Annotated in this window: 34 protein-coding genes; 20 read left to right on the plus strand and 14 right to left on the minus strand. The window is 73.5% G+C overall.

Annotated elements, in window-relative coordinates; genetic code table 11:
* Positions 1–130: 130 nt before the first annotated feature.
* Complete coding sequence (locus AB0A97_RS17220) at positions 131–1,456, minus strand: LCP family protein (RefSeq protein WP_361150041.1); 1,326 nt, start codon at positions 1,454–1,456, stop codon at positions 131–133.
* 205 nt (positions 1,457–1,661) lie between these two features.
* On the opposite strand from AB0A97_RS17220, the gene AB0A97_RS17225 reads away from it, so the two are divergent.
* On the plus strand, positions 1,662–2,216 hold the full coding sequence (locus AB0A97_RS17225; protein WP_361150043.1) for an acyl-CoA thioesterase: 555 nt from the start codon (positions 1,662–1,664) through the stop codon (positions 2,214–2,216).
* Between the two features lie 12 nt (positions 2,217–2,228).
* On the opposite strand, the gene AB0A97_RS17230 is transcribed toward AB0A97_RS17225, so the two are convergent.
* Positions 2,229–3,029, minus strand: coding sequence for a hypothetical protein (locus tag AB0A97_RS17230; protein ID WP_361150046.1), 801 nt, complete (start codon positions 3,027–3,029; stop codon positions 2,229–2,231).
* A gap of 64 nt (positions 3,030–3,093) precedes the next feature.
* The gene (locus AB0A97_RS17235) at positions 3,094–4,545 is read right to left on the minus strand and encodes an LCP family protein (protein WP_361150050.1); all 1,452 of its coding nucleotides are present in this window, start codon (positions 4,543–4,545) and stop codon (positions 3,094–3,096) included.
* A gap of 293 nt (positions 4,546–4,838) precedes the next feature.
* Here AB0A97_RS17235 and AB0A97_RS17240 point away from each other — a divergent pair, with 293 nt between their 5' ends.
* The 3 genes from AB0A97_RS17240 to AB0A97_RS17250 all read left to right on the plus strand — a co-directional run bounded on the left by AB0A97_RS17240 (position 4,839) and on the right by AB0A97_RS17250 (position 8,680).
* Positions 4,839–5,897, plus strand: coding sequence for a glycosyltransferase family 2 protein (locus AB0A97_RS17240; protein ID WP_361150052.1), 1,059 nt, complete (start codon positions 4,839–4,841; stop codon positions 5,895–5,897).
* A gap of 213 nt (positions 5,898–6,110) precedes the next feature.
* Positions 6,111–7,538 carry an MFS transporter gene (locus AB0A97_RS17245; protein ID WP_361150055.1) on the plus strand — a complete coding sequence of 476 codons (1,428 nt, stop codon included), beginning with the start codon at positions 6,111–6,113 and terminating at the stop codon, positions 7,536–7,538.
* Positions 7,539–7,573: 35 nt separating this feature from the next.
* Complete coding sequence (locus AB0A97_RS17250; RefSeq protein WP_361150058.1) at positions 7,574–8,680, plus strand: class 1 isoprenoid biosynthesis enzyme; 1,107 nt, start codon at positions 7,574–7,576, stop codon at positions 8,678–8,680.
* Here the strand turns inward: AB0A97_RS17250 and AB0A97_RS17255 are convergent.
* The 4 genes from AB0A97_RS17255 to AB0A97_RS17270 all read right to left on the minus strand — a co-directional run bounded on the left by AB0A97_RS17255 (position 8,668) and on the right by AB0A97_RS17270 (position 15,179).
* Positions 8,668–10,638 (minus strand): LCP family protein, encoded by a 1,971-nt coding sequence (locus tag AB0A97_RS17255; protein WP_361150061.1) that lies wholly within the window; start codon positions 10,636–10,638, stop codon positions 8,668–8,670. The two genes, AB0A97_RS17250 and AB0A97_RS17255, sit on opposite strands and share 13 nt — an antisense overlap.
* Before the next feature lie 110 nt (positions 10,639–10,748).
* On the minus strand, positions 10,749–12,542 hold the full coding sequence (locus tag AB0A97_RS17260) for an LCP family protein (RefSeq protein WP_361150063.1): 1,794 nt from the start codon (positions 12,540–12,542) through the stop codon (positions 10,749–10,751).
* A gap of 229 nt (positions 12,543–12,771) precedes the next feature.
* Entirely contained in the window at positions 12,772–14,109 is a 1,338-nt protein-coding gene (locus AB0A97_RS17265; protein WP_361150065.1) for an LCP family protein, read from the minus strand.
* A gap of 317 nt (positions 14,110–14,426) precedes the next feature.
* On the minus strand, positions 14,427–15,179 hold the full coding sequence (locus AB0A97_RS17270) for a TIGR03089 family protein (RefSeq protein WP_361150067.1): 753 nt from the start codon (positions 15,177–15,179) through the stop codon (positions 14,427–14,429).
* A gap of 127 nt (positions 15,180–15,306) precedes the next feature.
* Between AB0A97_RS17270 and AB0A97_RS17275 the strand changes: the two genes are divergently transcribed.
* From AB0A97_RS17275 to AB0A97_RS17285, 3 genes are all read left to right on the plus strand, one after another.
* Positions 15,307–16,749, plus strand: a complete 1,443-nt coding sequence (locus AB0A97_RS17275; RefSeq protein ID WP_361150069.1) for an N-acetylmuramoyl-L-alanine amidase — start codon at positions 15,307–15,309, stop codon at positions 16,747–16,749.
* Between the two features lie 73 nt (positions 16,750–16,822).
* Complete coding sequence (locus AB0A97_RS17280) at positions 16,823–17,905, plus strand: NDP-sugar synthase (RefSeq protein WP_361150071.1); 1,083 nt, start codon at positions 16,823–16,825, stop codon at positions 17,903–17,905.
* A gap of 152 nt (positions 17,906–18,057) precedes the next feature.
* The gene (locus AB0A97_RS17285) at positions 18,058–18,972 is read left to right on the plus strand and encodes a DNA-3-methyladenine glycosylase 2 family protein (RefSeq protein ID WP_361150074.1); all 915 of its coding nucleotides are present in this window, start codon (positions 18,058–18,060) and stop codon (positions 18,970–18,972) included.
* Positions 18,973–19,026: 54 nt separating this feature from the next.
* Here the strand turns inward: AB0A97_RS17285 and AB0A97_RS17290 are convergent, their stop codons facing one another.
* The 3 genes from AB0A97_RS17290 to AB0A97_RS17300 are packed head-to-tail and all read right to left on the minus strand — an operon-like array spanning position 19,027 to position 21,869.
* Complete coding sequence (locus AB0A97_RS17290) at positions 19,027–20,406, minus strand: coenzyme F420-0:L-glutamate ligase (protein ID WP_361150076.1); 1,380 nt, start codon at positions 20,404–20,406, stop codon at positions 19,027–19,029.
* Positions 20,403–21,359: a 2-phospho-L-lactate transferase gene (cofD, locus tag AB0A97_RS17295; protein ID WP_361150078.1), complete on the minus strand. Its 957-nt coding sequence runs from the start codon at positions 21,357–21,359 to the stop codon at positions 20,403–20,405. Before cofD ends, AB0A97_RS17290 begins: the two co-directional genes overlap by 4 nt.
* Positions 21,360–21,371: 12 nt before the next feature.
* Positions 21,372–21,869, minus strand: coding sequence for a cysteine dioxygenase family protein (locus tag AB0A97_RS17300; protein WP_361150080.1), 498 nt, complete (start codon positions 21,867–21,869; stop codon positions 21,372–21,374).
* 690 nt (positions 21,870–22,559) lie between these two features.
* Between AB0A97_RS17300 and AB0A97_RS17305 the strand changes: the two genes are divergently transcribed.
* From AB0A97_RS17305 to AB0A97_RS17315, 3 genes are all read left to right on the plus strand, one after another.
* Positions 22,560–22,823 carry a WhiB family transcriptional regulator gene (locus AB0A97_RS17305; protein ID WP_003983763.1) on the plus strand — a complete coding sequence of 88 codons (264 nt, stop codon included), beginning with the start codon at positions 22,560–22,562 and terminating at the stop codon, positions 22,821–22,823.
* Between the two features lie 294 nt (positions 22,824–23,117).
* Positions 23,118–26,978, plus strand: coding sequence for a glycosyltransferase family 2 protein (locus tag AB0A97_RS17310; RefSeq protein ID WP_361150083.1), 3,861 nt, complete (start codon positions 23,118–23,120; stop codon positions 26,976–26,978).
* A complete protein-coding gene (locus tag AB0A97_RS17315; protein WP_361150085.1) occupies positions 26,975–28,528 on the plus strand; it encodes a DUF5719 family protein in 1,554 nt (517 codons plus the stop codon). Before AB0A97_RS17310 ends, AB0A97_RS17315 begins: the two co-directional genes overlap by 4 nt.
* A gap of 82 nt (positions 28,529–28,610) precedes the next feature.
* On the opposite strand, the gene AB0A97_RS17320 is transcribed toward AB0A97_RS17315, so the two are convergent.
* Positions 28,611–29,150: a metallopeptidase family protein gene (locus AB0A97_RS17320; RefSeq protein ID WP_361150087.1), complete on the minus strand. Its 540-nt coding sequence runs from the start codon at positions 29,148–29,150 to the stop codon at positions 28,611–28,613.
* Positions 29,151–29,421: 271 nt separating this feature from the next.
* Here AB0A97_RS17320 and AB0A97_RS17325 point away from each other — a divergent pair, with 271 nt between their 5' ends.
* From AB0A97_RS17325 to AB0A97_RS17355, 7 genes are all read left to right on the plus strand, one after another.
* Positions 29,422–29,865, plus strand: coding sequence for a DUF3499 domain-containing protein (locus tag AB0A97_RS17325; protein WP_078624427.1), 444 nt, complete (start codon positions 29,422–29,424; stop codon positions 29,863–29,865).
* 167 nt (positions 29,866–30,032) lie between these two features.
* Positions 30,033–31,667, plus strand: a complete 1,635-nt coding sequence (locus tag AB0A97_RS17330) for an L-lactate permease (protein WP_361150090.1) — start codon at positions 30,033–30,035, stop codon at positions 31,665–31,667.
* A gap of 172 nt (positions 31,668–31,839) precedes the next feature.
* Positions 31,840–33,198, plus strand: coding sequence for a phosphomannomutase/phosphoglucomutase (locus tag AB0A97_RS17335; RefSeq protein WP_361150093.1), 1,359 nt, complete (start codon positions 31,840–31,842; stop codon positions 33,196–33,198).
* A gap of 122 nt (positions 33,199–33,320) precedes the next feature.
* Positions 33,321–33,503 (plus strand): Trm112 family protein, encoded by a 183-nt coding sequence (locus AB0A97_RS17340; RefSeq protein ID WP_030021694.1) that lies wholly within the window; start codon positions 33,321–33,323, stop codon positions 33,501–33,503.
* Between the two features lie 64 nt (positions 33,504–33,567).
* Positions 33,568–34,710: an SIS domain-containing protein gene (locus tag AB0A97_RS17345; protein ID WP_361150096.1), complete on the plus strand. Its 1,143-nt coding sequence runs from the start codon at positions 33,568–33,570 to the stop codon at positions 34,708–34,710.
* Positions 34,711–34,799: 89 nt separating this feature from the next.
* The gene (manA, locus tag AB0A97_RS17350) at positions 34,800–36,107 is read left to right on the plus strand and encodes a mannose-6-phosphate isomerase, class I (protein WP_361150099.1); all 1,308 of its coding nucleotides are present in this window, start codon (positions 34,800–34,802) and stop codon (positions 36,105–36,107) included.
* Positions 36,108–36,306: 199 nt separating this feature from the next.
* The gene (locus AB0A97_RS17355) at positions 36,307–37,266 is read left to right on the plus strand and encodes a cation diffusion facilitator family transporter (protein ID WP_361150103.1); all 960 of its coding nucleotides are present in this window, start codon (positions 36,307–36,309) and stop codon (positions 37,264–37,266) included.
* Positions 37,267–37,567: 301 nt separating this feature from the next.
* On the opposite strand, the gene AB0A97_RS17360 is transcribed toward AB0A97_RS17355, so the two are convergent.
* Positions 37,568–40,477 carry a fructose-specific PTS transporter subunit EIIC gene (locus tag AB0A97_RS17360; RefSeq protein ID WP_361150105.1) on the minus strand — a complete coding sequence of 970 codons (2,910 nt, stop codon included), beginning with the start codon at positions 40,475–40,477 and terminating at the stop codon, positions 37,568–37,570.
* A gap of 701 nt (positions 40,478–41,178) precedes the next feature.
* On the opposite strand from AB0A97_RS17360, the gene ahcY reads away from it, so the two are divergent.
* Complete coding sequence (gene ahcY, locus AB0A97_RS17365; protein ID WP_361150107.1) at positions 41,179–42,636, plus strand: adenosylhomocysteinase; 1,458 nt, start codon at positions 41,179–41,181, stop codon at positions 42,634–42,636.
* A gap of 132 nt (positions 42,637–42,768) precedes the next feature.
* Positions 42,769–43,383, plus strand: coding sequence for a hypothetical protein (locus AB0A97_RS17370; protein ID WP_361150110.1), 615 nt, complete (start codon positions 42,769–42,771; stop codon positions 43,381–43,383).
* 109 nt (positions 43,384–43,492) lie between these two features.
* Here AB0A97_RS17370 and AB0A97_RS17375 read toward each other — a convergent pair whose 3' ends face one another.
* Positions 43,493–44,581, minus strand: a complete 1,089-nt coding sequence (locus AB0A97_RS17375) for an RDD family protein (RefSeq protein WP_361150113.1) — start codon at positions 44,579–44,581, stop codon at positions 43,493–43,495.
* A 129-nt stretch (positions 44,582–44,710) separates the two neighbouring features.
* Between AB0A97_RS17375 and AB0A97_RS17380 the strand changes: the two genes are divergently transcribed.
* Complete coding sequence (locus tag AB0A97_RS17380) at positions 44,711–45,718, plus strand: stage II sporulation protein M (protein WP_361150115.1); 1,008 nt, start codon at positions 44,711–44,713, stop codon at positions 45,716–45,718.
* A 202-nt stretch (positions 45,719–45,920) separates the two neighbouring features.
* Here AB0A97_RS17380 and AB0A97_RS17385 read toward each other — a convergent pair.
* Positions 45,921–46,161: hypothetical protein (locus tag AB0A97_RS17385; RefSeq protein WP_361150118.1), on the minus strand; the 241-nt coding region annotated here is incomplete at its 5' end.

The raw sequence follows: 46,161 nt of genomic DNA on the forward strand, positions 1-46,161 counted from the left end.
GTTCGTGGGTTTGTGTCGGCGGCCCTGCGTCGACGGCCGCCCGCCCGGGGGGGGGCGCGGGCGGGGGGGCGGGGGGGGGGGCGGGGGCGGCGGGCGGCGCTTCGCGGTGTACCGGGAGGCGCCGTCCCGTCTACTCGTTCCCGCTCACCGTCACCGGCTCGTCGTTCTTCAGCTGCTCGACGAGTTTGGCGACCTTGGCCTTGTCCCAGCGGAGGTTGCCGCCGACGCTGCCGGCGATGGGCATGTTCATCGACTTGCCGTCGCCGCCCGTGACGCCCTTCATCGCGAAGAACATCGAGCCGAGGTCGAAGAGGCCCATGTCCTTGTCGACGATCACGGTGTCCAGGCCCGCGCTCATCGTCGGGTAGAGCTTGAACGGGTTGATGATCGTGCCGGGGGTCGCCGTCTGGCTCGCCAGGGCGGCGAGGAACTTCTGCTGGTTCTTCGTGCGGTCCAGGTCGCTGCCCGCGAAGGCGTAGCGGGTGCGGACGAAGGCGAGGGCCTGCTCGCCGTTGAGGGTCTGCTTGCCGGCCTGGAAGTCGGCGCCGGACTTCTTGTCCTTGAACGCCTTCGGGATGTCCATCTCGACGCCGCCGATCGCGTCCACGATGTTGGCGAAGCCCGCGAAGCCGATCTCGACGTAGTGGTCGATGCGCAGCCCGGTGTTGTGCTCGACGGTGCGCACCAGCAGTTCGGGGCCGTCCTCGGCGTAGGCCGCGTTGAGCTTGGTGTGGCGGCCCCTGGCGGCGTACTTCTTGCCGGACTTGGAACCGACGAACGAGGGGATCTCGACGTCCGAGTCGCGCGGCAGCGAGATCAGGGTCGGGCCGTTGCCGCCGTCGTGCAGGATCATCATCGAGTCCGTGCGCTTGCCCTCGGCGGAGCCGGTGTGCAGCTTCTTCTTGTCCTCGTCGGACATGCCCTCGCGGCTGTCGGAGCCGACGATCAGGTAGTTGGTGCCGTCGCCTTCCTCGGGGCGGTCGATGACCTTGCTCAGGTCGACCTCGCGGCGCAGCTTGCCGTCGGCCCAGAAGTACGTGGCGACCGAGGTGACGAGGAGCACGGCGACCAGCGTCAGCACGGACCACTTGATGCGGCGGCCCCAGTTGGGCGCGGGGCGCGGGGAACGGCCGCCGCCCTGCCCGCCACCGCCGCGGCCGCCGCCGTAGACCTGGCCGGTGTTGTAGCCGTCACCGTGCCCGCCGTCGTAGCTGTTGCCGTACGGGTCGGGGCCCTGGCCCTGAGGCGGGACGGAGGGGTGGCGGCGCGGCGAGAGGTGCGGCGGCAGCGGCGGCTCGGGCGGCTGCTGTCCCGGCCCGGGGAAGGGCCCGCCGGGGCCGCCGGGCCCGTTGGGACCGCCACGCCGTACGTGCGGCATGGCGCGCGCGCCCTCCGGCTCGGCGCCGCTGCCACGTCCGTACCGGTCTCTGTTGTCGGACCCAGGCCACTCGTTCATGGGGGAAGTCTGCCTGTCCTACGGCTCCCCCATACAGGGGAGGTACGAGATCGGGCCGCCGCTGTTGCAGAGCTGATGCAAAGTGACGCGGAGCGCCGCTTGCGCAATGCGGACGGAGGTGACCAATCCGGCACGGGTGCCCCTGGCCGGGGGTACGGGGCGGGCGCGTGGGAAGGGATGCGCGCCCCGCGCATACAGTGGGCGCATGACCGATCTCGTCACCGCCGGCCCGGAGGCCGACCTTCCGGGCAAGCCCACTTCCGTCTCCCGGACGACGCTGTCGCACATCATGACGGCAGGGGACACGAACCTGCTGGGTACGGTGCACGGCGGCGTGATCATGAAACTCGTCGACGACGCGGCCGGCGCGGTCGCGGGCCGGCACTCCGGCGGGCCCGCGGTCACCGCCTCCATGGACGAGATGGCGTTCCTGGAGCCGGTCCGCGTAGGGGACCTGGTGCATGTGAAGGCCCAGGTCAACTGGACCGGGCGGTCCTCGATGGAGGTCGGGGTGCGGGTGCTGGCCGAGCGCTGGAACGAGTCCACGCCCGCGACACAGGTCGGTTCGGCCTACCTGGTGTTCGCGGCGGTCGACGAGGAGGGCAAGCCCCGCCCCGTACCGCCGGTCGTCCCGGAGACCGAGCGGGACAAGCGCCGCTACCAGGAGGCCCAGATCCGCCGTACCCACCGGCTGGCCCGGCGCCGCGCGATCAAGGAGCTGCGGGCGCAGCGGGTGGCGGACGGGATCGACGACGCGTAGCGACGCGGAGGGTCACGGCCCTGCGGGCCCGGCCAGGTCGAGGGTGGCTTCCGCGTCGGTCGTGCGGGCACCCTCCCAGAGCAGTACGCGGTCCGCGCCGGACTCGGCGAGGAGCTTCTCCGCGAGCCGGGTACCGCTGCCGAGGGCGCGCTCCACGACGTCCTGACCGCTGCTCCGTACGGTCCACGTGTCGCCGTCGCGTACGTCGAGGCGCCAGCTGTAGCGGACGCGTTCGCGCAGGATGCGATAGACGTACGACGGCGTGACGGCGAGGTCGCGGGCGATGACGGGTGCGTCGAGGCCGTCCGCCGCGGCCTCCAGGACCAGACGCGGCAGGGCGGCTTCGGTGATCTTGTAGGCGCGCCGGATGCGGCCTGCCTCGGTGAGGGTGAGGTCGTCGGGGCTGATCCCGAGTTCCGGGACGGCCGTCGACCGGGCCGGTCGCGGCGCGGAGCCGGAGCCGGAGCAGGGGCCGGAGTCGGAGGCCGGGCCGGAGCAGGCGACGGAGCCGGTGGCCGGGGCGGGGGCAGTGCCCGGGGCGGAGCCGGAGGCGTGGTTGAGGCGTTCCACGTCCGCCTGGAGTGCGGCTTCCTCCTGCTCCAGCCGGGCCCGCTGCGCGGACAGACGCGCGGCGCGGGCGGTCAGGTCCTCGTGCCCGGAGTGCCGTGGTGCGGCCGGTGCGCCCGGTGCGCCCGGGGTGTCCGGGGCGACCGGCACCTGGCTGTCCGGCTGTGAGCGCAGGAACTGCTGGGCGACGGCGGCGATCTGGTCGAGGAACCACCGGTCGCTGAGCGGTGATCGTTTTTCACTCATGAGCGGGGACTGTACTGAGTACACAGCACCTGGACAACCGGGTACACGTCGCGGAGCCCGGCGGTCAGGGACAGGCGGCCTCGTCGCCGGTCAGCGTTCCGAAGTCGCCGGCGCCCGTCGGCTGGGTCGGGTCGTCGGAGCGCACCCGGTGGACCGCCTTGAAGTCCTTGCCGACGGTGACCCGCAGCACCGCGCCCTGGCCGGGAGCCGGGCGCAGGGCCGCCCCGGGCAGGGCGGCGGCGAGGGAGCGGACCGAGCGGTCCCAGCGCGGGTCGTAGGCGATCACGGTGCGCCGTACGCGGGTGGCGGCGTTGCCCGGGGTGCCGGTGGTGTCGAAGCCGGTGGCGCGCAGGGACTTGTCCACCGCGCGGCCCAGCCCCGTCCGGCCCGCGCCGTTGTCGACCTGCACCCGGATCGTGGCGGGCGGTACGTCCACGACCGTCGCGCGCTGCCGGCCGGGCCGCCGTACGGCCAGCGGCCGGTCCTCGCGCAGCGCCTGGAAGAGCTGCTTCGCCTTGTCCTCGTTCCACATCACGGTCGAGCCCACGTTGGGCACCTGGAAGTCGATGTCGCCCAGCGGCACGGAGGCGAACTCGGAGGACGACGGGTTGAAGCCGCGCAGTGCCTGGCCGAGGTCGACCATTTCGTCCGCGCCGAACCCCTCGTCGGCCCGTACGGACTCCAGCAGCGCGTCGGTGATCTCCTTGAACTGGACCGGGTGGAGCAGCGCGCCGGAGCTGGTGATCTTGTGCATGAGCGCGGCGAGGAAACGCTGCTGGCGCTGCATCCGCCCCAGGTCGGAGGCGCTGTCCAGGTGCCGGGCGCGGACGTACTGGAGGGCCTGGCCGCCGTTGAGCCGGGAGCGCCCGGCGGGCAGGTCCAGGCCGCTGTAGCTGTCCTTCAGGGGGCGGTTGGTGCAGATGTTCACACCGCCGACCGCGTCCACCGTCTTCATGAAGCTGGTGAAGTCGACCTCCAGGTAGTGGTCGATGTGCACACCGGTCATCCGCTCGACGGTCCGGATGGTCAGGCCGGGGCCGCCCTCCGCGTACGCCGCGTTGAGTTTCACGGGGTGGCCGCGGTGGTGCTTGCCGGTGGTCCCGTCGGTGTGCGGGGGCGTCTGCGCGTACGAGTCGCGCGGCAGGCTGACCACGCTGGCGCGGTTCCGGTCGGCGGACAGGTGCACCATCATGATCGTGTCGGTGCAGTGGCACGGCTCGCCGCCCAGGTGGTACCGGCGCTTCTCCTCGGGGGAGAGCTTGTCCCGGCCGTCCGTGCCGACGACCAGGAAGTTCATGCCGTCCCCGCCGCTGTTGTCCGGCCGGTTGCCCAGGCCCTTGAAGGCGTCCACCCGGGCGATGCCGTCCTCGACCCCGGTGACCATGGCGTGCCCGACCCCGCCCGCGGCCAGCAGCAGCAGCGAGACGCCCGCGGTGACGCGCAGGCCCCAGCGGGGCCGCCCGTCCCGTCGCCGGTGACGGGCGCGCGGACGGGGCGAGCGGTGCGGTGCGGTCATGGGGACACCTCCGCGGCAGGGTCGGGGCGGACGGAGTGCGGGAACGGGGCGGGGGACCGGGGGGACGGGGCAGCGGGGAGGAGAGCGGCGGGGGAGGGAGTGGTGAGGGCGGGGCGGCGGGGGCGGGCGGAACCGTTTCCGCGTCCGGGCGGACCGGCCGCGGACGGGAAGGAGCGGGCCGGGTCACCGTAGGCCCATATGATCGGCTGTAAAGCGCCACACGCCGGACGCCGGCCCCAGGGCCACCCGCCTGCCGTCGGCCCCCGTCCCCCATACGCGGTAACGTGACCGCGATGAACGCCACGCCACCGCAGCAGCTCCCGGCCGTCTCCGTGATCATGCCGGTGCTCAACGAGGAACGTCATCTGCGCAGCTCGGTCCAGCACATCCTGGAACAGGAGTACGCCGGTGAGATGGAGGTGGTGATCGCGCTCGGGCCCTCGACGGACCGTACGGACGAGATCGCCGCCGAGCTGGTCGCCGAGAACGCCGCCAACGAGCGGGCCCGCGTGCTGACCGTGCCCAACCCCACCGGCCGCACCCCGGCCGCCCTGAACGCGGCGATCAAGGCGTCCCGCCACCCGGTCGTGGTGCGCGTCGACGGCCACGGCATGCTCTCGCCGGACTACATCGCGACCGCCGTCCGCCTCCTGGAGGAGACCGGTGCGCAGAACGTCGGCGGCATCATGCACGCCGAGGGCGAGAACGCCTGGGAGGACGCGGTCGCCGCCGCGATGACCTCCAAGATCGGCGTGGGCAACGCGGCCTTCCACACGGGCGGCGCCGCGGGCCCGGCCGACACGGTCTACCTGGGCGTCTTCCGCCGTGAGGCGCTGGAGCAGCAGGGTGGCTACAACGAGGAGTTCATCCGCGCCCAGGACTGGGAGCTGAACTTCCGCATCCGCGAGGCGGGCGGGCAGATCTGGTTCTCACCCGAGCTGAAGGTGCAGTACCGGCCGCGGCCCAGCGTCCGCGCGCTCGCCCGGCAGTACAAGGACTACGGGCGCTGGCGCCACGTCGTGGCCCGCTACCACTCCGGTTCGATCAACCTGCGGTACCTGGCACCGCCGACCGCGGTGTGCGCCATCGCGGCGGGCGCCGTGGTCGGCGCCCTCGTCACGCCGTGGGGCTTCGCCGTCCCGGCCGGATACCTGGCGGCCATCGCGGCGGGCTCGGTCCCGGCGGGCAAGGGACTGCCGCTGAAGGCCCGCGTCCAGATCCCGGTCGCCCTGGCGACCATGCACATGTCGTGGGGCTGGGGTTTCCTGACCAGTCCGCGGTCGCTGGCCGAGAAGGTCATCGCCAGCCGCCGCCCGGCGGTGCCGGCGCCGCAGCCGGCCGCCGCGGAGTGACCGTGCGGGCGACCCGCGCATCCGGCTTACGCGGCCGTCGGCCGCGTGCTGCGGGACGCGTCCCTCCGGGTGCGCGCGCCGCCGCCCCTCCTGTACCGCCCGCCCCTCCTGTCCCAGCAGTTCACGCGGGCTGGGCACAGACGCCCCGGCATGGCTACGATACGTGTCACGATCATCACGTACCGTGCCCGGCGATCGGCTGGAGGTGCCCCCGTGCGTCCCTGGGCGGCGCTGGTTGTCCTGCTGTGCGGCACGTTCCTCGCCAACCTCGATGTCTTCGTCGTGGTCGTGGCCATGCCCGCGCTGGAACGGGACCTGGGCGCGGACGGCAGCCAGCAGCAGCTCGTCCTCGCCGGTTACCAGCTCGTCTACGCCCTCGGCCTGGCCGCCGGCGGCCGGCTGGGGGACGCGCTGGGCTCCCTGCGGGTCTTCGGCCTCGGCATGGCCGTCTTCACCGGCGCCTCGGTCGTCTGCGGGGCGGCGCCCACCACGGCCGTCCTGATCCTGGCCCGGTTGTTCCAGGGCGCCGGGACGGCCCTGATGGTGCCCCAGGTCTACCGTGCCGCGCAGACGCTGTTCACCGGCGCGGCGCAGCGCCGGGCGTACGCCGCGATCGGCGCGGTGATGGGGCTCGGCGCGATCGGCGGGCAACTGCTCGGCGGCTGGCTGCTGTCGGCGGACGTCCTCGGCCTCGGCTGGCGGGCCGTCTTCCTCGTCAACGTACCGGTGGGCGTCGCGGCGCTCACCCTCCTGCCGTGGGCGGCGGGCGGGGGCCCGCCGGCGCGCCGCGCGCCGGTGCGCGCCGACCTGCCCGGCGTGGGCCTCGCGGCGGCCGCGCTCGGGCTGTTCACCGTCCCCCTGGTGGCGGGCGGCGCGGGCGGCATGGTGTGGTGGGGACCGGCCTGCCTGGCCGCCTCCGTCCCGGTCGCCGCCTGCTTCCTGCGCCACGAACGGGCGCTGGACGCCCGGGGCGGCTCCCCGCTCGTACCGCCGCGGCTGCTGGGGCTCGACGGCTTCCGGCGCGGCATCGTGCTGATCGTCCTGGTCAACTGCGGGCTCGCCGCGTTCGTGCTGATGCTCGGGCTGCTGCTCCAGAAGGGCCTGCGCTGGAGTCCGCTGGCCACCGGCGCGGGCATGGTGCCGGCAGCGGTCGCGTTCGCCGCCGGCTCGCTGATGGCGCCCCGGCTGGCCCGCGGCGCGGAGGTACGGCTGCTGGTCCTGGCCTCCCTCGCCGCGACCGCCGGGTACGCGGGCTGCGCCGTGACCGCCCTCGGCACGGACCCCCGCTGGCTGCTCGGCGCGGTGTGCGCCGTCGGCGGCGCGCTGGGCCTGTGCGTCACCCCCGCCCTGTCCGTGACCCTGCGCACCGTGCCGGAACCGGTCGCGGGCGCGGCGTCCGGCGTGGTCTCCACGGCCCAGCAGCTCGGCGCCGCGCTCGGCGTGTGCGTCTACGGCTTCCTCTTCTTCGCCCAGGTGCGCGCCACGGCCGACGTGGTCGCCGCCTTCGCGGTCACCACCACCGCGCTGACCACGACCTCGGCGGCCGCCGCGGTCCTGGCCCGCGGCCTGCCTCCGGCGGCCGCTCCCGCCGGCCGGCCGGCGGACCGCCGCGCACCGGCGGCGCGGGACCTCCCGATGTGACACCGGACCGATCCCCCGACCGTACGGAGACACGCTTGTCCCCTCATCCCCGGTCCGCCGCCGTGCGGCCGAGCCCCGAAGCCCGGCTCGCCGAGACCGTCCCGCAGGTGAGCCGGTACCTGACCGGGCTCCTCGACGCCTACCGGCCCCGGTACGCGCACCTGCGGCCCACGCTCGAACGGCTCGTCACCCACGGCAGGCGGTCCCCCCTCGAATGCGCGCTGCCGCTCCTCGTGCACGGCGCCGTCGAGGGCACCCTCGAACCGGCCGTCCCGGTGGCCGGGGCGCACACCCTGTGGTGGCGGGCCGCCAACACCTTCGACGACGTGTCGGACGGCGACACCGGCACCCGGCTGTACGGCGGCGCCCCGGCCGCCGTCATGACGGCGGCCCTGGAATGCGGCTACGCCCTGCCGTTGCGGGCCCTGGCCGCCCTGCCCGTGCCCGGGCCCCTGCGCGAGCGTCTGACCGCGGACTACCTCGACGGCTGGACCGCCGCCTGCGACGGGCAGGTCGGTGACCTCCTCGGCTCACCGACCGGGACGAGCCCCGAGGAGGTGCTGACGGTCTACCGGCACAAGAGCGGCGCGGTCTACGCCATGGCCGCCACGATGGCGGCCCGCCTGGCGCTCGGCGCGGACGCCGCCGACGACCCGCGGGCCGCCGCCTGGGGGGAGTTCGGACAGGCCGTCGGTGTCCTCGCGCAGTTCCGCAACGACGAGGACGACCTGCGCTCCGGCCGGAGCGAGGACCTCGGCAACCGCACCGCCACCTACCTCCTGGTCCAGTTGCTGCACGCGGCCACCGACGCGGACCGGGAGCAGGCGGTGGAACTCCTCGGCCGGGCCGCCGACTCCCCCGCCGACCGCCGCCGGCTGGCCGCCATGATGTTCACCCCGGACGTCCTCGTCCCGTACCGGCGCATCCTCGCGGACGTCCACCAGCGCGCCCACGCCCTGCTGGACACCCTCGCCCCCGCCTCGCCCTTCACGGCGTCCCTGCACCGGCGCGTCGACGACGAGGTGCGGACCACCGCGAACGCCTGTGCGCCGGCGGGCCCGCACGGCGCGCACTGCACCCTGCCGCCGGAACCGGCGGTGCCGCCCGGTCGCGGCCGGGCGCGGTCCGGTCAGAAGGTGTAGGCGGGGTTCACCTTCATACAGGCCTTCTTGTCCTCGCCGTTGAGGGCGTCGGCGCTGTCCGGGGCCTTGTCGGCCTCCTTCTTGCCCTCCGACGGTACGGGGAACGACGTCCCCTTGCGCCAGTCGTTGCCGATCACCAGCCGCATGCGGGTGGCCGAACCCGACTCCTTGACCGCGTCCTTGGGCAGGCCGAGGGCCTTCGCGAGGGCGAGGGCGTCGCCGCGCCCCTCCTTGGCCGGGTAGGTGATCGTGGTGTCGGCCTGGGTGGTGAGGCGGGAGTCCGTGGCGGCGCTCGTGTAGCCGAGGGACGCCAGACGGCCGGCGATCACGTTCGCACGGCCGGAGACCGGGCCGGTCACCGTGCTGTTGGTGCCGTTCTGGACGACGACGTCCAGCTTGTCCTTGGCCGTCGTCGGCTGCGGGTCGGGCGCGGGCTTCTTCTTCTTGTCCTTGCCGTCCAGCGCGGTGTCGTTGCGCACGAGGGAGAAGGTCTGTTCGGCGTCGCCCGGCTTGGGCACGACGTACTCGCCGCCCGCCGCGTACTGCCACGGCATGGTGACCATCGTGATCCGTTCGGTCGGCACCCGCTGGAGGTCGCCGCCCAGGTCGTACAGCTTCTTGACGCTGCCCAGGCCCTCGTCCACGGTCAGTGCCTTGGTGGCGGCCTCGGCCAGGTCGCGCAGCTTCATCGGGTCGGTCAGCTTGGTGCCCGCCTTCAGCTCGCGGACCATCGAATTCATGTACATGTGCTGGGCCTTGGCCCGGCCGATGTCGGTGTTGTCCTCGAAGCCGTAACGGGTGCGCAGCCACTGGAGAGCCTGTACGCCCTTGACCGCGTGGGTGCCCGCGGTGAGCTTCAGGCCGCTGCCGTGGCCCTTCTTGTCGTGCGAGTAGACGTTCTTGTCCACACACACGGGTACGCCGCCGATGGCGTCCGCCATGTCCACCACACCGGCGAAGTCGACCATCATGAAGTGGTCGATGTAGATGCCGGTCAGCTCCTTCCAGGTGGCGACGGTGCAGCCGGGGCCGCCGTGCTGGAGCGAGGTGTTGATGGCCGCGGTGGTCTGCGGGTAGACCTTGCCGTCGTCCGGGTCCTTGCACTCCGGGATCGGTACGCGGGTGTCGCGCGGGATCGAGACGACCGACATGTTGCTGCGGTCGGCGGAGACGTGCAGCAGCATCTGTACGTCGGCCAGCGGCTTGCGGTCCGCGTCCTGGCGGGCGCCGCCCAGCTCGATGTTCTTCTCGCTGTTCCGGCCGTCCGAGCCGAGCAGCAGGATGTTCAGCGGCGTCTGCCCGAAGGCGTTCGGCTCGGGTTTCTCCAGGCCGCCGGAGCCCAGGTCCAGGGCGTCCTTGCGGAGGTTGCTGTTGAGGTGCTCGTAGTACCAGTAACCGGCGCCGGCCGTGCCGACTATCAGCACGGCCAGGGTTATCGCGCTCCAGCGCAGGACGCGCCGGGCCTTGCTGCGGGGTCTGCGCGCGCGGCGGGAGCCCTTGGCCTCGGGCTCGGAGCCGTCGGCGGGGGAGGAGCCGGGGTCCGCCGCGTCCTTGAGGGCGGTGGCGGTACCGGCGGCGGGGGTGCCGGTGACAGCCGTGCCCGTGACGGCCGGTGCGGGAGGCCGGCCGGCGGTGGCGCCGCCCGGGGCCGGGCCCGCGACGCCGCCGCTGATCACGGGCGGCCCCGACACCCCTCCCGTGATCACCGGAGGGACGGCCGCGCCGCCGCCCGCCGACGGCGTGCCGGTGACGCCGGGAGCGACCGGGGCGTCCGGGGCGTCCGGGGCGTCCGGGGGAGGCGTACCTCCCTGGTCCGCCGGTCGCGGCGCACCGGACCCCGGCGCTCCGTTCCGCCCGTCTCCGTTCCCGTTCCCGTACAGGCTGTCGTCCCAGCCCAGATCCTCGGCGCCGGGCCGGCGCCGTTGTGGCCCGTCACCACGCGCACTGCTGTGCCGCATTGGGTTTCTCCCCCGTCAGTCGGCGCCGGTCACGGCGGCCGGGGCTCGCTTGGTCTTTCCGGCTGCCCCGTGCAGCCGCGGACCGGCCGGGGGGTCCGGCCGGGGTCCGGCTACTTGGCGCAGACGTTCTGGTCGTCGGCGTTCACGTTCTGCACGCCGTCCGGCGTTTTCGTCGGCGCCTCGATCGACTTGCCCGGTCCCTCGAAGTCCTTGCCCAGGATCAGCTTCATCGGGACCTTGGGCCCCGCGTCCGCGGTGGTCTTCTTCAGCGCGCTCTTGGGCAGGCCCATCCAGTCGGCCAGGGCTGCCGCCTGGTCGGCCTGGTTCGGCGCGTACTCCAGCCGGGTCGCGGCCAGCTTCGTCGGCGCGTTGCCGGCGTTGGTCGACAGCTTCGCGGCCTTGCTGTTCTGCAGCCAGTCCACCGTCTCCTGGGCGGCACCGATCGGTCCGCCGCCGTTGCTGACGTCCACCCGGACCTTGTCGGCCGGGGCCTTGGGAACCTTCTTGTCGTCCGACGTGCCCTTGCTCTTCTTCTCCTTCGTCCTGGACAGCGAGTGGTCGGCGCGGATCATCTGGAACAGCGGTCCGGCCTTCGTCTCGTCCAGTACGACGGTCGCAGGGTCCTTCGGGTTGTCCAGGACGGGAACTGTGGCGAAAGTGATGTTTTTGATGTCGACCCGGCTGAGGTCCTTGGCGAGGTCCACCAGCTTGCCCGCGCTGCCGATCCCGGTGTCCACGGTCAGCGCCTTGGTGGCGGCCTGGGCCAGGTCGTAGAGCTTGGGCACGCTGGTGAGGGTGTCGCCGGACTTCATCTTGCGGATCATCGAGCTGAGGAACTGCTGCTGGAGCTGGATGCGGCTGAGGTCGCTGCCGGTGCCGACGGAGTGCCGGGTACGGACGAAGGCCAGCGCCTGCTCGCCCTTGACGATGCTCTTGCCCGCCGGCAGGTGCAGATGGGACTTCGGGTCGTCGATCGGCTTCGCGGCGCACACCTCGACGCCGTCGACCGCCTCCGACAGCTCCTTGACCGCGTTGAAGTCGGCCATCATGAAGTGATCTATGGACAGGCCGGTCATCTTCTCGACGGTGCGCCAGGTGCAGCCGGGGTCGCGGTCCTCCTGGCCCAGGCTCGTGTTGAAGCGGACGTTGCGCTCGCCCGGGATGTTCCTGGTGGCGCCGTCCTTCTTCGTCGGGCAGTCCGGAATGTCGGTGATCATGTCGCGGGGGATGCTCAGGGCCGTCGCGTTGGAGCGGTCCTTGGAGATGTGCATCAGGATCGTGGTGTCCGCGTGCCCCACGCTGCCCGCGTCGCCGTATCCCTGGTTGCCCTTGCCGGAGCGGGCGTCCGTGCCGATGACGAGGATGTTGACCGGGCCGTCCTTGACCGCCGGGTTCTCCTTGCCGACGTCGACCTTGGAGATGTTCCCGTTGAGCTGCTGGTACAGGAAGAACGCGCCGCCGCAGCCCGCGACGAGGACGAAGCCGAGCGCGCCGGACGTCCAGTAGAGCGCTTTCTTCTTCGCGGACTTCTTCGGCTTGGGCTTACGGCGGCTCGGCGCGCTGCCGCCGGGCGGCGCGGAGCGGTTCCCGGCACGCCGGTCGCGTTGCGCGGGCAGCTCGCGGGTGTCGGTGTCCCGGCCGGGCCCACCGCTTCCAGAACCGTTTTGCCCCGTACGCCTGCCGGGCTGCCCCGTACCGCCGCCGGGCGCGGGAGTGCCCCGGCCCCCCTCGGGCCGTGGTGTGCCACGGCCGCGTCCGGGCGCCGGCCCCTTGCGGCCGGCCGGCTGCGTCGCCGGGGCGTCGCCGGGGTCCAGCCGCAACTCGTAGGTGCCGGTGTTCGGGTCGAACACCCACTGATCGGCGGGATCGATGTCGTCCCCTCGCCCACGGCCTTGCGCGTCCACGGTGCCTTGTGTCCTCCGTCGGTGCCACGCGGCGCCTCCCCCTCAAGGCGCTCGGTCGGTCGGTTGTGCAATGCGCGGTCAGCCTGGTCGTGCGGACCGGATCGCTCACACTATCCGCCCGGTTCGGCGACGAGCGACGCCCGTGACACATTCCACTCCCCTACAACTGGGCAATTCACCCCATCTTTTCGGCAGCTTTCCAGCGGCCGGACGTATTTTTGCCGAGCTTTCAGCGGCAGATCCCGCGTTCGGCGGTGGTTCCCCGGAACGTGGGTGTCGCGGACGGGAGAGCGGAACCGTCCGACGTGTCGCCCGCGGAATCCTTACGCGATCCGGACGCCGGGTTCGGGGATTGCGGCGCGCCCGCCGTGTTCCGCGCCCGGCCGGGTACGGCGGACGCGGCGGGGGCGGGGGAGGGAGCCGCCGAAGGGGTCCGTACGGTCACCGGGCGATCCTTGGCCAGTTGCCGGAAGAGCTGCCCGGCGTCCGGCTGGACGAGTTCGTCGCGGTCGGGGTCGTAGCGGTACTCCTGACGCGGAACAGTCAGAAACTGCACCTTGTCGGTCGGAATGCTGCGCATACCGCGGACCCATTCGTACAGGCCCCGCAGGGACGCCAGGTCCTCGTCCGTGGTCAGGGAGCTGGTCGCGGCGTCCAGCAGCGGATAGAGCCGGCCGGGGTGCAGCAGGACGCCGTTGCTCTGGACCTTGTTCACCAGCGCCGCCAGGAACTGCTGCTGGCGCTCCATGCGCATGGTGTCGCTGCCGTCGCCGAGGCTCTTACGGGCCCGGACGTAGCCGAGCGCCTCCTCCCCGCGCAGCGTCTGCCAGCCGGACGGCAGCCGCAGATGCGCCTCGTCGTCATTGACGGGGCGTTCCAGGCAGAGGTCGACTCCGTCCACCGCGTCCACCATTTTCTTGAATCCGGCGAAATCCACGATCATGTGGTGGTCGATGCGAATGCCGGTCAGCTTCTCGACCGTACGGATCGTGCACGCCGCCCCCGCGAACTCGAACGCCCAGTTGAACTGGATGAATTGCGGTACCGACTGCTTTCCGTCGGAACGCTTGCAAGCGGGAATGCGCACCATCAGATCGCGCGGGATGCTGACCGCCGTCGCGCTCCTGCGGTCCGCCGCCGCGTGCAGCAGGATCGCGGTGTCCGAGCGTTGGGTGCCGTTGTCCGCGCCGTACTTGCCGTTGGATTCCCCGGAGCGCCGGTCGGAGCCGATCAGCAGGACGTTCTCCGCGCCCCCGGGCTCCGACTTGGGCCGCTCCGCCTCGTACTTCTCCAGCTCGTTGCGGGTGTCGTGGTCGGTACGGATGTTGCCGTCCAGCTTGGTGTAGAGCAGCCAGCCGGTACCGGCCGCGGCCAGCAGCAGCCCGGCGAGCCCGAGGGCGGTCCAGCGCAGCCACCGGCGCCCGGGCCGCGGGCCGGTGGCCGTCGCGCCGCTCTCCGCCGTGAGGTCCAGCGGCGGGGCCGCGGGCGGGGCCGGGCGCCCGCCCGGCTCGCCGTCGGCGTCCCGCGGACCGGGCCGGCCGGGAGGGTTCTCCGGGCTGTCGCTCACGTGTGCGTCCCCATCCCTCCGGAGTCGGTGTCCCGCCCGCGCGGGCCACCGTCCGGGGCCGGACGGGCGGGCCCGCAAGGGCATCCGTATCCCAAGATCATGGCCTGCCCGGGGCGTACCGGCCCCTCACGGAGGGTCAGGCGTCCGCCGGACGGGGGACAGGACGCGGGAGCCCGGGGCCGGGACGCGGCCGGAAGGCGGACCCCGGCCGGGACGCGGCCCGGGCGCCTCGGGACGCGGACCCGGCATCTCGGGGCACGGCCCCGGCACCCGGGACACGGCACCCCGGCCCCGCGCCGGAGACGCGGTACGGCCCGTCAGTCCGCGCGGTGCGTGACCCGCTCGCTCTCCTCGCGCTGCGCCAGGCCGTCCGCGGCCAGCCGGTCCAGGTTGCGGCACAGGACGACCGAGCCGCCCGCGGCCAGCGGGGCGAACAGCCCGGCGGACAGGCCCGCCCAGGTGTCGTACGGCAGGCCGGACAGCAGCCGGGACCCCTCGGACAGCCCGCGTTCCGCGGCATCGGCCAGCGCCACCGCCACCACCTCGGCGCCGGTCAGCTCCCGGCCGTCCACGGCGAGCGCCGGGTCCTGCGGGGAGACCGGCGCGTACGGCGCGAACCGGTCGCCCTGGCTCGGCACCTCGACCGCGTAGTCCGCGAAGCCCTGCGGCGCCTGCGGGAAGCGGCCGCCCAGCGGGCGCAGCGCCAGCGCCACCCGCTCGCCCGTACAGGCGCGGGCCTCCTCCAGGGTGTCCGGGCCGCTCACGACGAGGTCCGCCGCGCCCGGGTCGCCGCCGACGTCCGCGACCACGCCGACCGAGGAGCAGGCCAGCAGCCAGACCGCGGTCTGCCAGTGCGCGGGCAGCAGCAGCGCGAGGCGGTCGCCGGGTTCGGCGGCGAGGTCGCCCTGGAGGTAGTTGGCGGTCTTCGCCACCCAATTGGCGAAGGTGGCGACGGACAGTTCCACGCGCTCGCCGGTGGCGTCGTCGTAGAAGGTCACGAGCGGGCGGGCCGGGTCCGCGGCGAGTGCGGAACGCAGCAGGTCGGCGGGGGTGCGATCGGTGGTGTTCATCGGCGTCAGGGTACGCGCGGCGGCGGCCGCCGGTCAGCCGGACGGCGGGCGGGTACGGGGCATCCGGGCCGACGCGCCGTCAGTTTCATGAATGGCATGTTATGTCCCATTCGTTCACGCTTTCTCCATGCGTGCCATTCTTGCTACCTCGATCGCCGTGACGTGCACCGCGGCCCTCGCCCTCCCGCTCGCCCTGCCCGCCGGGGCGACCACCGCCGGCCCGGCCGGCACCTCCGCAACCGGTACGTCCGACGGGCGGCCCGCCCCACGGGCCGGACAGCCCGCACAGCCGGGTCAGCGGTCCGGCCGGGCCGTACCCGTCGGCATCCCCGGCAGCACCCGCTCCCTGCCCCTGCGCCCCCTGCACACCTCGGACCGGAGCGCGGCCTCCGGCGCCCAGGGCGGGTCCGCCCGCGGTGTCGCCCCGTTCTCCATGGTCGGCGTCGTCTGGGACGACCCGGCCGCCGAACTCCACGGCGACGTCCAGGTCCGTACCCGCCCCGTCGACAGCACCGGCTGGTCCGGCTGGCAGGACCTCCAGGCGCACGACGACGACGCTCCCGACCCGAGGTCCGCCGAACGCCGGGGCGGCTCCGTACGGGGCAGCACCGCACCCCTGTGGGTGGGCGCCTCCGACGCCGTGGAACTGCGCGTCCTCCCGGAGCGCGACGGCAGCGGCCGGACGGCCGCACGCCGGGCCCTGCCCGCCGGGATGCGCCTGGAGCTGGTCGACCCCGGCCAGGACACTCCGCAGGTACGGGCGGCGCGGATCGGCGAACAGCCCTCCGGCGGGAGCCGTCCGAAGCCGCCCCGGAACACCGGAACCGTCGGCTCCGCCCTCGACGCCCTGCTCGGCGTCTTCCGCCTCCCCGCGCTGGGCAAGCCCGCCGGCCCCGGCGACGACTACGACGACGAGCCCACCCCCCGCCCCACCGACACCTCACGCCCCACCACCCCGCGCTCCCACATCGGCCCGCGCCCGGCCATCGTCACCCGGGCCGGCTGGGGCGCCGACGAGCGGCTGCGCGAGCGGGAGTTCGCGTACACCAAGAGCGTCCGGGCGGCCTTCGTCCACCACAGCGCCACCGGCAACAACTACACGTGCCGGCAGGCCCCTTCGGTGCTGCGCGGCATCTACCGCTTCCACGTCAAGAGCAGCGGCTGGCGCGACATGGGCTACAACTTCCTCATCGACAAGTGCGGCACCGTCTACGAAGGCCGTGCGGGCGGCGTGGCCAAGGCGGTGATGGGCGCCCACACCCGCGGTTTCAACCAGAACAGCATGGGCATCGCTGTCCTCGGGGCGTTCGAGAATGCAAATCCGCCCGCCGCGGCCGTGTCCGCGGTGGCGAAACTGACGGCCTGGAAGCTCGGCCTGTACGGAGTCGATCCGCGAGCCGTCACGACCCTGGTGTCCGGCGGCGGCAACCGGTTCAAGAAGGGCACCAGGGCCAAGCTGCACGCCATCTCGGGGCACCGGGACGGGGTCAACACCAAGTGCCCCGGCGACCGCCTGTACAGAAAGCTCGGTACCGCGCGCGAATCGGCGGCCCGCCTCCAGGGGCGCTGAAAGTCCATTCGAAAGTATCTGCCTACACTGGTCCGCCGACCGGCCGACCCCAGCAGGAAGCAGAGAAGACAAGGTGACTGAAGCGATCCTCCTGGTCGGCGGCAAGGGCACCCGGTTGCGCCCGCTGACGGTGCACACGCCCAAGCCGATGGTCCCGGCCGCCGGCGTCCCCTTCCTCACCCACCAACTGGCGCGCGCCCGCGCCGCGGGGGTGGAGCACGTCGTGCTGGCCACGTCCTACCTCGCCGAGGTCTTCGAGCCGTACTTCGGCGACGGGTCCGCGCTCGGCCTGCATCTGGAGTACGTCACCGAGGAGGAGCCGCTGGGCACCGGCGGCGCCATCCGCAACGTCGCCTCCCGCCTGCACTCGGCACCCGGCGAGCCGGTCCTGATCTTCAACGGTGACATCCTCACCGGACTGGACATCGCGGCCTTGGTGGACACCCACCGCACCACCGGCGCCGACGTCTCCCTGCACCTGACCAAGGTCGCCGACCCGCGCGCGTTCGGCCTGGTGCCCACCGACGCCACCGGCCGGGTCACCGCCTTCCTGGAGAAGCCGCAGACGCCCGAGGAGATCGTCACCGACCAGATCAACGCGGGCGCCTACGTCTTCAACCGCTCGGTCATCGACACCATCCCGGCCGGCCGGCCGGTCTCCGTCGAACGCGAGACCTTCCCCGGCCTGCTGGAGAGCGGCGCCCACCTCCAGGGCATGGTCGACTCCACCTACTGGCTCGACCTGGGCACCCCGCACGCCTTCGTCCGCGGCTCCGCCGACCTGGTGCTGGGCCGCGCGCCCTCCCCGGCCGTCCCCGGCCGCTGCGGTGACCGCCTGGTCATGGACACCGCCGAGGTGGCGCCCGACGCCAAGATCACCGGCGGTTCGTCCGTCGGCCCCCGCGCCCGGATCGGCGCGGGCGCGCGCGTCGACGGCAGCGCCGTCCTGGAGGGCGCCGTCGTCGAGCCGGGCGCCCGCGTCCGCGACTCGCTGATCGGCGCCGGGGCGCGCATCGGGGCGCGCACGGTGCTGGAGGGCGCGGTCATCGGCGACGGCGCCCACGTCGGCGCCGACAACGAACTGCGCGACGGCATACGGGTGTGGTGCGGCGCCGAGATACCCGAGGCGTCGGTCCGCTTCTCCTCCGACCAGTAGGCCGCGGTACGGGGACGGGCAGGAAGCGGCAGCCGGGCGCCGTCCCTCCGGAACCCTTCCGGAGCCCCTCCAGACCACCTTGGAACACCTCCGAATCCCCTCCGGGCACCAGGCCCCCGCCACCGCCCACCCGCATCACTTACCCTGGCCGGATGCCCGCCCCCCTCCGCCGCACCTGGACCCCACCGGGTCCGTACGACCTGCACCGCACCCTCGGTGTGCTCGGTCGCGGCCCCGGCGACCCGGCGTTCCGGGTGGTGGACGGCGCGGCCTGGCGGGCCAGCCGCACGCCGCAGGGACCGGCCACCTTGTGCGTACGGGAGCGGCCCGGCGCCGGGCAGGTCGAGGCCGAGGCGTGGGGCCCCGGAGCCGAGTGGATGCTGGACGGGCTGCCCGCCCTCCTGGGGGAGGGCGACGACCCCGCGGCCTTCACCCCGCGGCACCGCCTCGTCCACGAGGCGCGCCGCCGCCATCCCGGCGTACGGCTCGCCCGCACCGGCCTGGTCCTGGAGTCGCTGATCCCCTCGGTCCTGGAGCAGAAGGTCACCGCCGACGAGGCGTACCGCGCCTGGCGCCTGCTGCTCCAGCGGCACGGCGAGCCCGCGCCCGGCCCGTTCGAGCGGCTGCGCGTGATGCCCGATCCGCGCGGCTGGGCGCTGATCCCGTCCTGGGAGTGGCACCGCGCGGGCGTCGACCACAAGCGTTCGGCCACGATCCTGCGGGCCGTACGGGTCGCCAGCCGCCTCGAAGAGGCCGCGGCCATGGACCTGCCGGACGCCCTGCACCGGCTCCAGCTGGTCCAGGGCATCGGCCCGTGGACGGCCGCCGAGGCGCTCCAGCGCTCCAACGGCGCGCCCGACGCGATCACCGTCGGCGACCTGCACCTGCCGCGCATCGTCGGTTACGCGCTGACCGGGCGGCGCGACGGCACCGACGAGCAGATGCTCGACCTGCTCGCCCCGTACGAGGGACAGCGGCACCGCGCCACCCGCTTCATCCTGCTGTCGGGCCGGACCCTGCCGCGCCGCGCCCCGCGCTTCCCCGTCGGGGACATCGCCCGGCTGTAGCGACGGCCGGACGGTGCCTCTGTAGGCCGGGCGGCGCCCCGTGGGCGCGGGTCCTCAGCGCACCACCACGAAGTCGTCCCCCGAGCGGTCCGGCCGCGGCCGGGGCGGCGCCGCCGGGCGGCCCACGGCCACCGCGCCCATCGGGTCCCAGTCCGCCGGCAGGTCCAGCGCCTCGCGTACGACGTCGCGGCAGAACATCGTCGAGGACACCCACGCCGACCCCAGCCGCTCCCCGGCCAGCGCGACCAGGAAGTTCTGGATGCCGGCGCCGTTGGCGACGACGAACATCTCCCGCTCGGCCGCGTTGCGCCGCGCGTCCGGATAGGTGTGCGAGCCGTCCATGACCAGGCACGGCACGACCAGGTACGGCGCGTTGCGCAGCACGTCGCCCCGGCGCACCCGCTTGGCGATCGACTCCGCGCTGAAACCGTCTCCGCGCAGGTCGGCGATCCAGGCGTCCCGCATGGCGTCCAGCAGCCCGGTGCGGGCGCTCTCGGTCTCCAGCAGGACGAACCGCCAGGGGGTGGTGTGGTGCGGTGCGGGTGCGGTGACGGCCGCGGCGACCGCGCGCCGGACCGCGCCGGGGTCCACCGGGTCGTCGGTGAACTCGCGGACCGTACGCCGCAGCGTCACCGCTTCCCGTACGGCCTCGGAGGTGCCCAGCCGGAACATGTCGTCGGGAGCGGACCGCACCAGGTCCCGGGCCCCGGCGTCGTCCGTGGCGCCGTCCGTGCCGTCCTCGCGCACCACGTGCGGCAGCCCGCGGACCACCGCCACCGGCAGCCCGGCCGCCTTGCCCTTCACCAGGTCGCCCGCCGCGGCCAGTTCGTCGGCGGTGGCGACGATCGTCGCGCTGAGCGGATTGCCGTACGCGTCCGTGCCGCCGCGCAGGTCGTCCAGCACCCGGACCCCGGCCGCGCCGATCGCGACATCGGTCAGTCCGCTGCGCCACGGCCGCCCGAAGGTGTCGCTGACGACGACACCGACCCGTACGCCCAGCGCTTCCCGCAGCCCGTCACGGATGGCGCGCGCCGAGGCGTCCGGGTCCTCGGGCAGCAGCAGTACGGTCCCGGCCGGCGTGTTGGAGGCGTCGACGCCCGCCGCCGCCATGACCAGGCCCTGCCGGTTCTCGACGATGCGCAGGGTGCCGCGGCGCGCCACGACCCGTACCGTCTCCTGGTCGATGGCGGCCTCACGGTCGGTGGCCTCCATGATCCGGCCCTCGGCCTTGCTGATGATCTTCGAGGTCACCAGCAGCACGTCGCCGTCGGCGAGCCCGGGCAGCCCGTCGGCGGTCGCCGCGGACGCGATGATCTTGGCCAGGTCGTCGCCGTCCCGCACCTCGGGGATGCCGGGCAGCGCCCACACCCGGTAGGCCGGGGCCGCCGCCTCGGGGGCGCTCGCGGCGGCCGGCGCGGGCCCGGAGGCGCTCACGCGCGGACCTCCTCGGCCAGCGCCAGCGCCGCACGGGCCATCGCGGCGGTGGCGTCCAGGTCCGTCATCATCAGCGGTACGGCCTGGCAGCGGATGCCCGCCTCCTCGACCTCGGGCACCGCGCCCGCGTCCACCGTGTCCACGAGCCAGCCGTCCAGCAGACCGGAGCCGTAGTGCTGGGCCACCGCGGCCGCCGTCGACTCGACGCCGACCGCCGCGAGGACCTTGTCCGCCATGCCGCGCACCGGCGCGTCCCCGACGATCGGCGACAGCCCGACCACCGGCACCCCGGCGTCCGCGATCGCCTCGCGGATACCCGGCACCGCCAGGATGGTGCCGACGCTCACCACCGGGTTGGACGGCGGGAAGAGCACCACGTCGGCCTCGGCGATCGCCTCCAGCACGCCCGGGGCGGGCTTGGCCTGCTCGGCGCCGACCGGCACCACCGCGTGCGCGTCCACCGAGGCGCGCAGCCGCACCCAGTACTCCTGGAAGTGGACGGCCTTGCGCTCGCCGTCGACGTCCACGGCGACATGGGTCTCGATCCGGTCGTCGGACATCGGCAGCAGCCGCACCCCGGGCTTCCACCGCGCGCACAGCGCCTCGGTCACCGCGCTGAGCGGGTAGCCGGCGCCGAGCATCTGCGTACGGACGATGTGGGTGGCGAAGTCCCGGTCGCCGAGCCCGAACCACTCGGGCCCGACCCCGTACGCCGCCAACTCCTCCTTCACCCGGAAGGTTTCGTCGGCCCGGCCCCAGCCCTGCTCCTCGTTGATGCCGCCGCCGAGCGTGTACATCACGGTGTCGAGGTCGGGGCAGACCTTCAGCCCGAACAGATGGATGTCGTCACCGGTGTTGCCGATGACCGTGATGTCGGCGTCCGGCGCCGCTGCTTTCACACCCCGCAGGAAGCGGGCGCCGCCGATGCCGCCGGCGAGAACCACAATGCGCATGGTCCCAGCATGTCAGCCGGTGACCGCCTCGTGGGAGGCGCCCGCCGCGCACCGGGCGCTGTGCATCGGCATGTCGGTCAGGCCGGGGAAGTACACGTGCAGGCTGACGGCGGGGACGAGCGCGGCGTTGACGACCTCGTGGACGTAGCCGGGGGCGAAGACGCGCTGCGCGCCGGCCGTCAGCGCCCGGTTCCCGCCCGTGGTGCGCTCGCTCAATTCGCCCTCCAGGACGGTCAGTACGCCGGAGGAGGGGCCGTGGTCGTGCCGTCCGCTGCCCTGCCCCGGCAGCCAGCTCAGCAGCCACACCTCGTAGCCCGGCCCCTGGCGCAGCCGGTGGTACCAGCGGGTGGTGGCGTCGTAGCGCACGAGCGGGGCCCAGGCCGCGCGGCTGGCGGCGATCTCGCGGGCGAGCCCGGCGAAACCGGCGACGGTGGCGGGGTGGGCGGGGACGGGCGGGAGCAGATGCGGGATCGCGAGCGGGTCGCCGGCGATCTGGACGTCGCTGTTCATGTGCGGGATTTCCTCGGCAAGGTGCTCGGGTGGCGCAGATCAGATGACGCGGAGGGGGTGCGCCGCCGCGCGCGGGGTGCGCGGAGCGGGCACGGAAGCCGTACGGCGGGGTACTGCGGGAGGCGGAAAGCTGGAGCTCGGTGGCGTCAACAGCTCGAACAGCGACAGCGGGCCTGGGCAGCGCAGCGGGACCCGTAGGAACGGGTCAGGCGGAGCGCAGGAATCGCTGGCATGCCTGCAAGGAGACCGGGTACTCGGCGCCGTGTCAACCGGGTGTCTGGTTTGGGGTAAATGTTTCACCTCATCCGGTTACTGCGAGCGGCGAAAGGTTTGTGCAGGCGAGGTGTGGAGCAGACGGGCGACATCCGCGCACTCCCGCGCGCCGTTGCGGTCTCGTGACCTGAATGTGACCTGTCCCGCTTCGGCGAGTGCGGTGCAACGGCTGTGCCGCCCGTCGCGTCCTTGGGTGTGAGAGGGGAGTTACGGGTGATGCGGCTGAGGAAGTGTCCTGTTTTTTGCCGATTTGAACACTTTCTGCATAGGCTTGGTTCCGCAGAGTGAATAAGGGGCCCAATAGCAGATCTCGGCTTGACTGGCCCGGATCGGCACACTTGTAATTTCACTCGTGTCGTTCAGCCGTCATCGGTAACGGCTGCATCACGGGGACGCAAAGACAGACGAGGGGCGCACATGACCGAGCTGTTCCAGGAATTGCTGGTCGAAGAGGCGGACGAGGAGCTCGGCTGGCAGGAGCGCGCGCTGTGCGCCCAGACCGACCCCGAATCCTTCTTCCCGGAGAAGGGTGGCTCCACCCGCGAGGCCAAGAAGGTCTGCCTCGCGTGCGAGGTCCGCTCCGAATGCCTTGAATATGCCCTCGCCAACGACGAACGCTTCGGCATCTGGGGCGGACTGTCCGAGCGCGAGCGGCGCCGGCTCAAGAAGGCAGCGGTCTGACGTCCGGTGCGACGGCCCCGGCTGCCGGGCCACCGATTCTCCCCATATCCCCCTATAGACAACGGTCCGCCTCCGCAGCCCGCCTGCCGGAGGCGGATCGCTGTGTACGCGGCAGACGGACGCGCACCGCCGAAGCATTAGTGTGGGGCCGCGTCCGAGGCGCACCGACGCCCTGACCGGCACCCGGCCACGACCCGTGCCGTCGGCCGCACCGCGTCGCCGTCCGTCGCAGTCCACAGCGCAGCGCTATGCCGGGGGAGGACCCCGAGACCCCCGGGGAGGGCCCCTACCTCGATGTCCGTGCACAGTCAGCCGGCCGACCAGGCCGCGCAAGCCGCCGCCCAATACCACGACGGCTCACCCGAGTTCCCCCGGCACGTCGTCACCGCCGTGATCGTCTCCCACGACGGCGAACGCTGGCTCCCCGACGTCCTCGCCGGAATCCTCGGCCAGGAACGCCCGCCGCAGCAGATCCTCGGCGCCGACACCGGCAGCGCGGACGCCTCCGCCCGGCTGCTCGGCGAGGCCCTCGGCGACGACCGGGTGCTCCACCTCGCCCGCCGCTCCGGCTTCGGCACCGCCGTCGACGAGGCCGTCCGCACCGCCCCCGTCCTCGGCCCCGACGACCTGCCGTACCTGCGCCGCCCCAGCGGCTGGGACCCGGTCGGCCGCACCTGGCGCGACGACGCCTACGACCTGCCGGAACTCCCGCACGGCGACCCCGTCCAGTGGCTGTGGCTGCTGCACGACGACTGCGCCCCCGAACCCGACGCGCTCGCCGAACTCCTGCGGGTCGCCGACTCCAGCCCTTCCACCGCCGTCGTCGGTCCCAAGCTCCGTAGCTGGTACGACCGCCGCCAGCTCCTCGAAGCAGGCGTCAGCATCGCCCGCAGCGGCCGCCGTTGGACCGGCCTGGACCGCCGCGAACAGGACCAGGGCCAGCACGACCAGGTACGGCCCGTCCTGTCCGTCTCCAGCGCGGGCATGCTCGTCCGCCGCGACGTGTACGAGCAGTTGGGCGGCTTCGACCGCCGCCTGCCCCTGATGCGCGACGACGTCGACCTGTGCTGGCGCGCCCAGGCCGCCGGCCACCAGGTCCTCGTCGCCCCCGACGCCGTCCTGCGGCACGCCGAGGCGTCCGCCCGCGAACGCCGCCCCATCGACTGCGTCGGCCGCTCCACCGCCAGCCCCCACCGCGTCGACAAGGCCGGCGCCGTCTACACCCTCCTGGCCAACACCCGCGGCGCCCTGCTCCCGTACGTCGCCCTGCGCATCGTCCTCGGCACCCTGCTGCGCGTCCTCGCCTACCTCGTCGGCAAGGCCCCCGGCCAGGCCCTCGACGAACTCGCCGGCCTCATCGGCACCCTGCTGCGCCCCGGCGCGATCCTCGCCGCGCGCAAGAAGCGCGGCCGCCCCGCCACGGACGCGGGCGAGCTGCGGCCCCTCTTCCCGCCACCCGGCGCGACCGTACGGGCCACCGTCGAACAGGTCGCCGGCAACCTCGCCGGGCGCTCCGCCCCCGAAGCCGCCTCCGCCGGACGGCACGGCGCTGTCGAATCCGGACCCGGCGGCGACGACGCCGACTACCTGGAGATCGAGCAGTTCGCCCGCCTCAAGCGGATCGCCCGCCGGCCGGCCCCGGTGCTCTTCCTCCTCCTGCTCCTCGTCTCGCTCGTCGCCTGCCGCTCCCTGCTCGGCTCCGGTGCCCTCACCGGCGGCGCCCTGCTGCCCGCCCCCGACCGCCTCGGCGACCTCTGGAGCGGCTACCTCGACGGCTGGCACACCACCGGCACCGGCAGCACCGCCGCCGCGCCCCCCTACCTCGCCGTCCTCGCCCTCGTCGCCACCTTCTTCCTCGGCAGCACCAACCTGGCCGTCACCGTCCTGCTCGTGTGCTCCGTACCGCTCGCCGGACTGAGCGCCTACTTCGCCTCCCGGCCACTGGTCACCTCCCGCCTGCTGCGCGCCTGGGGCAGCGTCGTCTACGCCTTCCTGCCCGCCGCCACCGGCGCCCTGGCCGGCGGCCGCGTCGGTACCGCCGTCCTCGCGATCCTGCTGCCGCTCATGGCACGCGCCGCCGTCGCCGCCGGCGGCCTGCGCCTGACCCCCGGCACCCGGCCGAGCTGGCGCGCCGCTTGGGCGTACGCGCTGCTGCTCACCTTCACCACCGCCTTCACCCCGGTCGTCTGGCCCGTCGCCGTCCTGCTCGGCATCGCCCTGCTGGTCCTGCGCGCCCTCGACGGCAACCGCGGCCTGCTCCTGCCCTACGCCCTGCGGTTCCTCGCCGTCGCCGCCGCCCCGCTCGTCGTCCTGGCGCCCTGGTCGCTGTCCCTGCTCGCCCACCCCTCCCGCTTCTTCCGGGAGGCCGGACTGGACCTCGGCACGGGACCGGCCTCCGTACTGGACCTCGTCGGCATCAGCCCCGGCGGCCCGAAGGCCGGCGGCGGGGTGCTGCTCCTCGGCATCGTGCTGGCCGCGCTGGCCGCCACGCTGCGCGCCGACCGGCAGCGCGCCGTCCGCATCGCCTGGGCCGCGGCCGTGACCGGCCTGCTCTTCGCCGTGCTCGCCAACCGCTCCGCCTGGGCCGGGCCCGCCGTCCTCGTCTACGGGCTCGCGCTGCTGAGCGCCGCCGCCGTCGGCGCCGAAGGCATCCGCTCCCGTATGGAGACCCTCGGCTTCGGCTGGAAACAGCCGGTCGCCGTCCTGATCGCGATCTCCGCGCTGCTCGCCCCGCTGTACGCGGCGGCCAGTTGGATGATCACCGGCGCGGCCGGGCCGCTGGAGCGCCGCGACCCCGTCCAGGTCCCCGCCTTCGTCGCCGAGGACACCGGCTCCGTCGACCAGGCCCGCACCCTCGTCCTCGACGGCGACGCCGGCCACGTCGCGTACACCCTGGTACGCGGCTCCGGCGCCCGCCTCGGTGACGCCGACATCGCCACCGAGACCGGCGAGGACAAGCGGCTCGGCGGCATCGTCGCCAACCTCGTGGCCGGCTCCGGCGCCGACCAGACCAACCAGCTCGGCGGCTACGCGATCCGCTACCTCCTGGTCCGCGACGGTGCGCCCCGCGACATGGGCCGCGTCCTGGACGCCACCCCCGGCCTGACCCGCCTCAGCCAGGACGACGGCAGCGCCCTGTGGCGCGTCGACCAGCGCGTCTCACGCGTCTCGATCGTGCCCGGGGAGACCAAGGACGGGACGCGCGCGGGTCGCGCCACCGCACCGGTCCCGGTTCCGTCCGGGCCCGTCGCGGCCCACACCGACCTGCCCAACGGCGCCGACGGCCGGGTGCTGCGCCTCGCCGACACCGCTGACGCGGGCTGGCAGGCCACCCTCGACGGCAAGGCACTGAAGCCGGTCACGGTCGACGGCTGGGCGCAGGGCTTCGCACTGCCCGCGTCCGGCGGCCGCCTGGACCTCACCTACGACGACCCGGTGGGCCACACCGCGTGGCTGTGGGCCCAGGGCCTGCTCGCCGTGGTCCTGGTGGTGCTCGCCCTGCCGGGCCGCCGCCGGGAGATCGACGACGACCTGCCCGAGGAGGGCGCGGCCGCGGTGCCCGCGGAGGCTTTCGCGGGCGAGGGCCGTCGCGCCCGGCGGCTGCGGGCCGCCCAGGCCGCCGCCCCCGAGGACGGCGCGGCGCCGGGCGTCCCGGGCCCGCGGCCCGGGGAGGACCCGGTGACCGACCCTGCGGCCGCGCCTGCCGCCGCCGACCCGATGGCCGCCCCGACCGCCGACCCGTACGCGGCCGACCCGTACGCGGCCGTGCCGCAGCAGCAGAGCTACGAGCAGCAGTCGGCGTACGGAGAGCAGTCGGCGTACGGGCAGCAGCCGGGGTACGGACAGCAGGGCTACGAGCAGCAGCAGGGCTACGACCCGCAGCAGGGGTACGGGCAGCAGATGTACGACCAGTGGCAGCAGCCGCCGCACAGCCAGGGCCAGTACGCACCGGATCAGTACGGGCAGCCGTACACGGGCGCAGCGGGCACCGTCCCGGCGGACCCGGACCAGGCCGCCCCCTACCCGCCCGGCGCCTACGACCCGTACCCCTACGGCCAGCAGCAGCCGCCGCACCAGCAGCAGCCCTACGACGACGGCACGACGTACCCCGGCTCCTACCGCGAGCCCCGCCGTGACGGGAGCGACCAGCAGTGAAGCGCACCATCATGTCCCTGATCGGAGCAACGGTGGCGCTCGGCGCGGTCACCGGTGTCGCCGCCGTCGCCACCCCCGAAGGCCGGAGCACCACCACGGCCGAAGGCGCCTCCCGGCGGCCCGTCGAACGGTCCGCGCTGCTGTGCCCGCCGCCCACCTCGTCGGAGGTCGGCGACACCACGTACACCGCCTTCACCCCCGAAGGGACGGGCGGCAAGGCCGGTTCCCAGGGCACCGCCGGGCTGCTGCCCGCACCGTCCGGCAAGCAGCCGGACGGGAAGGGCGGGCCGGACGGCAAGGGCAAGGCGGGCGCCGGCCAGGGGCAGCAGGGCGCGCAGGCGGGCGCCGACCCCGTCGCGCCCCTGAAGAAGGCCGGCACCCCCGTCACCGCGACCACGGACCGCGCGGACGCGCCCGCCCTCGCCGGGACCGCCGACGGCGCCCTCGCCCCCGGCTGGACCGTCCAGCAGACCACCGGCGTCGCGGCCGGCAGCGGACGCGGCCTGCTCGGCCTGTCCTGCGCGGCGCCCGACACCGACTTCTGGTTCCCCGGCGTGAGCACCGCCAAGGACCGCCAGGACTACATCCACCTCACCAACCCCGACGACACCCCGGCCGTCGTCGACCTCGACCTGCGCGGCAAGGACGGCCCGCTGAAGGCCGGCTCCGGCGAGAACATCACCGTCCCGCCGCACTCCACCGTGCCGGTCCTGCTCTCCACCCTGACGGGCACGCCCGCCCAGGACGCGGCCCTGCACGTGGTCACCCGCGAGGGCCGGGTCGGCGCCTCCGTCCAGGCCGCCGACGCGAAACTGGGCGGCGACTGGCTGCCCGCGGCGGCCGACCCCGCGCCCGGCGCGGTCCTGCCGGGCATCCCGGCCGACGCCACCGCCGTCCACCTCGTCGCCGTCGCGCCCGGCAAGGAGGACGCCGACCTGAAGGTGCAACTGGCCACCCCGAACGGCCTGATCACCCCGGCCGGACTGGAGACCCTGCACGTCAAGAGCGGCATGACCGCCTCGGCCGACCTCAAGGACCTCACCAAGGGCGAGGCGGGCTCACTGGTGCTGACCCCCGCCGACGGCTCCAAGGCGCCCGTCGCGGTGGCCCTCCGGGTCGTCCGCGGCAAGGGCGACAAGCAGGAGATGGCCTTCATCCCGGCCACCGGACCGGTCGCCCAGCGCGCCACCGCCGCCGACAACCGGGACAAGGGCAGCACCCTGTCCCTCGTCGCACCGGTGAAGGGCAAGGACGCCGAGGTCACGGTCACCGCGTCGGCGGGCAGCGGGGGCGGTACGCCGGTGTCGAAGACGTACACGGTCAAGGGCGGCAGCACCCTCGCCGTGGAACCGCCGCGCCCGCAGGGCCTCAAGGGCTCCTACGCCCTGACCGTCACCCCGGCGGCGGGCAGCGGCCCGGTCCACGCGGCACGGACCCTGGCCCTGCCCCAGGGCGGCCTGCCCGCCTTCACCGTGCAGACGCTCCCGGACGACCGGGGGTCGGTGGTGGTGCCGACGGCGGGGGAGGACCTCAGGCTGTTGCTGAAGTGAGAGGCGGGGGCCGAGGCACCCGGAGCCGGGCTGCCGAGCCGCCGGGGCGCCCGGAGCCGGGCCGCCCGGATCGGGCCCGGGGTCAGTCCTGCCCGTACCGCGGGTCGACCGACTCCGGCGCCAGGCCGAGCAGTTCGGCGACCTGTTCGACGACGACCTCGTGGACCAGCAGGGCCCGCTCGTCGCGGTTCTTGGTGCGGATCTCGACCGGGCGGCGGTAGACGACCACCCGTTCCCGCTGGTCGCCGGTGGCGGGCAGCAGCCGGCCCAGCGGCACCGTCTCCTCGTCGGCGGCCGGCCCGGTGTCCCCGTCGGGGCCGAACCCGGGCACCTCGACGACCAGGAAGTCGATGTCCGCCAGTTGCGGCCAGCGCCGTTCCAGCCGGTCCCGTGAGTCGTAGACCAGGTCGACGAAGGAGTCCGCGCGGCTCACCGAGAGCGGCACCTGGGGCGGGGCGACCGGGCCGCGCATACCGCGGCCGTGCCGGTCGCGCCGGCGCGGGCGGGGCCCCGCCGGGGCGGGCGGCCGCGCGGCGCCGCCGGGCGCGGCGGGAGTGCCGCCGGTGCCGGTCGGCGCGGAGGGCCCTCCGGAGTCGGCCGGAGGAGGTACGGGGCTGTCCATCAGAACCGAGCGTAACCGTCCCGGGGCAGGCAGCGGGGAAGAGCGGCGGATCCGGTGCCATGTCGTCGAGCGACCGGTCGTAGGCTCGTTGAGTCCGCTTGCAGCCATGCATCGGACCGGGAAGGACATGGGGAATGACATGAAATGTACAGAGTCGTGACAGGTTTCGACGCACTGCGCCGTCCGGCGCAGTGCTCACCGCACGGTTCGGCCCGGGCGCCCGCAGGTCAGGCGCACCGGACGAACCGGGACGACACGGTTGGGTGAGGTCGTGGAGAGTCATCGCGGCCCGCTCAAGAGTGCGGTACCGTCCAACGTCGTGAGCCCTGTACGTCGCTGTTCGCGCACTGCGTGCGGCCGCCCCGCCGTCGCAACGCTGACGTACGTCTACGCGGATTCGACCGCCGTGCTCGGACCGCTCGCCACCTACGCCGAGCCCCACTGCTACGACCTGTGCGCCGAGCACTCCGAGCGGCTGACCGCGCCGCGCGGCTGGGAAGTCGTACGCCTGGCCACCGACACCGGTCCGGCCCGCCCCAGCGGCGACGACCTCGAAGCGCTCGCCAACGCGGTGCGCGAGGCGGCCCGGCCCCAGGAACGCGCGGCGGGCGGCGGCAACGGCCCACAGGTCAGCGGACCGAACGGACGTGACGCCCACCCGATGGAGGTCGCCCGCCGGGGGCATCTGCGGGTGCTGCGGTCGCCGGACAACTGAGTTCCGGGTCCGGGCGACCGGGTTCCGACTTCGGGTCCCGGTCGCTCCCGTCACTTCCGTCCGCGCCATTGACGCCGCCTCGCCGCGGGCACCACCATGCCTCCACTCCCGAAAGATCCGCTTCCGTATGGCGGAAGTGACGGGGGAGCTGCCCACCGGGAGGCCGAGTGTCCGTACCGCAGCGGGAGTTCGTGCAGCAACTGGAGCCCGTGGCCGGCTCCCTCGCCCTGTCCGCGCTCGTCGCCGCCCTCCCGCTGGTCACCGTCCTCGTCCTGCTCGGCGCCGTACGGATGCGCGCCCACCGCGCCGGACTCACCGGCCTCGCCGTCGCCCTCGCCACCGCCTGCCTCGGCTACGGCATGCCCGCCGGACAGGCCCTGTCCGCCGCCGCGCAGGGCGTGCTCTTCGGCCTGTTCCCCATCCTGTGGATCGTCGTCAACGCCCTGTGGGTCTACCGGATGACGGTCCGCACCCGCCACTTCGACGTCCTGCGCCGCTCCTTCTCCGGGCTCTCCGCCGACCCCCGCGTCCAGGCCCTGGTCATCGCCTTCTGCTTCGGGGCACTGCTCGAAGCGCTCGCCGGATTCGGGGCGCCCGTCGCGATCAGCGCGGTGATGCTGGTCGCCCTCGGCTTCTCCCCGGTACGGGCCGCCGTCGTCGCGCTCGTCGCCAACACCGCGCCGGTCGCCTTCGGCGCCATGGGCACCCCCGTCGTCACACTCGCCCAGGTCACCGGCCTGCCGCTGGACACCGTCGCCCCGGTCGTCGGCCGCCAGACCCCGCTGCTCGCCCTCGTCGTACCGCTGCTGCTGGTGTTCCTGGTCGACGGGCGGCGCGGCCTGCGCGAGACCTGGGCACCCGCGCTCGCCTGCGGACTGGCCTTCGCCGCCGTGCAGTTCGCGGCCGCCAACTACGTGTCCGCGCAACTCGCCGACATCGGCGCGGCCCTCGCGGGCGCCGCCGCCCTCGTCGCCGTCCCCGGCGCCCGCAGACCCGCCTCCGAACCCGTACGGAACGCCGTCCTGACCGGCGCCCGCAGCGAGGACCTGGACGTCCGAGACTCCCGCGCCGACGTCGTCCGCGCCTACGCGCCGTACGCCCTCGTCGTCGCCGTCTTCTCCCTCGCCCAGGTCCCGCCCGTCAAGGACCTCCTCGCACGGGCCACCCGCACCTTCGACTGGCCCTTCCTGGACGTCGCGGGCCCGGACGGGAAACCGGCCGGCGGCAACGTCTTCTCGCTCCCGCTGCTCGCCACCGGCGGGACGCTGGTGCTGCTGGCCGGCGTGCTGACCGCCGCGGCACTGGGCGTACGGGCCGCCACCGCCGTACGGGAATGGGCCGCGACCGTACGCGAACTGCGCCTGGCGATCCTCACCGTGACCTCCGTCCTGGCCCTCGCCTACGTCATGAACCTCTCCGGACAGGCCGCCGCCATCGGCCACTTCGTCGCCGCCGCCGGTGCCGGGCTGGCCTTCCTCTCGCCCGTGCTCGGCTGGTTCGGCGTCGCCGTCACCGGCTCCGACACCTCCGCCAACGCCCTCTTCGGCGCCCTCCAGGTGACCGCGGCCCGGCAGTCCGGCCTCTCACCCGTCCTCCTCGCCGCGGCCAACAGCTCCGGCGGCGTGCTCGGCAAGATGATCTCCCCGCAGAACCTGGCCATCGCCTGCGCCGCGGTCGGCCTGGCCGGACGCGAGGGTGACCTGCTGCGCAAGGTGCTGCCGTGGAGCCTGGGGCTGCTGCTGGTGATGTGTCTGATCGTGGTGGGACAGAGCACGGGCGTGCTGGGGTGGATGCTGCCGTAGGGGTGCGCGGTGCCGGCCGGAGCGCCCGGGTGGTCCGGACTGCGCGCATGACCACCGGCTTCACGGGACACAAGATGACCCGGGCTGCCGGACCCCACCCCCCCGAACCAGCCTCCCGCCGGCCGCGTACGGGTAGGTTTGGGACCCCGTCATGACATCAGGAGGGCTGGCTGTGACTGATCTGTCGCAGATCGTGAAGGCGTACGACGTGCGCGGTGTGGTCCCCGACCAGTGGGACGAGCCGCTGGCCGAACTGTTCGGCGCGGCCTTCGCCCAGGTGACCGGAGCGGACGCCATCGTCACCGGGCACGACATGCGGCCCTCCTCGCCCGGCCTGTCCCGGGCCTTCGCCCGCGGCGCCGCGGCGCGCGGGGCCGACGTCACCGAGATCGGCCTGTGCTCGACCGACCAGCTCTACTACGCCAGCGGCGCGCTGGACCTGCCCGGCGCGATGTTCACCGCTTCGCACAACCCCGCGCAGTACAACGGCATCAAGATGTGCCGGGCGGGCGCCGCCCCGGTCGGACAGGACACCGGCCTCGCCGACATCCGCGCGCTCGTCGAGCAGTGGCGCGACAACGGTGCCCCGGAGCCCGTGGCGACCCCCGGAACCATCACGCAGCGCGACGTCCTCGCCGACTACGCCGCCCACCTGCGCCGCCTCGTCGACCTCTCCGGCATCCGCCGCCTGAAGGTCGTGGTGGACGCCGGCAACGGCATGGGCGGCCACACCGTCCCCACCGTCTTCGAGGGACTGCCCATCGACCTGGACGCCCTGTACTTCGAACTCGACGGCACCTTCCCGAACCACGAGGCCAACCCCCTGGACCCGGCGAACATCGTCGACCTCCAGGCGCGCGTCCGCGAGGTCGGCGCCGACCTCGGCCTGGCCTTCGACGGCGACGCGGACCGCTGCTTCGTCGTCGACGGCAGCGGCGACCCGGTCTCCCCGTCCGCGATCACCGCCCTGGTCGCCGCCCGCGAACTGGCCAAGCACCCCGGCGGCACGGTCATCCACAACTGCATCACCTCCTGGTCCGTCCCCGAGGTCGTCAAGGAGAACGGCGGCACGCCCGTACGCACCCGCGTCGGCCACTCGTTCATCAAGGGGGAGATGGCCAGGACCGGCGCCATCTTCGGCGGCGAGCACTCCGCGCACTACTACTTCCGCGACTTCTGGAACGCCGACACCGGGATGCTCGCCGCCCTGCACGTCCTGGCGGCGCTCGGCGGCCAGGAAGGACCGCTGTCCGAACTGGTCGCCCAGTACGACCGGTACGCCGCCTCCGGCGAGATCAACAGCACCGTCGACGACCAGACCGGCCGCCTCACCGCCGTGCGGACCGCGTACGAAGGCGAGCCGGGCACCGAACTCGACGAGCTGGACGGCCTGACCGTCAGCACCGCCGACTGGTGGTTCAACCTCCGCCCCTCCAACACCGAACCCCTGCTCCGCCTGAACGTCGAGGCCCGGGACCAGGAGACGGTCGAGCGGGTGCGGGACGAGGTGCTGGCGATCGTTCGCGGGTGAAAGGCCGGGGGGATCAGGGGCCGGGCCCCGCCCGTCCCCGCCCCGCCCGCCTGCGGCGCGTCCCGCCGCCCGCCCCGGCGGTACGCTGGCAGTGCCGTATTTCCGCCGAAGGAGAAGCCCCCATGCCGGTCGACGCCAGCCTGATCGAGATCCTCGCCTGCCCGGCGTGCCACGCCCCGCTGGCGGACCGGTCGGACGCCGACCCGGCCGAGCTGCGGTGCACCGGCACGGAATGCGGCCTCGCCTACCCCGTCCGGGACGGCATCCCCGTCCTCCTGGTGGACGAGGCCCGGCGCCCCGCCTGACCCGGGCGCCGGAGCCGTCCGGCCCCCACCCCGCCCGTACCGGCGATCGGAGGCAGCGCACACCATGCTCGACGAGTCCCTGTTGGACGCACCCGAAGCGCTGGCCGGCGCCGACCGTTACGGACTGCTGCGCGGCGTCGCCGAATCCGGGGCACGGGTGCGCACCGCGGCCCGCAACGCCGCCGAGTCCGGCATCGCCGACCTGCGGCCCGACGGCCGCCCCCGCACCGTCCTCGTGGCAGGCCCGGCACCGGCCGCCGCCTGCGTCGCCGACCTCTTCGGCGCCCTCGGCGGCGGCGCCTGCCCGGTCACCCTCATCCGGCCCACCGGCGTCGCGGCGCGGCCCGGCGCGCTGCGCTGGACCCTGCCCGGCTGGTCAGGACCGCTCGACCTGCTGCTGATCGCCGGCCCGGACGGCGCCGACCCCGGACTCGCGCAGCTCGTCGAGCAGGCGTACCGCCGCGGCTGCTCCGTCGTCGCCGTCACCCCGGCGGGCGGCCGGCTCGCCGACGCCGTCGTCCAGGCCCGCGGCCTGCCCGTGCCGCTGGCCACCACCCCGTACGACGCCGAGTTCGACATCGAGGGCGCGCCGCCCGCCGCCCCCGGCACCCTCTGGTCGCTGCTCATCCCGATGCTCGCGCTCGCCGACCGGATCGGCCTGCTCAGCGCCACCTCCGCCCTGCTCGCGCAGCTCGCCGACCGCCTCGACCAGGTCGCCGAACGCTGCGGCCCCGCCATCGAGACGTACTCCAACCCCGCCAAGACCCTCGCCGCCGAACTCGCCGACGCACTCCCGCTGATCTGGACCGAAGGCACCCTCTCCGGAGCCGTCGGCCGGCACTTCGCGACCGTCCTGGCCGGGCTCGCCGGCCGGCCCGCCCTCGCCGGCGAACTGCCCGAGACGATGACCACCCACGGTGCGCTGCTGGCCGGCCCGTTCGCGGCCGGCGCCGACCCGGACGACTTCTTCCGTGACCGCGTCGACCAGCCCACCGCCCTGCACGCCCGCGTCGTCCTGCTCCGCGAGGACACCCCGGGACCGCTCTCCGCCGCGCCCGCCGCCCGCGAACTGGCGCTGGAGCACGACACCCCCGTCAGCGAACTGGAACCGGCCGGCGGCAGCGCCCTGGAGAAGGCCGCCGAACTCCTCGCCGTCACGGATTTCGCCGCCGTTTACCTGGCGCTCGCCGACACCGAGGGAGCATGAGGCCCCGGCCGCGGCCGCCGCACGTACGGGAGACTTGAGCGCGCCCCGGCAGCAGCCGGACCGCAGACGAAGAATCAGGAAGCCCGCCCATGGACCGCCTCACCAACACCGTGCGCCCCTACGCCTGGGGCTCCACCACCGCCATCCCGGAACTCCTCGGCACCGAACCGACCGGCGAACCCCAGGCCGAGATGTGGATGGGCGCACACCCCGGCGCCCCCTCCCGCACCGACCGCGGCGCCGGCCCGGTCTCGCTGGCCGACGTCATAGCCGCGGACCCCGAAGGCGAACTGGGCCCCGGCGCGGTACGCGCCTTCGGCCCCCGGCTGCCCTTCCTGCTCAAGCTGCTCGCCGCCGACTCCCCGCTGTCCCTCCAGGTCCACCCCGACCTGACCCGGGCCCAGGAGGGGTACGCCGACGAGGAGAAGCGCGGCGTCCCCGCCGACGCCCCGCACCGCAACTACAAGGACGCCAACCACAAGCCCGAACTCCTCTGCGCCCTCACCCCCTTCGAAGGGCTCTGCGGCTTCCGGCACCCGGCCGAGGCCGCCACCCTCCTCGAAGGACTCGGCGTCAGCGCCCTCAAGCCGTACGCCGACATCCTGCGCGCCGCCCCGGAGGACGCCGCGCTGCGCGAAGTCCTCACCGCCGTACTGGGCGCCGACCGGGACGAGACGGCCGAAACCGTCGAACAGGCCGCGGCCGCCGCCCGGCGCCTGGCCGGCGAGGGCGGCCCGCACGCCGACTCCTACGCCGCGTACGCCGCCATCGCCCACCACTACCCGGGCGACCCGGGCGTGCTCGCCGCCATGCTCCTCAACCACGTACGGCTGCAGCCCGGCGAAGCGCTCTACCTGGGCGCCGGCATCCCGCACGCCTACCTCGGCGGCCTCGGCGTGGAACTGATGGCCAACTCCGACAACGTGCTGCGCTGCGGCCTGACCCCCAAGCACGTCGACGTACCGGAACTGCTGCGGGTGGTCCGCTTCGCGCCCCGCGACGCGGGGGTGCTGCGGCCGGAGGAGGCCACGGCGTCGGGCGAGGAGGTCTACGAGACCCCGACCGACGAGTTCCGGCTCTCCCGCTTCGTCCTGGCCCCCGGAGGCCCGGCCCGCACCCTCGACGACCGCACCCCCCAGATCCTGCTGTGCACGGCGGGGACGGTCGCTCTGCACGCGACCGCGACCGGCACGGGGCCGGACGGCGGTCCCGTCTCCCGTACGGGCGCGGGTTCTCGTACGGATGCGTCCTCCCGTGCGGATGCGGCTTCCGGTACGGATGCGGCTTCCCGTACGGACCTGACGCTCGCGCCCGGCGAATCGGCCTTCGTACCGGCCGGCGAGCGTGTGGAACTGACGGGAGAGGGCACGGTCTTCCGGGCGACGGTGGCGCTCTGACGGCAGCCCGCAGGAGCCCCGGCGCCGGTTCGGCACCGGTCCGGGGGCGCCCCGACGCCGGTCCGGGGGCGTCCCGTGCGTGCCCCGGCGGGCGGGCTGCAACAATGACCCGCCTAAAGGGTTCGTAAAGGAGCCCTCGGAGCGGCCTCGGAGCAGGCTGCACACCGCAGCCGGTCGACGGAAGGGAAATGCGCCACCCATGAGTGCATCAGGCGGTACCAAGGCGATCGTCGCGGCGCTGGGCGCCAACCTGGCGATCGCGGCGGCGAAGTTCGTGGCCTTCGCCTTCAGCGGATCGTCCTCGATGCTGGCCGAAGGCGTCCACTCCGTCGCCGACTCCGGCAACCAGGGACTCCTGCTCCTCGGCGGCAAGAAGGCCAAGCGCGCCGCCACCGAGGAACACCCCTTCGGCTACGGCCGCGAGCGCTACATCTACGGCTTCCTCGTCTCCATCGTCCTGTTCACCATCGGCGGCGTCTTCGCCCTGTACGAGGGCTACGAGAAGATCCACGACCCGCACGAGCTGGACAACTGGGTCTGGCCGGTCGGCGTCCTCGTCTTCGCGATCATCGCCGAGGGCTTCTCCTTCCGTACGGCCATCAAGGAGTCCAACGAACTGCGCGGCAAGCAGACCTGGCCCCAGTTCGTCCGCCGCGCCAAGGCGCCCGAACTCCCCGTCGTCCTCCTGGAGGACTTCGGCGCGCTGGTCGGCCTGGTGCTCGCGCTCGGCGGCGTCGGCCTCACCCTCGCCACCGGCAACGGCGTGTGGGACGGCATCGGCACGATGTGCATCGGCGTCCTCCTCGTCCTGATCGCCCTGATCCTCGCCGCCGAGACCAAGTCGCTGCTGCTGGGCGAGGCGGCCGGCCCCGAACAGGTCGCCAAGATCCGCGCCGCCGTGGTCGACGGCGACACCGTCACCCGCGTCATCCACATGCGCACCCTCCACCTCGGCCCGGAAGAACTCCTCGTCGCCGCCAAGATCGCCGTCCAGCACGAGGACACGGCCAAGGAGGTCGCCGACGCGATCAACGCCGCCGAGGACCGGATCCGCGCGGCCGTCCCGATCGCCCGCGTGATCTACCTCGAACCCGACATCTACCACGAGTCCGCCGCCGCCTCGGGCGACAACCCGGCCAAGACACCGGGCGGAGCCTGACGGCCGGCCCCTCTCGTACGGCAGGGCCCCGCACCCGAACCGGTGCGGGGCCCTGCCGCTTCCCACCGCCGACCGCCCCGGCAGCCTTACGTATCTGCTTACGGCCGTACGTCGCGGCCGTGCGGCCGTACGTCATGGGCTGCGGCCGTACGTCACGGGGCTACGGCCGTACCACGCGCCTGCGGCTCGGCCGCATCACGGGCCTGCGGCCGTACGTCACGCGCCTGGGGCCCGGCCGTAGCACGCGCCTGCGGCCGTACGTCGCATGCCCGCGCCTTGCGGCTGCTGTTCGGCTGCCCGGCTACCCGACCTCGCTCAGCACCCGCAGGATCGCCGTCACGTCCGGCGCGCCCTGCAACCGTGCCCGGAAGTTCGCGTCCATCAGCTTCCGCGACAGCAGCGCCAGGATGCGCAGATGCTCGTCACCGGCGGCGGCTTCCGGCACCGAGATCATGAACACCAACTTGGCGCGCGTACCGTCCAGCGAGTCCCAGTCGATGCCCTCGGCCGAACGCGCGAAGCCGACGACGGGGGCGGTCACCGCGTCCGTCTTGGCGTGCGGGATCGCGATCTCCTCACCGAGACCGGTGGTGCCCTGCGCCTCCCGCGCCAGCGCCACCCGGACCAGCTCGGCCACGTCCGCCACCTTGCCGGTACGCGCCGCGAGTTCCGCCATCTCCCGGATCGCGGCCTCCTTGCCGTCGGCGGCCAGCCGCACCTTCACGGTCTCCCGCGTCAGATACCCGGAAAGCACCTCCCCGCACGATCCCTCTCCCTCGGGCTCCTCTCCCTCAGCCCCTTCACCCTCACCGCGTGGGCCATTGCCTGAGGTGCTTCCGCCTGGGATGCCTTCACCTGGGGTGCTTGCCTCCGGGGTGCTTCCGCCCGAGGCGCCTTCGCCCGAGGCGCCCCCGCCTGGGATGCCTTCACCTGGGTTGGCTGTCTCCGGGGTGTTCTCGTCCGGTGTGCTTTCGTCCGAGGTGCTGCCGCCGGGTGTGGCTTCGCCTGAGGTGCCTCCGCCTGGGGTGCTTCCGCTTGGGGTGCCTGCCTCCGGGGCGCTCTCATCCGGCGTGCCTTCGTCCGAGGCGTCCCCATCAGACGCCTCTCCACCTCTCACCTCACAAGCCACAGCACTATCGGCCCCGGCGCTCTCAGCCGCGTCGTCCTCGGCCTCGGCGCTCTCAGTCGCACCACTCCCGGCCACGGTGTTCTCAGCCACGGTGCTCTCAGCTCCGGCACTCTCGACCGCGCCGTTCTGAACCACGGCGTTCTCACCCGCCGTGACTCCGGCCGCCCCGACCGCCATACCTCCGGTCGTCCCGGTCGCCCCAGCCATCCCGGCCGTCCCATCGGCCAAGGCCCCGGCCGCGCCGACACCCGCCAGGGCCGCTTCCGGCCCCGCCCCCGTGCCCGGTCCTGCCCCCGCGCCCGACCCCGAAGCCGCCCCGATGTCCCCAGCCATACCGGCCACTCCAGCCACTCCGACCTCCCCAGCCGCCGCACGCCCCTTCTGCCGCTCCGCCACATCCACCAGCGCGACCGTCGTCAGCGCCGTCACGACCGATCCGGCCGCCACGGCCACGAAGAACATCGGCACCCCGCCGACCGCGCCCAGGATCGCCACGATCGGTCCGCCGTGCGGCACCGCGTCCGTCACCCCGGCCATCCCGGCGACCGCTCCGGCGACCGCGCCGCCCAGCATGTTCGCGGGGATGACCTGCGTGGGGCGGGCCGCCGCGAACGGGATCGCGCCCTCCGATATGCCGAACAGGCCCATGAAGAGCGACGCCATGCCGGTCTCCCGCTCCTGGTCGGAGTACAGGCGCCGGCGGATCAGCGTGGCCAGGCCCTGGCCGAGCGGCATCACCGGGATCGCGGCAGCGCACATGCCCATGACGGTCTGGTTGCCGGTCGCGATCAGTCCGGTGCCGAAGAGGAACGCCGTCTTGTTGACCGGCCCGCCCATGTCGAACGCGATCATCAGGCCGAGGACCGCGCCGAGCGCGATCGCGCTGGTACCCGTCATCCCGCTGAGCCAGTCCGTCAGGTGCGTGAACACCCACGAGATCGGCCGGCCGAGGACGTAGATGAAGAACAGTCCCAGCACCGCCGTCGCGACGATCGGGATCACGATGATCGGCATGATCGGCCGGACGAACCGGGGAACCCTGACCTTCTTGATCCACATGACCAGGTACCCGGCCAGGAAGCCCGTGACGATCGCCCCGATGAACCCGGCACCCGCCTTGGAGTCGTACAGCTCGCCGGTGTTGGCTATCCAGCCGCCGATCATGCCCGGCACCAGCGCGGGCCGGTCCCCGATCGCGTACGCGATGTAGCCGGAGAGGATCGGCACCATGAGCTGGAACCCGATGGTGCCGATGTCGTTGACGTGCGCCCAGAAGGTGCCCTCCGGGATGACCAGCCCCTTCGGCGTCGCCTCGCCGCCGACCGCCAGGGACAGCGCCAGCAGCAGGCCGCCGACCACGACGAACGGGATCATGTAGCTGACACCGTTCATCAGCGCCTTGTACGCGAGGCTGCGCTCCTTCCCCCGCGAGCCACCGGCCCCGGCTCCGCCGCCCCTGCCGAACCGCGCCCCGGCCCCACCACCCTCGCCCGACCGCGCACCGGCCGTCCCCGTGCCTCGACCGCCCGGCCCACCTCCGGCTCCGGCCCCGGTCCTGCCCCCGGCCCCGAGCCCGACCCCGCCGCCGCCTCGGGCACCCCTGCCGTCACTCCCACCCCTGCCGCCGGCCCCGGCCCCGTACGTGGCCCTGTCGCTTCCGTACTCGCCCCCGTCATCCCCGGCCCCGGCTCCGTAGCCCTCCGCACCGTCGCCCTCCGCCCCGTACACCGGCGCGCTCAGCACCCGTCCGATCAGCTCCTCCGGATGGCGGATGCCCTCGGCCACGCCCACCACCAGCAGCCTCTTGCCGACGAAGCGAGCCGGGTCGACGTCCTTGTCGGCGGCGATGATGATGCCGTCGGCGTGTCTGACATCGTTGTCAGACAGGACGTTCTCGGCGCCGATCGACCCCTGCGTCTCCACCTTCATCGCATGGCCGAGCGACTCGGCGGCCTGGGTCAGCTTCTCGGCGGCCATGTACGTGTGGGCTATGCCGGTCGGGCAGGCGGTCACTGCGAGCAGTTTCAGCCCTTGCCCGCCCCTCTCCGCACCCTTGGGGGGATCAGCTGGACTGGTGGTCACGTGGCTCTCCTAACGGACGTGCGCGCAAGGTGACGTGCGAGTGTCCTCGCGCTCCCCGCATCCTGCAATACGGAGGGGCGGGTGCAAAGTGCCCTACGCCACACCGCTCCAGGCCAGAACCCCACCACCCCCACCCGCACCCACGCGCCCCCCTGCGCCCCGCCCGCATGCGCCCGTCACCCACGCCTACGCCTCCGCCCCGCGCCCACGCCCGCCACGCACGCTCCCGGCACCCACGCGCCCGCCACCTGCACCCCGCACCCGCCACCTGCCCTCCCCGCGCCCGCCGCCGGCGTCCACACACCACGACCGCCGGCACCCACACACCGCGCCCGCCGGCACCCGCACCGCGCCCGCGGAGCCCCCCGCGCCCACCGCCCGCTCGCCATTTTCCTAGGGCGGGCTGGGGTTCCCGGGGGCGATCGGTGTAGATTCGTGACCAGTGCCAGACGTCGCTGCTGATGGCGGTCGGGCGGTCCGCCCCGCGGGCCGGCCGAGGGAGAGAGGGCCTCCGACGGACTGCGCTGCGGCCAGGGGAGAGGTGTGTCCGCCCACGCGGAACCGCCCGTACGGTATGCCGTCCCGGACGGTGTACCGCTCATGCGGTACGTCCGCCCACGCGACACTCCGGGCGGCGACGTCCCCACCTGCCCGCGCCGCAGACTGCCAGCCAACCACCCTCGACCACGGGAGCAACCCGAATGTCGACCGCAGCCAACAGCCAGGACTTCAAGGTCGCCGACCTGTCCCTCGCCGCCTTCGGCCGCAAGGAGATCACCCTCGCCGAGCACGAGATGCCCGGCCTGATGGCGATCCGCAAGGAGTACGCCGCCGCACAGCCGCTGGCCGGCGCCCGCGTCACCGGCTCGCTGCACATGACCGTGCAGACCGCCGTGCTGATCGAGACCCTCACCGCTCTCGGCGCCGAGGTCCGCTGGGCCTCCTGCAACATCTTCTCCACCCAGGACCACGCCGCGGCCGCCATCGCGGTCGGCCCGAACGGCACCCCCGAGAACCCCCAGGGTGTCCCGGTCTTCGCCTGGAAGGGCGAGACGCTCGAAGAGTACTGGTGGTGCACGGAGCAGGCGCTGACCTGGCCGAACTCGCCCACCGGCGGCCCGAACATGATCCTCGACGACGGCGGCGACGCCACGCTCCTGGTCCACCAGGGCGTCGAGTACGAGAAGGACGGCAAGGCCCCCGCCGTCGAGACCGCGGAGAACGACGAGCACCGCGCGATCCTCCAGCTCCTCAACCGCACCCTCACCGAGTCCCCGCAGAAGTGGACCAAGCTGGCGTCGGAGATCCGCGGTGTCACCGAGGAGACCACCACCGGCGTGCACCGTCTCTACGAGATGCAGCGCGACGGCAAGCTGCTCTTCCCGGCGATCAACGTGAACGACGCCGTGACGAAGTCCAAGTTCGACAACAAGTACGGCTGCCGCCACTCCCTGATCGACGGCATCAACCGCGCCACCGACACCCTCATCGGCGGCAAGACCGCCGTCGTCTGCGGCTACGGCGACGTCGGCAAGGGCTGCGCCGAGTCGCTGCGCGGCCAGGGCGCCCGCGTGATCATCACCGAGATCGACCCGATCTGCGCGCTGCAGGCCGCGATGGACGGCTACCAGGTCACCACCCTGGACGAGGTCGTCGAGACCGCCGACATCTTCGTCACCACGACGGGCAACAAGGACATCATCATGGCCTCCGACATGGCCAAGATGAAGCACCAGGCCATCGTCGGCAACATCGGCCACTTCGACAACGAGATCGACATGGCCGGCCTCGCCGCCATCGACGGCATCGTCAAGGACGAGGTCAAGCCGCAGGTCCACACCTGGACCTTCCCCGACGGCAAGGTCCTGATCGTGCTGTCCGAGGGCCGCCTGCTCAACCTCGGCAACGCGACCGGCCACCCCTCGTTCGTGATGTCCAACTCCTTCGCGGACCAGACCCTGGCCCAGATCGAGCTGTTCACCAAGCCGGCGGAGTACCCGACCGACGTCTACGTCCTGCCCAAGCACCTGGACGAGAAGGTCGCCCGCCTCCACCTCGACGCCCTCGGCGTCAAGCTCACGACCCTCCGCCCCGAGCAGGCCGCCTACATCGGCGTCACGGTCGAGGGCCCCTACAAGTCCGACCACTACCGCTACTGATCCCCGCGCACCCGGTGTCCGCCCCGCCACCGCGCACATCGGGCACCACCACCGGCAGCCGGTGATCCAGGCCCCCGCCCAGCACCACGGCGGGGGCCTGACCCGTACCACCGGACCCGACCAAGGACCCCCATGCCCCGCGGCCGCTACTCCCTCCACGACCCGCACGACCACACCCCCCTCGGCGAAGAACACTTCCACTGCGCCACCGGTCCCTCCGGCTGGCGTTACGTCTCCCAGCTCACCACCCCCTCCGGAGACCACGCGGGCTCCGTCGACCTCACCCTCGACGACCTCGGCCGCCCCATCCGCCTCGAACTCCACGCCGGCGGCTGGCAGGTACGCGGCGCCGCCCTGGAAGGCGTCACCTGGGTCCGTACCGACCCGGCCGGCGACCACGCCACCGAAGGCAACGTCCCCGCCCACGCCTTCACCGGCGCGTCCCCCGCCTTTCTCGTCGCCACCGCCCGGCTGCTGCGCCCCGCCCCCGGCACCGGAGCCGTCCGCACCCGCCTCGTGGCCTTCACACCCCCCGTCCTCGCACCCCGCACGCTCGACCAGTCCTGGGCCTTGGTGAAAAGGACAGCACACCCCACTGACAACGGCCCGCTGACCGCGGACGAATACCAGGTCAACGACCTGGAGACCGGTGAACAGCACGCCGTCCACCTCGCCGGCGACGTCGTCCTGTCGGCCCCCGGCATCGAACTCGAAGACCTGGAAACCCCGCCCTCGGCCTTCACCTGACCGGCCGACACCCACCACCCCGAGCCGCCCAGCGGCCGCCCCTCACCTCACGCACCGGCATACCCACCGGCCCCTGGCCTTGGCCGCCCTGTCCGGCCGCGCACCGCCCTCACACCGGCGGCGTGAACCCCGTACGCCGCTGCCGGCCGCCCACCGACCCGTCCCCGTCGCCGTTCCCGTTCTCACCCCTGGGCCCGGCCTCCCCGGCCCTGGCCTCAGCCGTCCCGTCCACGGCTTTCCCGGCTCGGACAGCCTCCCCGGCGCTCGCGCCACCCTGCCCCGCCGCCGGGGCCCCATACGAAGCCTCCCCCTGCGCCGCCGCCGGCTCGCCCGCACCGCGCCCGTAGCCGGCACCTCCGTACACACCATCCCCGTACACGCCACTCCCGTACGGACCTCTGTACGCACCCCCCTGCCCGGCCGCCACCGGCCCCGGAGCCCCCAACGGCGCCCCGAACGCCCGCTGCGCCTCCCGCGCCTGCCGCTCACCCGTCACCGCGGCCAGATACACCGCCGGATGCATGTCCGCCGGCACCGACGCCCCGGTCCAACCGCGCAGATCCGCCGCCAGCCGAGCCCCCACGGCCCCGCCGACCTGCGGATCGAGCTGACCTATTCGGCTCAGGTACTGGCGCACCGTCAGCCACCAGCTGTCCGGAACCCGCGACAGGTCCAGCGCGCCGAGTTCCGCCGCCAGCCAGGGAGGCGGGGGCGGCAGCACCGGCATCCCGCGCGGGGTGGGTATCCGCTCCCGTACGACGACGGTGCCCGCGAACACATCACCGAGCCGCCGCCCCCTGGCCGAGACCAGCGAGGCGATGCACGCCACCACCCCCATGGTCAGCACGATCTCCACCGCACCCAGCGCGCCGCGCACCAGCGCGTGCCGGAACCGGACCGGCCCGCCGTCCTCACGCACCACCCGCAGCCCGCACACCAGCTTCCCGAGCGACCGGCCGTGGCTCAGCGTCTCCACCACGATCGGCACTCCGACCAGCACCAGTACGAACAACGTCACCGACACCGCGGCTCTCGCCGCCTCGTCCATGGACGCCGTGGCGCTGAGCAGCAGCAGCGAGACCAGGACATAGGCACTCCAGGTCACCGCGAGATCGACGAGGACCGCCAGTGCCCGGCTCGGCAGCCGGGCCGGCCGCAGCCCGAGTACCACCGCCTCGCCCGTCACGAGCTCGTTCACCTGAGCCGCCCTTCCGTGCCCCACTCCGTACCGGTCCGTCCCCGGACCGCCGCCCGCCCCATGGCCGACCGGGCCAGTCTGCCAAGCTGACGGCACAGTCACCTCACGGCGCCGCCAGGAGCTGAATCCATGGACCTCGATGTCTTCGTAAGGGCCCACCGTGCCGAGTGGGACCGGCTCGAAGAACTGCTGCGCCGCAAACGCCGCCTCACCGGCGCCGAGGCCGACGAACTGGTCACCCTCTACCAGCGCACCACCACCCACCTGTCCCTACTCCAGGCCAGCGCCCCCGACCCCGCCCTCACGGGACGCCTCACCTCCCTCGTGGCGCGCGCCCGCAGTACGGTCACCGGCGCACGCAAGGCGTCCTGGCGCGACGCCGCCCGCTTCTTCACGGTGTCGTTCCCCGCCGCGGTCTACCGCCTGCGCCACTGGTGGGTGCCGACGGCCCTGCTCTCCACCGCGGTCGGCGCCCTCATCGCCTGGTGGATCGCCGCCCACCCCGAAGTCCAGGCCGCCATCGGCGCCCCCGAGGACCTGCGCGCCATGACTCGCCCCGGCGGGGAGTACGAGACGTACTACTCCAGCCACCCCGCCGCGTCCTTCGCCGCCCAGGTGTGGACGAACAACGCGCAGGCGGTCGCCCTGTGCCTGGTCCTGGGAGCCTTCCTCGGCCTGCCCGTCTTCTGGGTGCTCTTCCAGAACATGCTCAACCTGGGCGTCGGCCTCGGCCTGATGTCGTCGGCCGGTCGCCTCGATTCCTTCCTCGGCCTCCTCCTTCCGCACGGGCTCCTGGAACTCACCGCGGTCTTCGTCGCAGCCGGCATCGGCCTGCGCCTGGGCTGGACCGTCATCGACCCCGGCCCGCGCACCCGCCGCACCGCCCTCGCCGAAGAGGGCCGCTCCGCTCTCGGCGTGGCTGTCGGCCTGGCCGCCGTGCTGTTCGTATCGGGCGTTCTCGAAGGCTTCGTCACCCCTTCCGGCCTGCCCACCTGGGCCCGCATCACCATCGGCGTCGTCGCCGAGCTGGCCTTTCTCGCGTACGTGTACGTACTCGGCGGCCGCGCCGTCCGATCAGGCGAAACGGGGGACGTCGACGAGGCGGACCGCGAGGCACCCGTACCGACCGCGGCCTGATGTGCGTGCGACCCCGCTGACCTGCTAATCTCCTCATCTCCCCAAGAGGCACGTTGACACGGGCAGGGCGGGGAGGTAGATTCGAACGGTTGCCACGGACTAGACATGTTCGAGCGCAACAGTTAGTCTCTCGTCTGCTTCGGTCGGAACATCGATTCCACGAAGCGCCTCCGAATCTTTATCCGGAAAACGTCCGCCGATTTCAGGTCGGCAAAACGCTTCTGATAAAGTCGGAGCAGCCGAAAGGCAAACTCCTCCGACAAACATCGGATACGAATTCGGCCCGGAAACGGACCGGGAATCGGATCTGATAGAGTCGGAAAGGCCGAAAAGCGAAAGCCGGACGGCCGCCCCGCTCCAGCAGGGAGCCGGAAACGGAAAGCGGAAACGCCGAACGGATCTGGTAAGGTTGGAACCGCGAAGAAGCCGAAAGGCCGAAACGC

It is taken from the genome of Streptomyces sp. NPDC045470 (assembly GCF_040646595.1).
GTDB lineage: Bacteria > Actinomycetota > Actinomycetes > Streptomycetales > Streptomycetaceae > Streptomyces.

What these genes read in the sequence shown, in the direction of transcription:
- AB0A97_RS17220 (WP_361150041.1), bottom strand. Translation starts at nt 1,456, where the DNA reads ATGAACGAGTGGCCTGGGTCCGACAACAGAGACCGGTACGGACGTGGC.
- AB0A97_RS17225 (WP_361150043.1), top strand. Translation starts at nt 1,662, where the DNA reads ATGACCGATCTCGTCACCGCCGGCCCGGAGGCCGACCTTCCGGGCAAG.
- AB0A97_RS17230 (WP_361150046.1), bottom strand. Translation starts at nt 3,029, where the DNA reads ATGAGTGAAAAACGATCACCGCTCAGCGACCGGTGGTTCCTCGACCAG.
- AB0A97_RS17235 (WP_361150050.1), bottom strand. Translation starts at nt 4,545, where the DNA reads ATGACCGCACCGCACCGCTCGCCCCGTCCGCGCGCCCGTCACCGGCGA.
- AB0A97_RS17240 (WP_361150052.1), top strand. Translation starts at nt 4,839, where the DNA reads ATGAACGCCACGCCACCGCAGCAGCTCCCGGCCGTCTCCGTGATCATG.
- AB0A97_RS17255 (WP_361150061.1), bottom strand. Translation starts at nt 10,638, where the DNA reads ATGCGGCACAGCAGTGCGCGTGGTGACGGGCCACAACGGCGCCGGCCC.
- AB0A97_RS17270 (WP_361150067.1), bottom strand. Translation starts at nt 15,179, where the DNA reads ATGAACACCACCGATCGCACCCCCGCCGACCTGCTGCGTTCCGCACTC.
- AB0A97_RS17275 (WP_361150069.1), top strand. Translation starts at nt 15,307, where the DNA reads ATGCGTGCCATTCTTGCTACCTCGATCGCCGTGACGTGCACCGCGGCC.
- AB0A97_RS17285 (WP_361150074.1), top strand. Translation starts at nt 18,058, where the DNA reads ATGCCCGCCCCCCTCCGCCGCACCTGGACCCCACCGGGTCCGTACGAC.
- cofD (WP_361150078.1), bottom strand. Translation starts at nt 21,359, where the DNA reads ATGCGCATTGTGGTTCTCGCCGGCGGCATCGGCGGCGCCCGCTTCCTG.
- AB0A97_RS17300 (WP_361150080.1), bottom strand. Translation starts at nt 21,869, where the DNA reads ATGAACAGCGACGTCCAGATCGCCGGCGACCCGCTCGCGATCCCGCAT.
- AB0A97_RS17305 (WP_003983763.1), top strand. Translation starts at nt 22,560, where the DNA reads ATGACCGAGCTGTTCCAGGAATTGCTGGTCGAAGAGGCGGACGAGGAG.
- AB0A97_RS17310 (WP_361150083.1), top strand. Translation starts at nt 23,118, where the DNA reads ATGTCCGTGCACAGTCAGCCGGCCGACCAGGCCGCGCAAGCCGCCGCC.
- AB0A97_RS17320 (WP_361150087.1), bottom strand. Translation starts at nt 29,150, where the DNA reads ATGGACAGCCCCGTACCTCCTCCGGCCGACTCCGGAGGGCCCTCCGCG.
- AB0A97_RS17340 (WP_030021694.1), top strand. Translation starts at nt 33,321, where the DNA reads ATGCCGGTCGACGCCAGCCTGATCGAGATCCTCGCCTGCCCGGCGTGC.
- AB0A97_RS17345 (WP_361150096.1), top strand. Translation starts at nt 33,568, where the DNA reads ATGCTCGACGAGTCCCTGTTGGACGCACCCGAAGCGCTGGCCGGCGCC.
- manA (WP_361150099.1), top strand. Translation starts at nt 34,800, where the DNA reads ATGGACCGCCTCACCAACACCGTGCGCCCCTACGCCTGGGGCTCCACC.
- AB0A97_RS17355 (WP_361150103.1), top strand. Translation starts at nt 36,307, where the DNA reads ATGAGTGCATCAGGCGGTACCAAGGCGATCGTCGCGGCGCTGGGCGCC.
- ahcY (WP_361150107.1), top strand. Translation starts at nt 41,179, where the DNA reads ATGTCGACCGCAGCCAACAGCCAGGACTTCAAGGTCGCCGACCTGTCC.
- AB0A97_RS17370 (WP_361150110.1), top strand. Translation starts at nt 42,769, where the DNA reads ATGCCCCGCGGCCGCTACTCCCTCCACGACCCGCACGACCACACCCCC.
- AB0A97_RS17380 (WP_361150115.1), top strand. Translation starts at nt 44,711, where the DNA reads ATGGACCTCGATGTCTTCGTAAGGGCCCACCGTGCCGAGTGGGACCGG.